The 43,250-nt window shown below is 49.5% G+C and carries 29 protein-coding genes; 7 read left to right on the top strand and 22 right to left on the bottom strand.

Going from position 1 to position 43,250, the window contains the following annotated elements; genetic code table 11:
* The 14 genes from dauA to V7D78_RS06945 form a co-directional block, all read right to left on the bottom strand.
* On the bottom strand, nt 1-1,744 hold a 1,744-nt coding region (gene dauA, locus V7D78_RS07010; protein WP_333607730.1), incomplete at its 3' end, for a C4-dicarboxylic acid transporter DauA.
* Between the two features lie 160 nt (nt 1,745-1,904).
* Nucleotides 1,905-3,599, bottom strand: a complete 1,695-nt coding sequence (locus V7D78_RS07005; protein ID WP_333607729.1) for an alpha-amylase family glycosyl hydrolase — start codon at nt 3,597-3,599, stop codon at nt 1,905-1,907.
* A 2-nt stretch (nt 3,600-3,601) separates the two neighbouring features.
* On the bottom strand, nt 3,602-5,098 hold the full coding sequence (locus V7D78_RS07000; RefSeq protein ID WP_333607728.1) for an MFS transporter: 1,497 nt from the start codon (nt 5,096-5,098) through the stop codon (nt 3,602-3,604).
* A 183-nt stretch (nt 5,099-5,281) separates the two neighbouring features.
* Nucleotides 5,282-7,297: a glycoside hydrolase family 97 protein gene (locus V7D78_RS06995; RefSeq protein ID WP_333607727.1), complete on the bottom strand. Its 2,016-nt coding sequence runs from the start codon at nt 7,295-7,297 to the stop codon at nt 5,282-5,284.
* 89 nt (nt 7,298-7,386) lie between these two features.
* Nucleotides 7,387-8,625: an RNA polymerase sigma factor gene (locus tag V7D78_RS06990; protein WP_333607726.1), complete on the bottom strand. Its 1,239-nt coding sequence runs from the start codon at nt 8,623-8,625 to the stop codon at nt 7,387-7,389.
* Nucleotides 8,626-8,650: 25 nt separating this feature from the next.
* Entirely contained in the window at nt 8,651-8,995 is a 345-nt protein-coding gene (locus V7D78_RS06985; RefSeq protein WP_333607725.1) for a YciI family protein, read from the bottom strand.
* Nucleotides 8,996-9,013: 18 nt separating this feature from the next.
* Complete coding sequence (locus V7D78_RS06980; protein ID WP_333607724.1) at nt 9,014-9,463, bottom strand: YybH family protein; 450 nt, start codon at nt 9,461-9,463, stop codon at nt 9,014-9,016.
* A gap of 109 nt (nt 9,464-9,572) precedes the next feature.
* The gene (locus V7D78_RS06975) at nt 9,573-10,799 is read right to left on the bottom strand and encodes a threonine/serine ThrE exporter family protein (RefSeq protein WP_333607723.1); all 1,227 of its coding nucleotides are present in this window, start codon (nt 10,797-10,799) and stop codon (nt 9,573-9,575) included.
* A gap of 81 nt (nt 10,800-10,880) precedes the next feature.
* Nucleotides 10,881-11,252, bottom strand: a complete 372-nt coding sequence (locus V7D78_RS06970) for a VOC family protein (RefSeq protein ID WP_333607722.1) — start codon at nt 11,250-11,252, stop codon at nt 10,881-10,883.
* Nucleotides 11,253-11,353: 101 nt separating this feature from the next.
* Entirely contained in the window at nt 11,354-11,869 is a 516-nt protein-coding gene (locus V7D78_RS06965; RefSeq protein ID WP_333607721.1) for an SRPBCC domain-containing protein, read from the bottom strand.
* A complete protein-coding gene (locus V7D78_RS06960; RefSeq protein ID WP_333607720.1) occupies nt 11,866-12,231 on the bottom strand; it encodes an ArsR/SmtB family transcription factor in 366 nt (121 codons plus the stop codon). Before V7D78_RS06960 ends, V7D78_RS06965 begins: the two co-directional genes overlap by 4 nt.
* A gap of 128 nt (nt 12,232-12,359) precedes the next feature.
* Complete coding sequence (locus V7D78_RS06955; protein WP_333607719.1) at nt 12,360-12,653, bottom strand: hypothetical protein; 294 nt, start codon at nt 12,651-12,653, stop codon at nt 12,360-12,362.
* A 205-nt stretch (nt 12,654-12,858) separates the two neighbouring features.
* Nucleotides 12,859-15,300, bottom strand: a complete 2,442-nt coding sequence (locus tag V7D78_RS06950; RefSeq protein WP_333607718.1) for a glycoside hydrolase family 31 protein — start codon at nt 15,298-15,300, stop codon at nt 12,859-12,861.
* A gap of 9 nt (nt 15,301-15,309) precedes the next feature.
* A complete protein-coding gene (locus V7D78_RS06945) occupies nt 15,310-17,205 on the bottom strand; it encodes an alpha-amylase family protein (RefSeq protein ID WP_333607717.1) in 1,896 nt (631 codons plus the stop codon).
* A gap of 164 nt (nt 17,206-17,369) precedes the next feature.
* Here V7D78_RS06945 and V7D78_RS06940 point away from each other — a divergent pair, with 164 nt between their 5' ends.
* Entirely contained in the window at nt 17,370-18,581 is a 1,212-nt protein-coding gene (locus V7D78_RS06940; protein ID WP_333607716.1) for a GGDEF domain-containing protein, read from the top strand.
* Here V7D78_RS06940 and V7D78_RS06935 read toward each other — a convergent pair.
* The 5 genes from V7D78_RS06935 to V7D78_RS06915 all read right to left on the bottom strand — a co-directional run bounded on the left by V7D78_RS06935 (nt 18,565) and on the right by V7D78_RS06915 (nt 23,705).
* The gene (locus V7D78_RS06935; RefSeq protein WP_333607715.1) at nt 18,565-19,773 is read right to left on the bottom strand and encodes an EAL and HDOD domain-containing protein; all 1,209 of its coding nucleotides are present in this window, start codon (nt 19,771-19,773) and stop codon (nt 18,565-18,567) included. The two genes, V7D78_RS06940 and V7D78_RS06935, sit on opposite strands and share 17 nt — an antisense overlap.
* A gap of 116 nt (nt 19,774-19,889) precedes the next feature.
* Nucleotides 19,890-21,152, bottom strand: a complete 1,263-nt coding sequence (locus V7D78_RS06930; protein ID WP_333607714.1) for a DEAD/DEAH box helicase — start codon at nt 21,150-21,152, stop codon at nt 19,890-19,892.
* A 142-nt stretch (nt 21,153-21,294) separates the two neighbouring features.
* Nucleotides 21,295-21,447 (bottom strand): DUF5989 family protein, encoded by a 153-nt coding sequence (locus V7D78_RS06925; protein ID WP_333607713.1) that lies wholly within the window; start codon nt 21,445-21,447, stop codon nt 21,295-21,297.
* The gene (locus V7D78_RS06920) at nt 21,447-21,848 is read right to left on the bottom strand and encodes an SxtJ family membrane protein (RefSeq protein WP_333607712.1); all 402 of its coding nucleotides are present in this window, start codon (nt 21,846-21,848) and stop codon (nt 21,447-21,449) included. The genes V7D78_RS06925 and V7D78_RS06920 overlap by 1 nt, the downstream gene beginning before the upstream one ends.
* An 18-nt stretch (nt 21,849-21,866) precedes the next feature.
* On the bottom strand, nt 21,867-23,705 hold the full coding sequence (locus V7D78_RS06915) for a carbamoyltransferase family protein (RefSeq protein ID WP_333607711.1): 1,839 nt from the start codon (nt 23,703-23,705) through the stop codon (nt 21,867-21,869).
* Between the two features lie 172 nt (nt 23,706-23,877).
* Here V7D78_RS06915 and V7D78_RS06910 point away from each other — a divergent pair, with 172 nt between their 5' ends.
* Complete coding sequence (locus tag V7D78_RS06910) at nt 23,878-25,587, top strand: SGNH/GDSL hydrolase family protein (RefSeq protein WP_333607710.1); 1,710 nt, start codon at nt 23,878-23,880, stop codon at nt 25,585-25,587.
* Between the two features lie 79 nt (nt 25,588-25,666).
* Here the strand turns inward: V7D78_RS06910 and V7D78_RS06905 are convergent, their stop codons facing one another.
* From V7D78_RS06905 to V7D78_RS06895, 3 genes are all read right to left on the bottom strand, one after another.
* Nucleotides 25,667-29,653 (bottom strand): alpha-1,6-glucosidase domain-containing protein, encoded by a 3,987-nt coding sequence (locus V7D78_RS06905; RefSeq protein ID WP_333607709.1) that lies wholly within the window; start codon nt 29,651-29,653, stop codon nt 25,667-25,669.
* A 300-nt stretch (nt 29,654-29,953) separates the two neighbouring features.
* Nucleotides 29,954-31,774, bottom strand: coding sequence for a hypothetical protein (locus tag V7D78_RS06900; RefSeq protein ID WP_333607708.1), 1,821 nt, complete (start codon nt 31,772-31,774; stop codon nt 29,954-29,956).
* Between the two features lie 79 nt (nt 31,775-31,853).
* A complete protein-coding gene (locus tag V7D78_RS06895) occupies nt 31,854-34,427 on the bottom strand; it encodes a hypothetical protein (RefSeq protein ID WP_333607707.1) in 2,574 nt (857 codons plus the stop codon).
* Nucleotides 34,428-34,843: 416 nt separating this feature from the next.
* Here V7D78_RS06895 and V7D78_RS06890 point away from each other — a divergent pair, with 416 nt between their 5' ends.
* From V7D78_RS06890 to malQ, 5 genes are all read left to right on the top strand, one after another.
* Entirely contained in the window at nt 34,844-37,843 is a 3,000-nt protein-coding gene (locus tag V7D78_RS06890) for a TonB-dependent receptor (RefSeq protein WP_333607706.1), read from the top strand.
* 83 nt (nt 37,844-37,926) lie between these two features.
* A complete protein-coding gene (locus tag V7D78_RS06885; protein ID WP_333607705.1) occupies nt 37,927-39,435 on the top strand; it encodes a tryptophan halogenase family protein in 1,509 nt (502 codons plus the stop codon).
* A gap of 108 nt (nt 39,436-39,543) precedes the next feature.
* On the top strand, nt 39,544-40,959 hold the full coding sequence (locus V7D78_RS06880; RefSeq protein ID WP_333607704.1) for a hypothetical protein: 1,416 nt from the start codon (nt 39,544-39,546) through the stop codon (nt 40,957-40,959).
* Between the two features lie 273 nt (nt 40,960-41,232).
* On the top strand, nt 41,233-41,673 hold the full coding sequence (locus V7D78_RS06875; protein WP_333607703.1) for a helix-turn-helix transcriptional regulator: 441 nt from the start codon (nt 41,233-41,235) through the stop codon (nt 41,671-41,673).
* A partial coding sequence (gene malQ / locus V7D78_RS06870) for a 4-alpha-glucanotransferase (protein WP_333607702.1) occupies nt 41,660-43,250 on the top strand: 1,591 nt, incomplete at its 3' end. The genes V7D78_RS06875 and malQ, both read left to right, overlap by 14 nt.

Below are 43,250 nucleotides of genomic sequence, written 5' to 3'. Positions count from 1 at the left end.
GCTTGATATTTGCGGTTTGCGCACTAGCAGTTTGTATATGTTCTAAGGCCTCACGCAACGTAGCGTAAAACCGCAGCTGGCCTGCAATAGGTTGCACCCCGGCTCTGGCGAGGCTGCGTAGGGGTTGAAACTGCAAATCGGCAATCACCAGCTGGATCTGGTTTTTTGCGCAAGCGCTAATCAGTTTATTAAGCGCTGCCAAACCACCGGCATCCAGCACGGTTACGCCATCCATATACAACACCAGACCCCGACACTTTGCACTTAACAGACTGATTTCGGCAAAAATACGATCTGCGGCGGCAAAAAATAACGGCCCGTTAATTTTAAAGACTTTCCAGCCGGCTGGCAGCGTTACATCAACCAGTTTTTTCTGCTTGCTGATGTCTGTCACTTTGGTCATTTCGGCAATATCTTTCACAAACAATACCGCGGCCAGTAATATACCCACCGTGATGGCAATAACCATATCCAGAATGACGGTAAGCGAAAAACAACTCAGAAAAACCAGAATATCGCTGCGTGGCGCCGTTTTTAACAAATGTATTGCCTTGGGCGCTTCACTCATATTCCAGGCCACCATCAATAACAAGGCCGCCAGCGCTGCCATCGGCACCAAGGCCAGTATCGGCGTAAGCAACATCAAACCTAGTAGCACCACCAACGCATGCACCATGCCGGCTATCGGTGTTTGCGCGCCAGCCCGGTAATTGGCAGAAGAGCGTGCCAGTGCCGCGGTAGCGCTAATGCCACCAAAAAATGGCGTCAGCACATTCCCTATACCTTGACCCAATAACTCACTGTTCGCACTATGGCGCCGGCCAGAGGCGTTATCCAGTACCACGGCACACAACAGCGATTCAATCGCGCCCAGCATGGCAATGACAAAAGCCGCCGCCAATAAGTCTTTAACCAATTGCCAGCTAAAACCCAGCAGCTGCCCGTCTGGGCCGGGCCGCAGCCAGGGCCAGTCAAAATAGGGTAAAAACGGTGGAATGCCCGCAGCCAAAGTGCCATCAACTGCCTGGTAACTAAAACGCGAGCCTATACTTGGCACATCCGCGCCGGCCCACAGCAACAGAGCCCCCACTAAAGTCCCCATAAATAACGCCGGCAAATGAGCGGGAATAAAGCGGTTAACGCGCGGCCATAACAGCATGGTCGCTAAGGTAATGGTAGAAACCAGCAGGCTGGGCCAGGCACTCTGCGGTAACGCCTGACCCAGCAGCCACAGCTTATCCACATAATGTTCGGGCAAGGGGCCCAGTGGCAGGCCTAAGAGATCTTTGAGTTGCAAGGTAGCAATCACCACGGCAATGCCCGCGGTAAACCCCAGTGTCACCGGTTCTGGTATGTATTCAATTAAGCGGCCAAGGCGCAATAGCGCCATCGCAATCAGCATTACGCCAGCCAATACGGTGGCCAGTAGTAAGCCACTTAAGCCATATTTCAGCGCTATAGGGTATAAAATCACCACAAAAGCGGCGGTGGGGCCAGAAATGCTGTAGCGGGCTCCGCCGGTTAAGGCGATGACAAAACCTCCGATAATGGCGGTATAAAGACCATATTGCGGTGGCACACCAGAAGCAATGGCTAGCGCCATCGCCAGCGGAATAGCAATAATGCCAACGGTAATTCCGGCCAGCAAATCTTTAACCAGCTTATGCCTGTTGTAACCTTCCGCCAGCGCTTCACGCAACGCATGGCCAATACGCAGCGAAAACAAATAGGCACGATGTGACATCCAGGCTCCGCTTAAATGGCTTTTGCACTAAAGTAGCTAAGCACCTCACTATACATTACAAAACTATATACGCTGTATTTATAATCACCATCCGCTATTAGTCTGATAAAAAAGCCACTGTCTTTGCAACAGTGGCTTTTAAGGTAATGCATAAGTTACTTCAAGGCGTTTGTAGTATAAGCAGACCCTGTGCCTGTAATTGCTTATCGTCCATATCATGGCCCCAGCTAACAGCAAATTCTGTCGAAAATATACGGCTAACATCCATAGCAGTGCCGGTCAGGTTCAACAGTAAACGGCTATGGCTGCCGTTAAGTTCGCGGTCTATTTGCAGCAAACCGGTAGCAGGCTCGGATACCTGATAACTGCCGGCAACCCTTAATTCTGGCCGCTGTTTTTTCTGCGCGATTAAAAACTGATATAAATTCCATAGTGAGTCAGGCTGCGCTTGTTGCTCAGCAACGGTGCCCTGGCCGGTGGCTTTCTGGGCGGCAACAAAGTCTGGCCACCAGGGCTCAAACCGCTTGTGCAGTCTGTCATCCTGTTGCACCCACACCTGCTCTGCCTGGCTGAAACCGGCATGCTTGCTGGTATCCCAAAGCATAGGAGCACGGCGGTAAACATCATCGCCGACCCTGGCCTGAGTCAGGCCAATTTCTTCACCGTAATACAGGTACTTGGTGCCCGGTGAGGTAAAGAGCAAGGCCGCAGCTTGCTTGGCTTTCGCCATATCCTGCTGCAGTTGGTAAGCGATTCTGTCCTGATCGTGATTCGTTAAAAAGGGCGTGAAAAAGCTCAGAGGCGCCCCTGAATCCAGCCGCCGCTGTATATTGTCCTGCAACGGATGCAGCGGACCACTTTGCTCACCACTTATAGTACCGAATTGCGCTTCTACCGCAGTATCTTGCTGTAGCAAGCCCAAAATTTTGTAACCCACTTCAAAATCAAAGCCCTGATCGAGGCCTTCACCCCCGCCCCAGTATTTAGCAGCAATCGGCAAATCGACCCAGGCTTCGCCCACTAAGTAAGCCTCTGGGTTAACGCTTTTCACAAAGGCATTAAAGTCGCGCCAGTAGTCGATAGTTTCTGCTAAATCAGCCTGCCCCTGTGGACCGCGCTCTATAACAAAACGCACTGCATCTAACCTAAAACCGGCGACACCTTTATCCAGCCAGAACTTTGCCATTTTTTTCATCTCGGCAATCACATCCGGATGTTCTAAATTTAAATCTGGCTGACTGGCACCAAAGGCAGCGTAATAATATTCGCCCCGTCGCTCGTCAAAATGCCACACCGCCTGAGGCAAGTCATTATCAGACCAGGCATGGCCCCAACCTTTACCTGCAGCCGGCAAATCTTTACGCCAGACAAAATAATCACGGTACGGCGCTACCCCTTCGGCCGATAAGCGAAACCATTCATGCTCGCGCGAAATATGGTTGATCACTAAATCGAGAATGACTTTCATGCCTTTGGCATCCGCAGCCCGAATAAAGGCTTCAAACTCGGCCATAGTGCCGTAATCACTTTCTACCTGATAAAACTCGGTAAAGTCATAGCCATGATAAGACGGTGCCTCAAACATCGGCGTTAACCAGATAGCGTCTATGCCCAGCTGCTGCAAATAGGGCAGCTTAGCGGTCATACCATTAAAATCACCATGGCCATCACCACTGCTATCATAAAAACTGCGCGGCCAGATTTGATAAAACACTGCAGCCTGCCACCAGGGCGCACTGTGCTCAGCACTGACACTGACAGCTGCGTTGTCATTGACGGCTTCCTGCTTAGGGACGTCAGAGCAGCCGGCTAGCATTAGCGCCAGCGCCAGGGCTGACATTGATTGCTTAAACATAATTAACTTTCCACTTTTACCGTTTTGACCCGCAATACATACAGTGCGGCAAACACATAAGAACAACCACCAATGGCCAGTGCATAAATAGCCTGACCATTAAAGAAGTAACCAATCAGGCTACCCAGAATCGCCGCAGCCAATAATTGCGGCAGTACAATAAAGATATTAAACATACCCATATAGACACCCATTTTATGCGCCGGCAAGCAGTTAGACAGCAACGCATAAGGCAGTGACAAAATAGAGGCCCAGGCAATACCTATCCCTATCATTGGCAGCCACAACAAGGCTGGATCTTCAATGATAAAAAATGAAAACAAACCGGCCGCGCCAAACAGCAGATTTATAGCATGCGCTTTTTGTGTGCCGGTAAGCTTAACCAGCAACGGGATTAACAAGGCAGCGATTGCCGCAAAACCATTATAGACGGCAAATAATACCCCCACCCAGTCAGCGCCGTCGTTGTAAGCTTGTGAGGTAGTATCAGTGGTCCCGTAGTGATAACTGGTCACGGCCGCTGTGGTATAAATCCACATGGCAAATAGCGGAAACCACGAGAAAAACTGCACTATGGCCAGCTGTCGCATAGTAGAGGGCATAGTAAATAAATCATCGGTGATTTCAACCAGCATCACCCTGTTGTCAGCCTGCTGAAACCAACTGGCCGCCCATTGCAGCAAACCAAATGACACTATAAGTGCCCCCAGCAGATACAATTGCTTATCCAGTGAGAAATAGGCTACTAAACCCAGCGCCACTAAGCCTATTACTACAGCAGCGGCACCACTTTTCCAGTAATTATCCGCCGGGGCTACGCTTGGCGTGCTGGGAAATTCTGCCTGCTCCGCCGCATCAAAGGCCGCCAGTTGTTCAGGGCTGTATTCTTTACTGGAGAAAATAGTCCAGCCGACGGCTAAAAACAGCACGGCACCACCAGCATAAAAGGAGTACACCACTGAGTCCGGGATCATGCCGGCAGCTGCAGTATTGGCGACACCAAACCAGTTTGTCATCATCCAGGGTAAAGCCGACGCTACGACAGCACCAACACCAATAAAAAAGCTTTGCATGGCAAAACCGGTTGGCCGTTGTTGTTTATTTAAGTTATCACCGACAAAAGCCCGGAACGGCTCCATGGTCACGTTAATGGCGGCATCTAAAATCCACAGCATGCCGGCAGCAAACCACAGACTGGGTGAGTTTGGCATAATGACCAGCGCAGCCGTGGTGGCTAAAGCGCCGTATAAAAAGAACGGCCGCCGCCGCCCCAGCTTCGTCCAGGTTTTGTCACTATAATGGCCAATAATCGGCTGCACTATTAAGCCCGTTAATGGCGCAGCAATCCACAGAATAGGGATTTGCTCCATATCGGCGCCCAGGGTTTGAAAAATCCGGCTGACGTTACCGTTTTGCAGGGCAAAACCGAACTGAATACCGAAAAACCCAAAACACATATTCCAAATTTGCCAGAAACTCAGGTTCGGCTTTAATTGCATGGTGGTGATCTCTCAAGCTCTTAAAATAATTATAATCCCGCACTGCACAGAAATTGGGCGGCTCAGGCTCCCCTAGCGTCTTTCATAACCCCATTTTAGTGCAACCACAAGATGAATACGTATTCAAACCGCCACAACAGCGTAGGCGAATGCTTCATTCAGATGACAACATGCCCACTTTGTTTAGTGAGCCTTAAAGCGAATAGCTACCCCACCACTCGCGGCAAGAGGCAAGATCATCTTGTCATTCGCTGTTACCTGCTGCTGTTCAATGATCATGTCATAAGGCCTGGTACGCCAGTCTGTGGTTGCTGCATCACGGTATATCTGGGCTGTGTAGCGCTGGCCGCTGGCCAGAAAATCTAGTTTTACACTTATCTTCCGCGGAAATTCATCAGTTAACGCCCCTAAGAACCAATCTTTGCTGTGTTTATCCTGACGGGCAAACACCACAAAGTCTCCGACCTCACCTTGCAGCGCTATACTCTGTACCCAGTCGGTCGGTACATCTTTGATAAACTGAAACGCCTCAGAGTGGGCATCGTAATGCTCTGGTAAATCCGCGACCATTTGGATAGGGCTATACAGCACCACATAGAGCGCCAGCTCTTTGGCTAAGGTACCCTGTACCCGGTTTTCAGCATCCAGGCCGTTATAGGCCAGATTAAAAATACCGGGGGTGTAATCCATTGGCCCGGATAACATGCGGGTAAAGGGTAACATGGCAGTATGCTCAGGCGGATTAGGCGGCGAACCCCAGGCGTTATACTCCTGCCCCCTGGCGCCTTCCCGGGTGATCCAGTTCGGGTAAGTGCGGCGCAAACCCGTGTCTTTAATAGGTTCATGCGTATTAATACTGATTTGGCGTTTTGCGGCCTCCTGCACAGAGTATAAATAATGGTTCACCATCAACTGGCCATCATGCCACTCTTTTCGCTCTATCCCATTTTCATCAATACGCGTTGCCTGACCGCCGTCCGCAACATAGCCGGTTTTTATCTGACTAACGCCATGTGTGGCATACAAATCATAGGCCGCGGCCATTTGCGCTTCATAGTTGCTGATATGGCCCGAGGTTTCATGGTGCCCCACCAGTTTCACGCCTTTTTTGGCGCCATAAGCACTCACCGCGGCTAAATCAAAATCCGGGTAAGTCTGGGTGAAGTTGAACACTGCGCCATTTAAAAACCATTCCCCGTCCCAGCCTATATTCCAACCTTCGACTAAGACCCCATCAAAACCGTGCTCAGCCGCAAAGTCGATATAGCGTTTGGCGTTGTCTGTCGTAGCGCCGTGCTTATCACCACTACCCCAGGTTTCCGTACCCAGATGCATGCCCCACCAAATACCGGCATATTTGCCCGGCTTGACCCAGGAAACATCACCCAGTTTATTCGGCTCGTTCAGGTTTAAAATTAAATCTGAATTGAGTAAGCCCACTGCCGTGTCGGCAATTTGTAGCGTGCGCCACGGTGTGATAAAGCTGCCCGGGGTTTTAACCCGGATGCCGTCTGACCAGGGCGTTAAATCACTTTTTAGCACCCCATCACGCTGCTGATCGAGTACCATAGCCGCAAAATCGACCAGCGCCGCTTCATGAATACTCAGGTAGACACCATCTGGCCGTTTAAAGGTAACAGGGGTATGAGCGCGGTCCAGCTCATGCAGTGGCGTAGTACGGTACAGCATTTCGTAGCGGTTCCAGCCGCGACCCGGGATCCACCAGGCGGTGGTATGCTGGCTGTCGCTGATGCGAAATTCTGTCAGCTCGTCAATAATATCTAATTTGTCCACCCCTTGTGGCGGCACTTCATAGCGAAAGCCCAGGCCGTCGTTAAACACTTTAAATCGCAGTGTAAAGGGCGCTTGGCGCTGAGGGTGACTGAGGGACACTGCCAACTCGTTATGTTGATCTCGCACCGTTTCGCGTTCACCCCACGGCTGTTGCCACTGTGTATCCGCACTGCTGCGGCTATGTCCGACAATCTTGTAACCGCTGGCCATCGCCGGTAACTGTAAAAAGCGAAAACCCAGCTGGGAGGGCGCTATAACCTGCTTGCCATTAAATTGCACCTGATAGGTTAGGCTGGCATCATCCAGCGTCAGGCTAATCTTACCATCCGGCGAGGTAACGCTAAGACTGGTAGCAGACAGCGATAAGGGTAACAGCAACAAGCCGACAATCAGTAGCAGACGCATAATCGTTTCCAAAACTATCACAAGACTTTAACCCTAGAGCATCAAAGCCGGATACAGCAAGCCGAACAGCGGTTATGCATACGTATTCATCAGCTGAGTGCTGATAGTGTTGGCCGTTGCAAGGAGGCGATTTGCTGCTGCAAAAATCGCTGCTCCGGCAGCTGCTTGCAATAAACCAGCGCCTGCTGATAGGCCTGCAGGGCTGGCGCATCCAGACCAAGCTTAAGCAACAGGTCGGCTTTAGCAGCATATAACAGATGATACTGGTTAAGCTCACCTTGCCGCTCCAGTTCGCTAATCAGCGCCAAGCCGGCGGCCGGGCCATCGCGCATGGCAATAGCCACCGCCCGGTTTAACGCCACCACCGGTGATGGCTCTGCTTGCAGCAACAGATTATATAAGCCGGTTATTTCATGCCAGTCGGTGTCGTCGGCTGTTTTCGCTTCACTATGTATAGCAGCAATGGCGGCTTGTAAGGTGTAGGGGCCGATACGGCGTGTGCGCAATGCCCACTGTACTAAGGCACTGCCTTCGGCTATTTCAGTGGCATGCCACAAGCTGCGGTTTTGCTGCGGCAGCAGGATCAGCTCACCCGTGGCTGACACTCGGGCGTCGCGTCTGGCGTGCTGCAGTAGCATTAACGCCAGCAAACCGGCGGTTTCGGCGTCGGGCAATAGGTGCAGCATTAGGCGGCCAAGGCGGATAGCCTCGTCACTGAGGCTGAGATCCAGCAACTGACAGCCTGCCGATGCCGAATAGGCTTCGTTAAACACCAGATAAATAACCTGCAATACCACATCCAGTCTGGCCGGCAGCTCGGACGCTGGCGGCACCTCGTACGGAATGCGGGCCGCTCGAATTTTGCCTTTGGCACGAACAATACGCTGCGCTATGGTGGCCGGACGGCATAACATAGCGCTGGCAATTTGCTCAGTGGTCAGGCCGCACACTTCCCGCAAGGTTAGCGCCAATTGGGCATCACTGGCTAAACTGGGGTGGCAACAGGTAAAGATCAGCCGTAGCTGATCATCGGCTATAGGTTCCAGCTCTGGCGCCTCTGCTGCTGTCAGTTGTTGCCACAGCACATCTGGCAACGAGGTCAGCCTCGCGGTTTTGCGCAACTGATCGATGGCTTTATAGCGCCCGGCCGACACCAGCCAGGCTACCGGATTCGAAGGCATGCCCTCTGCTGGCCATTGCTTAAGCGCCGCATGAAAGGCCTCGTGCAACGCCTCTTCCGCTAAGTCGAAATCGCCCAGCAACCGGATCAGCGTGGCCAGCACCTTGCGTGACTCACGCTGATACAACTGGCTGAACTGCTGCTGCATGCTAATTATGCCTGCGTCATCAGCACTATAGCCCGAGCTGGCGCACCGGCCGCACTTCTACCGAGCCGACCCGCGCCGCCGGAATACCACTGGCAATCTGAATGGCTTCGTTTAAGTCGTGCGCCTCTACCAGATAAAAGCCGGCCAGCTGCTCTTTGGTTTCAGCAAAGGGACCATCGGTAATACTGACCTTACCGCTGCGCACCCGGATAGTGGTAGCGCTGCTGACCGGTGCTAAGGCTTCAGCCGCCAGCATACGGCCACTGCCCTGTATTTTTTCCGCATAGGCATGGCATTCACTGTCCTGCGGACTATCCGGCAAGCTATGTAGCTGCTGCTCGTCGCTGTATACCAGACATAAATACTTCATGCTGTCCTCCCCGGTAAGTTAAGGTTGCAGGTTAAACATCGCCTGACCGCTGTCGACATCAAAGGGTGCAGAAAAATGCTCATGGACAATTTTCCATCCATCGCTGCTATGACGCCAGCATTGGGTCGAGCGCATCCAGCTGCTTTCCATCTTGCCCTGCTCATTGGCACAGCCGCAGCGGTTAATACTGTGGCTAAAGGCCAGTTGCTCGCTGGCGGTAACCTGCAATTGATGCACTTCAAACAGGGTATCGCCTTTGGCGTAGCCCATACAAGTGTGCCAATGCGCAATATAGGCCGCTTTACCGACGAACTGCAGCGCCAGTATTGCATCGAATGCGACCACATCGTCGCTATATAACGTAGCGATTTGCGTCACATCCTTGCTGCGCACAGCATTGACGTATTGATTAACCCTATCGCGGATCTGTTGCTCTGCTTGATGGTGTTGTAATGGCTGTTGAGACATAAGCTAGCTCCTGTTGAATGAATAAGCCTAGTTAGTCGGGTGAAGCCTGGTCAATTCGACAGCCACACTGATTTTTTTCGTACTACTGGTTTTTTACCACTTTATATCGTTACAGGCTCTTTTTCGGCGGCAAAGCCACATTGGCAAAAATCAGCCCGGCCACCAGTGCCATTAAAATCATAAAGGTTTGCTGGCCAACCCGGTCTGACACTACAAAATCCTGACCAGAAATCAGCGAGTTAAGACCAATATAGGTTTTACTGCCCGGCACCAGTACAATCAAACCGTGCATGGCGACGATAACGGCCGGTGCTTTGGCCAAGCGAGTAAACAAATTACTGTATATGCCGACGGCAAAAGCCCCCAAAAAGGCGCCCATGGTGTAATCAAAAAAGCTGGCGCCACTGATACTGACACCGTAAGCGATAAAGCCCGCCGCCAGTGACCACAGGGTGTATTTACCGCGGCTTTTAAACAGTACGATCAGCGAGCTGACTAAAATGCCGACCGCCAACCAGGCAAAATGTCGGGAAATCGGTTCAGGTTTGACAAAATCGACCATACCAAACAGCTCAAAACCAATAGCAATACCCAGAAATGCGCCAAAATACAGCTTAAACAGCAGCATTAGCGCGTCCATAATGCGGGCATTGCCCGACACCAAATGGCGCGCCGCCAGCTCGGCAAAGCCTATGGTCAGCGCCAAACCGGGGATAAAGGAAATAATCGCCGATAACACCGTCAGCCGGATATTAATACCGGGGTCGATATAACTGCTAATCGCGCAAGCGCCCAGACCGGCAGCTAATGCCACCAGCGGCTCCAGCATATTGGCAATGCGAGGAGAGCGTTGCGCCCATAGCATAAACAGATACACTAATAAGGCGAGTAACGCCGACCAGAGCACATCATTCCAACTGGTGGCCATCAGCATGGCAAAGGCCCCACCGGATGCCATCATTGCCATTGCAGTAGCTAATTTACCGTAAGAGCTGGGCCGGGCGTCTATGGCATCAAGCAGTGCATCCGCTTCATGCAGACTAACCTGGCCCTGTAACACCTGATCGACCAGCTCATCGGTACGCGACAGCGCGCCTAAATCCAGATCACCGGGGTTAACCCGCGCCGCATGGGTATATTCCTGCTCATGGCCATCTGTCCACAGCACAAAGGTCATCGAGGTGGGTGAAATAATATAAGAGGCTTTTAAACCAAGATGAGTGGTTAACTCGGTAAGATGTGCTTCCAGCCGGTAAGCCGGGGTGCCATATTTGTGCAGCATCTTGCCCAGCTTAACGATAAATTTGCGTTTGTAATTAAAATCAGCGGTATACACCTGGGGCTTCCTGCAGTTATCAGCGTGTGAGTTCACCTGCTCATTGTAATGCAATAGCCGGGTTATGCCAGCGCGGCATAGTTAGCGATGCTGATCCAGCATAATCTGATTGCCATCAGGGTCTTCCAGCACAATATGCGCCGGCCCGCTACTGCTGACATCAGCCGCTTTCGTCAGTGTAATACCTTGCGCCAGTAACTGCTGCTGTATATCACGCACATCAGTAAAGCTATCCAGCTCACTGGCAGCACTGTCCCAGCCCGGGTTAAAGGTCAGAATATTTTTGTCGAACATCCCCTGGAACAAACCGATGACGGTAGTGCCGTTTTTTAAAATAAGCCACCCCTGACTTTGATCGCCCGCCATAATGTTAAAACCAAGTTTTTCATAAAACGCCTTGGAGCGGGCAATGTCTTTTACCGCTAAACTGACCGAAAATGCACCTAATTGCATAATCGTGACTCCCTTTAGTTTCCAAGCAGTTTAGCCACGGTTATAAGCTTCTGCCAGCCAATATTTAACAGTGTCATCTTTATCAACAGTTCTGCGTCTTGTTATTCAAGTGGCCAGTGCTCACTGCGGGTGCGTTTTGGCAAGACAAAACCCAATTTACTGAACATGGCATACATAATCCGAATGCCCAGCGTCGGCTTGCCTGTTTCCACCACCGCTTTTAAAGTATTAAGGATCATCTTACTGCCACTGGTCATTTCTTTGGCGGTACGGCTACCCACTGGCAGATTATCGACAATGAGGCTTACCTCAACGCCCTGCTCCAGTTGCACCAGCTGATAACTAACGGTACATTCAGGGTCGTCATATTGGGTAAAGCGAAAGGTATGAACAAAGCGGTGTGGTGGTTCAAACTCTAGCACCTTACCAATAACCAGCACATTCCGGCCATCAGCGGTACGCATTTGCAAACTTGCACCTGGCACTAACGCCTGGGTATGCAACCAAGCATTAAATACTGCAGCCTGCGGCTCATCGCTTTTGGTCAGCTCGCGCCAGATCGCTTCCAGCGTGCCATTAATCACTATTTTTGAGACCAACCGAGTTGGATCATTCATACCTTGTCCTTTGCTTTCGTTGTTATTTTTTGCTCTATACTGCGACTTTCTACCGCGTATTTCAGCCGGGTTAGTTGGTTGGCCCAGAAGTCACGATACTGCTCGCTCCAGCGTTCATGGATTAACTGCAGTGGCACGGCATTCAAATATAGCGGTCGCTGCCGGCCTCGCTTTTCAGACAGCACCAACTGCGCGTCTTGCAGCACCTGTAAATGTTTCATCAGGCCAATCCGACTGATCTCGAATTCGTCAAGCAGCTCGCTTAGCGTACAACCGGGGCGGGCCGCAATAAGATCCAGCAGTTGGCGGCGGCTGCAATTCGCCAACGCCAGAAACACCGCATCCAGTTGTTGTTCGTTCACAGCACCTCCATTAAGTAACCTAATGGTTACCTATAAGCATAAAGCTGTCAAGTACGACCAGTGCGATGCCAAAACACTTAAGCCATTCAGTGACTAAAGATAGGGGAGAAGTAGCGTATTGCCGTAAATTAGCGACCCGGCGCTAAGATGGCCACGCCGGGTTGTTGGATAACGGTTTTTGCACCTGCGCGCTCAATAATTTTTAGCAGTACCGATTGAATGGTTTCATCTTGCCGGGCGTCCTGAGTACTTGCAAAGCGCTGCTCTTGCGCTGCCTCGCCTTCTGCTGCAACAAATTGCACCACCACCTCAGAGGCACACTCGGCTGTGGTGCCAAAATAGGCCAGCGTAATGTGTGGATACCCGTGAAAATCCTTGCTGATGTGCTTTGCAATGCGTTTTTTTGCTTTATCCAGATGCATACGGCTGCCTTGTACAGATGAGGTGTAGCAAAACTATAACACCTAAGCCGTTTGCTGATTGATTATCTTCAGCACTGCATTGGCAGAGCATACCGCCAACGCCAGCAGCGTCAAATCCACCAGCCCCGTCTGCCGTTAAGGCGTAAGCATTCATACCATGCTTCGAACAGGCTGACCTTATGGCCTGCACAGCGGCTTTTAGCTGCTATTGATAGGTAATCTGCAGCTGCTGTTCAGCACCCTGCCAGTGCATTTTTACCCACAGCTGCCCTTTGCCGACATCATAGTACGCCACATTTTGCTGGCGATTAAAGCGGCTTAAGCGCCGTTCTATGCGGATATCGCGGCCATTTACAGTGACGGCTTTAGGGCGGCGTGGCTGCTGATGCACCAGTAACGTCAGTTCGCGGCTGTCAGGCTTGCCCTGATAATCGCCGCCGCTGCGGCTAAAGCTAAAGGCTAACTGGTGTTGCGCAGCCTTAACGTCAAACTGCAGCAACTCATACTGGCCCTTAGCATAGGCATCGGGCGTCTGGCCATCATCTTCGTACAACTGGCCACTGGCCGCACTGACACTGTGGTCATGGTAATAATGCAGCTCAAGCTGCTCACTACGGTAATCGGCAGTGCGCTCAAGGGCGCGGGTCATCGGAATAAAGCTGCCGGCCTTGACCAACACAGGTATGGTATCCAGTTTCACCGGCACCTGCACTGTGCCGGCCTGGTCGTAACGCTTAGCACTGAAATAGTCAAACCAAACACCGCCTGGCAAGGTAACCGGCCAGCGGCTGACACCAGGCTCAGTCACCGGCGCCACTAAGAAAGCCTCTCCCCACAGATAACTGTTGGTTTCATCACGCAGCGCCAGCTGGCTTTCATCGGCAAAATACAGGGGCCGCATCAGTGGCATGCCGCTCTGGCTGTGTTGCCAGGCAAGCGTATAGTTATAGGGTAATAACCGATAGCGTAACTCCAGCCAGGGCCGTAAGCGGTTAATCACCTCATCGCCTTGAAACACCGGCTCAGGGGCAATATGCTCCTGCGCATGCGGGCGGTATACCGGCTGAAACACGCCATATTGCATCCAGCGAGTATAGAGCTCAGCATCAAACACTTCCCCCCCGGCAAAGCCGCCTAAATCGGAATGGATCCAGCCAAAACCGAATAAGCCCATTTGCAGCGCCAGCTCCACTTGTGGCTTTAAGCCATCCCAGCTGCGATCAACATCGCCAGTCCAGGGCACCATGCCAAAACGCTGTGAGCCAAGACTGCCGGCACGCATCATAATAAAAGGCCGTTGCTCAGGGAAATCCTGCAAATACCCTTGGTGCACTAACTCGGCCCAGCGGTGGCCATAAGCATTGTGCACCTGATCGGCAGCCAGCGCGCCCAAGCCGGGTAGCTGATGCAGGGTATCCGCCGGATGCACCTCGGGCTCACCTAAATCGCCCCAAATGCCCGCCACACCTTGCTGCAGTAAACCGCGATAAATCTGCCAGAACCAGTCTACGGCTTCAGGCTTAAACACATCAATCAGCCCGGTATTGCCAAAGTAAAAATCAAAGGTTTTCGGCGTGCCATCCGGCCCCAAAGCCATAGCGCCGGCGTCCACCGCTTCTTGCCAGCGCGTAGAAGTGGTCAGCACAAAGGGCTCTGTCACCAGTATGGTATGCACGCCATCGGCGGCAAAATCGGCCAGCATTTTTTCTGGCTCAGGAAACGCCTGTTTATCCCAGGCCAGATTACCCATATGGCCCTGAATATCCGGGCCAAACCAATATAAATCGATAACAATGGCATCCAGTGGCAGCTGCTTATCACGGAATTTTTTTACCACAGCGCGTGCTTCCGCTTCTGTTCTGTAACCAAAACGCGAGGCATAATTACCCAGGGTCCAGCGGGCCGGTAACGGTGGCTTACCGCTGACCGACACATAACGCTCAATCAGCTGCGGGCTGTTATCTGCCGCCACTATCAGGTAAGACGAACGCCCGCCCTGGGCAGCAAAGGTCAGCGTATTGGCCTCGCTATGGCCCAGATCAAGCTGGCCGGTAGCGCCATTGTCAAATAACAGCATATAGTTTTGGCTCGACATCACCCCGGCCAGGCTAAAGTACATCTGGGTTGAGTGAGTGCCATAACCATAATGCGCTTTATTGTACAGCGGCAAGCTGTGGCCACGCCTGTCCATCCCCAGTACCCGCTGCCCGGCGCCAAATAGTTTTTCGTCCGGCGTTAGCGCAAAATCGAGTGAAAACGCCTCTGCATTGGCTACTGCGGCGGCGGTTTCACGGCTAATCAGCTTATCCTGATAATAAAAGCTCAGTTGCAGCGGACTTTTTTCAATTTTCACCTTTAAGCTGTGGCTGCCAAACGTCATCACACCCGGCTGCTCATCCAGCCACAGCTCAACCGGCTCTGGCGCAGTACCAATAATCAGCGACGGCTGTTGCGCCCGGCCAACAGGCTGATGCCAGACTTCCAGTACCGCATCCTGATAAAACGTCAGCGCCAGTTGGCCCTGATCGGTGTTGATCAATAGCTGCTGCCCGCTCAGCTGGTGTGACTGATAGTGCTGACTCAGCGCCGCCAAAGGCCATAACAGGCAAAAGGCGACAACTTTTCCTAGCTTAAGCCAGATACGCATGATGTATCCTTAGCGAACTAACTGATAGACGGCAGAGCCCAAAGGCACCAGTGATACCGCAATACGCCCCACACCGGACGCTACCTCTAGCTGATGAGTGCCACCATACAGCTGCTCTTGCAGGCGGTACTGGCCATCGGCCAGTTGCCACTGACTGATCAGCTCCTCAGGTAACAGCAGTTCAAACTCAGTGGCATGCTCAGCATTAAAATGGCTTACTACCACTAACTGCTGTGCCGCATCGTAGCGGGCAAAGGCCAGCTGTTGCTCACCATAAGCGGTGTTATTGGCTAAGTTAGCGCTATGCAGCTGGTAATACTCACCCATTAAGGCCGGTGTTGTAGCGCTAAATTGCATTAACCGCTGATAAAAGTCGCGCAAGGCCGCTTCTTCGCTGGTTAAAGCGCCACCATCAAACTTACCGCCATTCATCCAACGCTGATGGTGCGGTACACCAATATAATCAAAAATACTGGTGCGGGTGGGCTGACCAAATCCTGCCGCTTCTGCCCCGGGCTCGCCCACATCCTGGCCAAAGTACAGCATGGTCGGAGAGGTACTGATTAACGTTGAGACCACCATAGCAGGCATACCTTTGCGGGCATCGCCGGCAAAATCCGGGCTGGCGATGCGCTGCTCATCATGGTTTTCCAGAAAATGCAGCATATGATGTTCAATATCGGCCATGCGTTGCTGGGTTTCTACCAGCGCTGAGGTCGGGCCCTTACCCTGCATCACCAGCTTTAAGCTGTCATAAAATTCAACTTTGTCGTACAGATAGTCCATTAACCCCAGTTTAATGTAGTCGCGGTATAAATGCGGTTGATACACTTCTGCCAGCAAAAAGGCATTAGGGTTAGCCTGTTTAATATGGGCGTTTAAATAGCTCCAAAACTCTACCGGTACCATTTCAGCCATATCATAGCGAAAGCCATCTACGCCAAAATCCAGCCAGTACAGGGTGATATCGCGAAACTTTAACCAGGTCTGCGGCACATCCTTACCCTGCCAGAATTGATAATGCGCCTGCCAGTCTTTTTCAGCATAGTCTGCCGGCAGGGTATCAAAATCGTAACTGCCATCGGGACGCACACCAAAGTTAATTTTCACCGTTTCATACCAGTCATCAAAGGCCGGTTGCACTGAACGGGCGCCATTGCCGGTCCATTTGGCCGGCGTTTCCTCAAATTTGCCATCGGCCGCCGGATGAGCTTCACCGCCCAGTACCTGATAATCGGCTGGCCACTCTGGCACCTGAAAAGAGGAGCCGGGAATATAGTAAAAGCTGTTATCCCTGGCATATTCCACGCTGGTGTCATCATCGGCACCAAAATCGCGCACCCCTTCAGGTTTGTGCAAGGATTGATAAGCCCGTGCCACATGATTTGGCACTATATCTATCAGCACTTGCATATCATGCCGGTGAGTACGTTCTATTAAGGCTTTAAATTCTGCCAGCCGGTCCGCCGGGTCAACCGCTAAATCCGGGTTTACGCTGTAATAGTCTTTTACGGCATAAGGCGAGCCAGCGCGACCTTTTACCACATCAGGATCGTCATGGCTGATGCCATAAGCACTGTAATCACGTATTACCGCATGGTGTGGCACACCGGTATACCAGATATGGCTGGTACCCAGTGCCTTAATACCGAGCAGTGCTTCATCAGTAAAGTCATTAAACTTACCTACGCCGTTTTCTTCCAGCGTCCCCCAAGGCTTGTTAGTGGTAGTAGTGTTGCCAAATAGCCGGGTAAATACCTGATACACCACCACCTTGCCATGGCGCTCTGACAGCTCAACAGCCGCTTTAGGATTTACCGGTTCAGACTCAGGTACCGGTGCTTTGCTGCAAGCCGCAAGCACACAGGCAGCGGTCAGGCTCAGTAATAGGATTTTATTGATCATGTTGTTACCCTGCGTAATTTCTTACTACGTTACCGTAGTTCAGCAAGCAGAGCCTGCCTTTTTTTGGTGCATACGTATGCAAAAAAAATCTTCTCATCAGGCGTTAACTCACTGTCCTTTGCAGCTAATGCTGACTATAGTCTTTATATAACGGAGATGTAGTAATGGAAACAGCAACCGAAGCTCGGTTTTTAATTATTTTAATATCCTTACTATCCTTAGTAAGTTGCTTTTCCTGGTGTGTAATGGGCTGGGTGGTGCGGATTTGCCCACTGGCAAGCCGACTTTTTGCTTTAGCCAACCTGTTAATACTGGCCGGTACTCTTCTATTTAACTCACGTACAGATCAGCCTTCTTTCTGGTTTTGGTTTGCCTCAGATGCCTTTATATTAGTTGGTTTCTTTTTTTTTTATACCGGCTTAATAAAATTATTTAAACTGAATTGGTCTACTAAATCCGCTGAAATTAGCCTTGCTTTAGGAATAGCGGCTCTTTTACTGTTAGACCAGGGATTGCAAACTGCATGGCTGGCAGGGCTTGCTTTTTCCGCTACAGCCTGCAGCTTACTGGTGCATGCCGCACTAGCAAATTTTCGTGCCATTGATAAAGCGTTTTCGACTGCCTCCGCACTTTTCGCTAGCAGCCCTTTTATATTATTAGCACTTTTTTTCATGTTGCGATTTGGTTTAATCCTGCAAAACCCCCAAGACATCAGTGGCTATTTATCATTAAAACATGCAGATTCACTGCCGCAATTGTGGTTTTTTGTTTTATTGGCCATAGTAGTAAATGCAAACATGGTTGGTAATGCCTTTGCACGATTGGTGAGCAAAATACGCACCCTTGCTGATTGTGATAGCTTGACCGGGCTTTGGAATAGACGGGTGATGCATCAACAATTAACTGTCCACGCTCGCACTACCCAACGCCATCAATCTATTTTTAGTATGTTATTAATTGATTTAGATTTTTTTAAAACAATTAATGATAACTATGGTCATCAAGTGGGGGATGAGGCATTAATTCATGCCAGCCAATGCTTCAAACAGGTTTTGCGAGAAATAGATTGGTTGTCGCGATATGGCGGTGAGGAGTTTTTAGTGTTGCTGCCAGAAACTAACTTGCATGGCGCTACTCTGGTCGCTGAACGTATCCAAAAAATCTTAGCAACAAAACCCTTTACGGGCACTAGTGATTTCCCCCTCACCGCCAGTATAGGAGTGGCTAGCTATCACCCTGGCGATAACATCGACCAGTTAATTGCCACCGCAGATAAAGCGCTTTATCAAGCAAAAGCGCAAGGTCGCAACCAAATTTGCACAGAAGACAAACTGCAAACCACTAACAACAGCCACCAAACTAACGCGGCAGAATGACCTCAGCCCAGCTGACCGCATCCAGATACAATTGCGCTAACTCTGATAAGCCGGTAATTTGCTGCTCTAAATCAGTAGTTAACGGCCAGTCTGCCTGCTCAAAAGCCTGAGTTAACTGCAAAAACATACCGAGCATGCCACTTTTGGTCAGCAAGGCACCTTTTATCTCATGCTGAAGTGGTAATTGCGCTAATAGCTCGCTTTGAGGCTGTTCAACTAACTCATGCACGTTTGAAAATAAGCCGGTTAAAAAGGCACTGGGCGGATTTTCTGCCAGCTTTTTTTGCTGCGCCAGTTGATCACAAAAACGCGCCCTGACCAAAGCCAATCGCAGTCGCTCATCGGCTTCACCTTGCTGTAAATTAGCTAACGCCAGCAAGGCAATAAATTTTTTAAGCTCTGCTTCACCCATGTAAATCATCGCATGCTTTAACGAGTTAATCGGTTGGCGGGTGGCAAATTGGCTGTTATTAATAAAGCGTAATAATTTGTAAGATAAGCCCAGATCTCGGCTGCAAATCTCTGCTAAGTGATCAAAATCAATTTTAACTTGGGATGCTTCGGCAATCAGCTCGAGTAAACTGACTTTACTACTACTTAACTGTTTATGGCGCATCATTTCCGGCCTGGCAAATAAATAGCCCTGATACAGATGAAAGCCCATCATTTTCAATTTTTCAAACTGCTCAGCAGTTTCCACTTTTTCTGCCAGCAAGGTCAGTGGATAAGCAGCCACCCGCTTTAAATAGCGGCTAATTTGCAGCAAGTTAAATTGCAGCACGTCGATTTTCAGATATTGAATATAGGGTAAAAAGGCATCCCACTTAGGATCGAAGTCATGATCATCCAGCGCCAGCTTATACCCCAGGCCATGTAAATGCTTGCAGGTATCCAGCAATTCCGCAGTAGGAGGTACTGTTTCCAACACTTCAATAACCATGCTGTCGGCATGAATGGAGGTGGGGAAATGATGCAGTAAGGTATCTTCAGAAAAATTGATAAAGGCGCGCTTATTAGCAGCGATTTTTTCAACGCCCATCAATAAATGATGTTCCATCAGCAGCTTGGAAGTTGCTTCATTAGCGTCAATATTCGGAAAACTGTTCTGCTCGCCGTCACGAAACAATAGCTCGTAACCGTACACCTGTTTATTGTTATCAAAAATCGGCTGCCGGGCAATATATCCGTACATCTGCGACTCCTGCAAATAGTCGATTTTCCAGTATATAAGGAATTGGCTAAATAACAAGCTAACGCAGCCAAACCGCAATAAGAATTGCAACTTGGCGCATTAGGGAAAGTTAGCTGTTAGCGCGAGTGTGTTGGCGCTTTGGCCGGAGCACGCTGGCCGTCACGATGACCGGTTTTGACTTTTGGCTTTTTCGGCCGGTATGGCTTGGTATCCGGGTTGCTGTTAGCCAGTTGCTGCACTGGCTCAAAGCCAGCAATAAGCTGCCGTGGTATGGTTTGCTTAGTCAGCCGCTCAATGCCCGCCAACTCTTTCGATTCATCTGCACAGACCAGCGAAATGGCCTGACCGGATTTACCGGCGCGGCCGGTACGGCCAATACGGTGCACATAGTCTTCTGCGACATGCGGCAAATCGAAGTTAACGACCTGCGGTAGCATATCAATATCTAAACCACGCGCCGCGATATCAGTGGCGACCAGTACCCGGATAGTACCGGCTTTAAATTCGGCCAGTGCTTTTGTACGGGCATTCTGGCTTTTATTGCCATGAATCGCCAGAGCGCTGATACCGGCTTTTTCCAGCTGTAAACTCAGTTTATTGGCACCATGTTTAGTACGGGTAAACACCAACACCTGGCGCCAGTCGTGCTGATTGGCCAGTGCAATTAAGGCCAGGGCTTTCTGGTTTTTATCTACCGGATACACCCACTGCTCAATTTTTTCAACGGTACTGTTAGGTGGCGTTACCGTCACTTCAGCCGGGTTATGTAATAAGCCTTTGGCCAGGGTGCGAATTTCGTTAGAAAAGGTAGCCGAAAACAGCAGATTCTGCCGCTTGGCTGGCAACAAGGCCAGAATCTTTTTAATGTCACGGATAAAGCCCATATCCAGCATGCGATCGGCTTCGTCCAGCACCAGCACTTCAAGTTGCGAAAAACGCATGGCATTTTGCTGGTACAAATCCAGCAAGCGGCCTGGGGTGGCAATTAAAATATCCACGCCTTTACGCAGCGCCATCAGTTGCGGGTTAATGCTAACGCCGCCAAACACCACGGCTGAGCGCAGTGGCAGGTATTTGCCGTACACACTAACGCTTTCAGCGATTTGTGCCGCCAACTCGCGAGTGGGCGTTAAAATCAGTGCCCGCACCTGGTTAGCTTGTACTTTACGGCCTTCTTTGCTGCCTTCACTAAGCATTTGCAACAACGGCAAGGTAAAGCCGGCGGTTTTACCGGTGCCGGTTTGCGCGGCGGCCATCAAATCGCGGCCAGATAACACCGCCGGAATAGCCTGCTGCTGAATAGGGGAAGGCGTGGTGTAACCTTTATCACTAATGGCTTTTAATATGTGTTCATTCAGGTTTAAATCAGTAAATTGCATGCGTTTTCCCGCAATAAGTGCTGCGAGAAAAATCTGCCGCAGCTGCAGTGGCCCTCGTGTTGAGGGGCGTGCAGCTTACAGCAAAAGGTAACGCTTGGCCAATTTTGCTGCTTTTGCAGCGGTTCCGGCAGGCGAATAGCGGTTAAAACAGCGTATAAATAAAGCCGGCCAGTGCCGATTGCTGGCTCACAACCACTAGGCCGCCCAGTAAGGCCAGCACCAGAATAACCGGTAGCAACCAGATTTTTTTGCGCACCCGCAAAAAAGCCCATAAGTCAGTTAAAAATTCCTGCATTAAAATGGATCCTCTAAATCTTTGGCCAACGGCAGTTTATCCGGAGTTCGCCAGTAACTATCGCCAGTGGGTTTATGTTGATACTGTAACTTGCCAAAAAGCCGTAGCACCAGCCCCAAAGGCAATATCATCAGGTAAAATACCAATCCCAGCAGCAGCCGGGTGTTAATCCAGGCCATCACACTGGCAAAGGCCATCCATAACCGATAGGGGTAATATAAGCCGAATGGATAGCCCACTGCCAGCAGCACAAAAACGGCCGACAGCCACAACGGCCATAGTGGCGGCGCCCAACCGAACAACCAGGGTAATAATAGTGAAAACAGCAAGGGCCAGGCAATGGCCATTTGCCAGCCAAAGGTGCGCAGCCCGTGACGATCAGTTTTAAGTAATAACAGCATCAAGTGCTCCTTTGTCGGCTAATCCGCGGCAAAACTGCGCTGCCTGGCAGCAGCCAGCGCTGCCGGATGTTGCGCCGCTTTTGCTAATAAACACTGCCCCATCACCAGATAATCCATATCAGTGGCTAAAAAACCCTGCAGCGCATCATTCGGGCTACACACAGGTGGTTCGCCACGCACATTAAAAGACGTATTAATTAGTACCGGGGTTGCGGTGAGCTGGCCAAAGCTGTGCAATAAACGATAAAACTCCGGGTTCGTCTGCTGGCTAACGGTTTGCACCCGGGCACTGTAATCAATATGCGTAATAGCCGGCAGGCTGGAGCGTTGCTGCGCCAGTCGCGCTAGGCCAGTGCCAGACTGTGCCGGTTTCAGGCACAGTTCAGGCTTCAGTTTCGCCACCAGCAGCATATAGGGGCTTTCGCCATCAAGCTCAAAGAAGTTGTTGGCCTGCCCGGCCAGCACTGCCGGCGCAAAAGGCCGGAATGATTCACGCTGTTTTATTTTGAGGTTAAGCACACTTTGCATTTCCGTGCTTCTGGCATCGGCTAAAATGGAGCGGTTACCTAAAGCCCTGGGCCCAAACTCCATCCGTCCCTGAAACCAGCCCACCACATTACCCTGTGCCAATAAACTGGCAACAACGGGGTATAACTTATCATCGCTAAGTTGTTGATAGGGGATCTGCTGCGCATCAAGCAACTGGCAAATGTCCTCCTGACTATAAGCCGGCCCCAGATAAGCGCCTTGCATTTGGTCTTGTTGCTCGTCAGTGTGACGTGGCTGGTCAAAATACTGATGCCAGACCAGCATAGCGGCCCCTAAGGCACCGCCGGCATCACCGGCGGCAGGCTGGATCCAGATATCGCTAAAAGGCCCTTCGCGCAATAAGCGGCCATTAGCGACACAGTTTAGCGCGACACCACCGGCTAAGCACAACTTGCTAGCGCCGGTTAATTGCTGGGCGTGCCGGGCAATCTTTAACACAATGAGCTCAGTCACTTGCTGCACAGAGCTGGCTAAATCCAGATAAAGTTGGCTTGGCGTCTGGTCCGGGGGCAGCGGCGGTGCACCAAATAATTGCGCAAATTTTTTGCTAATCATTCGTGAGCCTACCGGATAGGCAAAATAATCCATATTTAACGCAAAGCTGCCGTCGTCTTTTACTGTGATCAGCTCTCGAAAAATAATATCGACAAAGCGCGGCTCGCCGTATGGAGCCAGCCCCATTAGCTTGTACTCACCTGAGTTCACCTTAAATCCGCAATAATAGGTAAAAGCCGAATACAATAAACCCAGTGAATGTGGGAATTGCAGCTCGAGCAGCGGCGTCAGGCTATTATCTTTGCCATGCCAGATAGTAGAGGTCGCCCACTCGCCGACACCATCCAGGCAGATCACCGCCGCTTCTTGATAAGGGCTGGGGTAAAATGCCGAGGCGGCATGCGCCTGATGATGCTGGCTAAACAGTAAGGGGGGTAAGGCTCCTTTACGCTCCAGGCCTGCCAGGGCTCGCAACTCTCGGCGCAGTATGGTTTTTAAATACAGCTTTTCCTTTAACCAGATCGGCATCGCCGCCAGAAAGGAGCGAAAGCCACGTGGCGTATAAGCCAGATAGGTTTCCAGCAAACGCTCAAATTTTAATAGTGGCTTGTCATAAAACACCACAGCACTGAGTTCAGTGAGGCTAATACCCGCCTCCTGCAGGCAATAGCGGATAGCATCCGTTGGAAAAGCCGCATCATGCTTAATACGGCTAAAGCGTTCTTGCTGGGCCGCGGCAACAATAACACCATCGACCAGCAGGCAGGCGGCGCTGTCGTGGTAATAGCAGGAAAGTCCGAGAATGTAGCGCATAGGCCAGTCTGTGAGGTTCGAATAGCCATAAAGTAACCCGATTTAGCAGTAACCGATAGTGCAAATGCGCCAAAACTTGCTGCCAGTCAAGGCTTAAGTTAACGTGCATAGCAAAGCGTTGCCTGACATAACCTTCGCACGCAAAGACCTCAGCCCTAAAGAGAACTGTAACATGAGAATCTGGCTATTCCGGCTTATTGCCCTTTGTCTGCCGTTGTTGATTTTATTATTAATGGAAATCAGTCTGCGCCAATTGTTTCCGGTACAGCCACTGCCTTTGTTTAAACCTAATCCGGCCAATCCGGCTTATTTGGTGACCGAAGCACAGATAGTCCAACGCTATTTTCCAGCCGGAGCACAGGTGCCCAGGGTAGAATTGGAGCCAAGTTTTGTGCTTGCACAAAAACCCGAGCAGGGGATCCGGATCCTGGTGCAAGGAGGCTCCACTGCAGCAGGTTACCCCTATGGATTAGGAGCATCTATTGCCGGCATGTTAGAGCAGCGCTTACGCCGCACCTTTCCGGAGCGCCACATCGAAGTGATTAACACCGCCTTGTCGGCCGTCAACAGCTACACACTGCTCGACTTTGCTGATGAGATTATTGCGTTACAGCCTGATGCCGTTTTGATCTACGCCGGCCACAATGAATATCTGGGTTTGCTTGGCGTTGGCTCGAATTATATCGCCACCTCATCACCCCGGCTAAGTCGCTGGCTGCTAGCACTGCGGCAACTGCGCACTGTACAGCTGCTGGAACAAGGCTTTTATCAGCTAAAAACAGCTGCTAAACCAGCTGAACCTGCTGATAACAGCCGCACCTTTATGGCCAAAGTCGCACGTGATAAACACATAGCACTTCATTCAGCCACCTATAAAGCAGGCTTAACACAATTTACCTTTAATATGAGTCAACTATTAGCCCATTACCAGGCGGCTGGCATACCGGTCTACATCAGCACCATTGCCAGTAATCTGGCTGACCAAGCCCCCTTTGAAAGTGCGCCTCTTAGCACAACGCAACAGCAGCAGTTACACCAACTGACACAGCTGGAGCCGGCAGCCGCGCAAGATGCGCTGGCCAGCGCCTTAGCCGCTGAAGCGAACGCCAGCGGCCATGCCATGCTGCATTATCAGCTAGCGCAATGGTATCGGCAGCAAGATCAGATAGCCGCAGCAAAAAACCATTTCGTTCAGGCAAGGGAGCACGATTTACTGCGATTCCGGGCACCGCTGGCCATTAACAGACTCATCACCAGCCTGGCAGACAGCTTTAACGCCATTTTGGTAGATAGTGAAGCAGCCTTTGTCGCCCATTCCCCCCATGGCTTAATTGGCCGGGAACTGATGCTGGAACACCTGCACCCTAATGTTCAGGGCTACTTTTTAATCGCGGACAGCTTTTACCTGGCACTATATCAGCAACAAGCCTTTGGCCGCTGGCCCAAACCGGTTCCACCGGCACTGGCATGGCAAGAACGACCGCTGACGCCAGCGGAAGAGGAAGCCGGTGCATTGCGGATCTTGCAACTTACTGCAGACTATCCGTTCAGGGCCAGCCCTGTGGAGGTGCAATTCCCAAAGGCGACTGATATTGCTGGTCAATTAGCCAGCGCTTATGTGCAAGGTCAACTGGATTGGTTAAGCATGCAACAGCAAATGGCCCGCTATTATCATCAGCAAAAAGATGGTGATATGTTGCTTAAAACGCTGAAGATTATTGCTGATGCCTTACCGCACGACGGTATCGCTAATGTGCAGGCGGCACAGATTTTAATGCAGGCAAAACGCCAAGCTGAAGCCCGTCATTATCTGCATCGTGCTTTACTGACCAACAATGTCCCGCCAGAAGCAGAGCTGTTGTTGCAACAACTCAGCCGTTAAATGCAAAAAAATGGCAGTCATCACGACTGCCATTTTTGTTATCCAGGCCAGGTCTTACAACCTGGCTGCTGGTCTTAGGTTAATCTGCAAGGCATTGCTCAATGACCAGGGAGCCAACGTTGGCCCCTCTGGCAGGGTTAGCACTGTTCAGTGTCAGCAGGAAACTATAGGTGCCGGCAACCAGTGAGGTACGATTATTGTTGGTACCCGCATCGTTGTAAGCAACATTGTAATCAATGCCAACCTGTAAGGTGCTGGTATCAATCTGGCCATTATCCTGCTGCACCCATAGTTGGGTGGTCCAGCTGCCATCATCGGATGCAAGCTTGAACTCAAACTCGCCATCAAATTCAGCGACGGCCTGATAACGGTTTTCACCTTTATAGCTCATGCGAAACTCTGGCATTGGGTTCCAACCAGAATGACTACCCCGCACAAACAAGCTGCCGCCCCCGGCGATAGCAAAAGGTGGCGCTTCAGCACTGTCTGCTAACTGACAAGCTACCAACTCATTTTGCAGCTGAATGGCCAGCTTATAGTCTGCGCCTGCGACATTCAGGCTAATCAGATAAGTACCATTGGCAGCAGCATTAAATGCAATCTGGCCATTCTCTGCAGCGCTAAAGTTTATGGTTTCATCGGCGGCCACCACATCAGCAAAATTCAACTCAATGTCAGCCAGATCACTGATACTGAACTGATAAGCACCAGAGGTCAGGGTAACGCCAACGGTATAGTTACCACTGCCGTCATATTGCATTTCCGCTGGCTGCGCCGTTAAACCTTCAGCATAGAGGACAGCCTCGCCAAAGGGGGATGGAACAAAATCAGGATCAGCCGGCAAACCAACACCCTGAGCCCCGACTTGTGGTTTAACAAACACCGCCACAGTATAGGCTGGCACACTGAACTGCCCTTCGCCGTCAACCATACTAAAGCTGGCTTGCTGAACCCGACTATCAGCCGATGCTTGCTGCACCGGATGCAGAGAAAACCCAGATGCTGCCGCCACTCTTGGCGTAACAGTAGCTGCTGTGCCATTGACCACCACCACTATCGCATCTTGAGCCGGGTCCAGATCAGACTGACCAATACCATCATCAATGCTCTTTACAATGACGCCAGGTATCTGTACCGGGCCGGTATTATGGAAGCCAACACGTCTGAGCACAGCTTGCTCGCTGGTTAATCGGAACAACGGACTATCGCGGCGAATATTTAAAAACTCGGCAAACACCTGCTGAGCCAGATAAATATCAGCAGAACTCACAGCAATATTGGGATTAGCCGAAATGCTACCGATCAGTGACTGATTAGGGTTGTCTCCAATACGCGGTAAACCGACATTCCAATTATTGTTAATACCATCATAACGCACAGCATTAAACCAGTCGCCAGAATCAAAGCTATTACGGTCCATAGATTTAGAACGTAACTGATCCAAACCTAACTGGAAAAATGGAATCCCCTGACTCATGATAGGGATCGCAGCCGACAATAAATGCAGCCTGACCCGGTCTTCCACCTGCATATCATTAGGTAATGCGTACTGCAACGCGTCCCATAAGGTTTCATTATCATGCTTATCGACATAATTGATGATATCTGCCGGGGTCAGCGCATAAGAAGACTGACTGAAATTTATCCCTTTGCGGCGCTGGCCATCTTTATCGCGTAATTCATAGTTTTGCAAGGTGCCCGCCATACCCAGCCGGATATGATCAGCACTACTTAAATTAACGTTCTGTTGTGATAAAGCTGCAGCACGGATGGTATCACGTGGCCTGTCATTAAATGTACCTATTTTTGAACCTGCCAGGTTATACTGGGTAGCTTGTGTAAACAAACGGTTGTTGGCTACCTCGCCAAAATTCCAGCCTTCACCATAGAAATAATTATTGGCATCAATTTGTTGCACCGCCTCACGCCCGGCAAGGATCAAATCAGCTGGCATATGGCCCATGACGTCAAAACGTACACCATTGATGCCATAGTGCTCTACCCAGTGCACTAAAGAGTCAATCACAAACTTAGCCATCATCCGGTGTTCTGAAGCGGTATTTTCGCAACAGGTTGAACGCTCAATAATGCCGGTGACTTCGTTGTAACGGTGATAATAACCAGGTACCAGTTTATCAAACACGGAATTATCAAATAGCCCTGAAGAAGCAGTATGGTTATACACCACGTCCATTACTATTTGCAGCCCACTGCTCTGCACAGCCTGCACCATCTGCCGGAACTCAATGATACGCTGCACACCATCAGGGTTTGAAGCATAACTACCTTCAATAACATTAAAGTGGTGCGGATCATATCCCCAGTTAAAACCATCTAAACCGCGCATCGCATCAACCAGTTTATAAGCATCACCAGAGGCAGGATCGTAACTTTGGAATACACTGAGTAGGGTTGCAGCACCACTTTCTACCCCGCAAACAGGTGCTGAAGCTACCCGGGCACACAGTTCAGCAACGGTATTCTGCAAATCAATACGGTTAGCTGCACTTTCTTCAATGTTGGCTAAATCATTAAACGGCAGTAAGTGTAAATGGGTCACACCTGCTTCGGCCAAACGTTGCAGATTTTTATTGGCATCCGAACTGACTTCGGTAAAGGCCATGTATTTTCCTCGGGCCGCGGCAGAGGTCGTCGCATCAAAGATACTGAAATCACGGACATGAGCCTCAAGTAACACCGCATCTTCTACAGCAGCAAGCACCGGCACCACTCTGGCATCCCATCCTGCCGGCTTTAAATCGGCATCAGTTAGATTTACAAACTGAGAAAACCGGCCATTGGTCGATGTATTCACAGAATAGGGATCGGTAGCTTCGATAACTTCAATTCGCCTGGTCAGAGGATGATAAACCTCTATTTCAAAACGATAAAATTGTCGATCTAATGCCTGAGTTCCCTGGTAATGCCAGACACCGCTGTCCGTGTTTTCTGTCATCGGATAGGAAGCCACTCTGGTTTTAGCCGCATTATAAACATTCAGTTTCAGCGTTTTCGCACTAGGCGCCCACACCGCAACATGAATGACGTCACCATCATAACGAATGCCCAGTTCAGCTTCATCCGCATCATCGTCGCCACGTGTATACAGGGCATCCAGCGCTTTAGCCGTTTGTACATAGGTTGCTCTGACCGGTTCTTGCTCACTATCAAATTCTGCAACCGCCAACTGGCTCTTGACTAAAGTGCGTAATAACTCTGGCTCGGCTTCGAACTGGTAAGCATTCCAACTTGCTAAATGAGGCACCAGTTGCTGTTGAGCACTAGTCAGGCTGCTCGCTGTTAAACTGATAAAGCCTGCAGAACTGAATGCCGAAGCTAAGCTGGCATCTTCAGAATACATCAGACGCACATCAGTGCCACTGCCATTCCACACTAAGGTGTGTGTATCAATCCAATGCGCTGACGCTTGGGTTGGTGCAAAGGGGGCGGTAAACTCAACATCTTCAGGTGCGTAAAAAATACCTATGCCAGAAACTAAAAAGGCCCAGCGGTCAGTACTTAAATCCAGTTTTTGATCATTGTCATCCGGATCTTTATCGTTGCCTTTATGCACTATGTAGTTGGCGCAGCTGGCCGCACTTTTTATCTCAAACAGCCAGTAGACACCGAAGTTTTCATCCAGACCGCTCGGAGCCAGACCAGTTTCCCATTCAGTGCCACCATTATCTGCATAATCAGCATAGGCGTTACATTCTTCATTATTCCAGGCATGCAGTATCCAGCCATCGTAATCTGAATCCTGCCGGTAGTAATAAATGACCGCCTGATTCCCGGCCGGTGTTACTGAGGGTTGAATACCCGTCTGGACCAGCTCGATATTGACCGTCACTGTCCGATTAGCGACGCCCTGACGGCCATCATTCGCGGTAATAGTAATAGTGTAAGAAGGCGCTGCAGCCGCTAAGGCTGAAGCATTGGTCACAGTCACTGCACCGCTGCTGCTATTAATGCTAAAGATATTACGCGGATCCGTTAATGAAAAAGTGATCGAATCGTTGTTGGCGTCTGTCGCCGTTGCGGTATAAACCAGAGTACCGTTTTCCACATCACTGCTAACAGTAAATTGGCCCGCAGAGGTCAACACTGGCGGTGTATTTGGTATCGCAACACAAGCCTGCGTTTGTGTTGAGTATGTTTGCCCCTGTGGGCAACTTTTTATTGAGGAGCTATCGCCACCACAAGCTGACAATAGCCAACCCGTGAGTACAACAGCCAACCATCTACCCTTTGTCTTGAAGTTTTGCATGTTGGAACCTTTTTAATTATGCTTATAAATGCATCAACCACTATAGTTGCTTTAGCTACAGATTTTTGATGAATACGAATGCATAACGCATATTGCTGCCTAACCTGCATGTTCTGCTAGCGCAGTTTGCACCCGCTGAATAAAGGCATCCAATTGCGGGTAATGTGGCTGCTGTAGTTGTACCTCGAGTAATAACTCCATGCTTTGTTGAAAGTGAGATTGCAAATAATACACATGCGCCAAATTTAATTTGTCAGACACATTGTCTGGCGTTAAAGGAATAGCTCTGCGGAAGTAGTAGCTCGCCAGCATCAACTCCTCCGCCTGAAAGTACAAATTAGCAGCCAAACTCATTACTGCCGGATGATAGGGCATAGCATCCGCCAGACTGGCGGCCAGTTTTGCAGCTTTAAGCCACTCGCCTTGCTGACGATAATGATTAAGCAACTGCTGCTGCAGCTGCACCCAATCCCCGCCCTGAACTCTTTTCATAATGAACGACGCCATCATCGCGTCAGCCTGCAACGGAGGTAGCGGATTTGCTTCCGATACAAAAGGATATTGGTTGACTAAGTTCGCTATTTTCAGTGTGGCATAACCAATATCTAACTCACTTAACAGCACATCTTGCCGGGCAGTAGTTAAACTGACTCGTTGCGTTGGCTGCCCCAGCAGCCCTGAACTTACTATTGCCTGATAAAATTGTTCGGCCAGTAAAAAATAACCATCTACATTCGGGTGTACATGTTCCAGCAACAGGGTATTGCCAATCAGTTGTTGTGCTGAGTGTTGCCGGAACGCCTGTTCAACCGCGACCTTGCTGACACCGGATTGCTGTGATAACTCAGCGACGACCTGATTAAAAGCTGATGGCGCACGAAATCTTAAGGTGTCAAAATCTCTGGCTTGTTTAAATGCTTGTTGCGCAGTGCTGACGTCGCCTTGCTGCAATGCCAGCAAGCCTGTTAAATAGTAATGGCCGGCTTTATCATTTTGCAGTCGGCGCCTTAACTCCAGGAGCTGCGACTCTGCTAGCTGCTGCTGGCTTAACTGCTGTTTCAACTCAGGCCAGTTTAGAAATTGCACTGCTGAAAAGGGTGGTAAATCCCGCTCATTACTAATCAAATCGCCCAACAACACCGGGATCTGCTGACGCTGATAATGTGTTAACAGCTGCTTCAGGTTACGCCGATACTGAGCCAGCCCTTTATGATATAAGGGACTATCCATTTCAATATGCTGGCCTGCAGCCACTTTAGCCATTAAGGTTTTAGCGGCACCACTATCAACAGTCAGCACCTCTGATGATGAGAATAACGTGCGTTCTAACAGTTGATACAACCGTAATTTTTTAAGACGGATCTGCCAACGGGTAATGGCGCCATTGCCTGCCGCAGAAATGGCAGACCCAACACCAAATACACCAAGGTATTCATTATGACCGGCGTAAATAAGCACTAAATCGGGTTGCACAGCAGAAATATCATGCGCCAAATCAAGCATGGTGTAACTGGTCACGCCAGCCATAGCAGTATTAATAATTTCGATCTGATGGTCGGGATACTCACGTTTAAAACGCTGCTCCAACATGCCTTGTAATGATCCCCAGCGACCATAAGGAAAACCGGCCGCAGTCGATTCGCCTTGTATCACTATCCGGAAACTGTTTGCCGGTTTACTGGCTTTGAACAACACTGTATCCGGACTGACAGCCGGAGCCTGTCCTGGCGGAAAATAACGCTTTATAACCTGTGGATTCGTTTGCAGATAGGCTTCATTGGCCGGGGAAGGAATAAATAACGGATATGCATCACCATAGTTAAGCAGCCGCAGAGCCCCTTCTGCTATCGCCAGTAACAAAAATGGCAAACACAAGGCAATCACCAGAAACAGCTGATTTTTTAAGCCAGACGCTTTCATGTATTTCTCCGGGTATACTTAGCTCAAAATAATAACGCCGGTCATCAAGACCGGCGTTATTATTGACTACTGTAATAACTTAATTTCCTGCAGGTTCAACTACCAGGGTCTTGGCCCGCTCGTTAAATATAAAGTTATATTCACCGGCCATCGCTGGGTTAATCGACAGGTTACCATTAGTACTAAACAGCTCTACTTCCTGGCCCACTGAAATAGCCAGGCCGTCATCCGTAGGTGCTCCCAGGTTAATGGTTGCCCAGTCATCCGTCGCCACTTTAAAGAACACGTTATCAGCGGCTAACATAATAGTACTGGAGTAAACATGACCAGACTCATTAGTGTTATCAACGCTACTGGTACGGAACATTAACTGATTAGCACTGCCCCAGCTATTCATGCCACCACGAATATAAATCGGCAGCTCTGATACTTTCAGTACCGGTCTTGCCGCAGCATAATTCAGTTCAAATAAATAAGAACTGGATTTATCCACCACAATACCGATATTACCGCCCACATTAGTCAGTGGGATGGCATTGTCATCTTCAGACATATCAAACGCGGCATAACCGAGATCAACAGTTGACCAGTCTTCACTGGCAAACTTGAACTGATATGCGTTTTCTGAAGCTTCCAGGCCATATAACACTGAGTAGGTACGACTGGCATCATCATATTGAATTTCATCCGAAGCCGGTGCGCCCCAGCCATTCAATGAACCACGAATAAATACCGCCACATTCCCCAGCGGCTTGCCTGGAATAACAGTAAATAGCGGCGCTTCGACATCAGACAAATCTAATACGAAATCATATTCGTTTTCATCGGTAACCATTAAACTTAGCGCGCCACCCTCTTCCTGCAGTGCATAAGGCTCATTTAACTGCAGCAGTGGATCTGCCCCGGCACCAACTGCAAAATCCGCTGCCGTGTCAGCTATGGTAATGCTATAGCTATCCGGTTGCAGGTTTACCCTGGCACTGAACTTGCCGGAACCACTATAAACCAGTTCCGTTGGCTCACCATCTATGGTCATCACAGGGAATACGGCTAATGGCACTTCATCAATTTTCAGCGTCACGGCTTCCGGTGTCGTCGCATCAACTACATATTGGTAAATAGTGTTTTCAGCCAGGGTAATAAACATATCCTGTCCAACACCATTACCTGCAGTCAACTCTACAGTTTTACCAACCCCTGGCAGCTCACCACCTTTAATACCACCAAAGGTTGAGGCTTCAGCCCAGTCCGCATCGGCCACTTTAAAACCATAATTTACCGTACCATCTTCACCGGCACTGGCGCCCGTCGGATGGTCTCCATAGCTCAGGTTTAAACGGAATTTGCCACTATCGTAACTAAACTGATTGCCGGTACCCCAGTCATTAAAGCCACCGCGAAGGTACAGTGTGGTTTCTGCCGGGTTGAACAGTGGGATACATTTAGAAGCAATTTCTTCCTGTCCCACACCAACAGCAACTGTGCCTGTCGGACACTGATTGTCTAGAGACTGGCCAACACAAAGCTCACCGGTACTGTCCAACTCGGTTCCCCAGCCGCAGGACTTGACTCCGCCAGCTGCAGCACCCAATAATGGATGCTGGTTAGCATAGAAATTACCATCGATGTTGTTAACCCGCACGCCATCCTGTAAGTAGGACATTTTATCCAGGTTAGCCAACACGCCAGCATTTGCTAATGGTAACCGTAAATCAGCTTCAGAAACACGTTTACTGCCAGTGACTCTGTTATACACGATAATGTTACCGCATTGATCCGGACTGTCTGCCAGATTCAATACCCAGTACATACCGTAGTAAGGGTCAATGCCTGTTGATGGCTTACCCTGTCCCCAATCGGTGGTGCTGTCATCTTTGTAAGCAGTACAGTTAGCATCGTTCCAACTGTGAATAGTTAAATCACGGTAGGTTTCGGTATTGTCACCATTGTCGACATGACTGGCCGAGCGATAAAAAATCGCCGCCTGCCCTGCAGGGGCAACAAAGCTTACTGCAGGCTGCACATCTGCTAATGGGTTATCCAAGGGCGTAATACAGCTATATTGACCTGAATCGTCCGGGATCTGATAATTCGGACAGGATGCTGGTGGTGTGTAGCAGACTTCCTGATTATTGTTACTGGCACTGAGACTCAGTTCAAAACCACGTTTGGCTTTGTTTAAACGCTCAGACTTACCAAGATAATCGGTTTTAGGTACTGAAGCAAACCAGCCATCAAACCAGGCATCAAAGCCATCACCAAAGATAGCTTGTTGGCCCTGATTAATTTTAAATTCGCGCGCTTCGGCTCTGGCAATGACCTGACGTGCTTCTTCCACTTTTGTTAATGGCAACACATCAAATAAATCAATACCATCAAAATTATAGGTATAGGGATTATAGGCTGCGTCATCAAAACTCAAGCCATCACGAGCCATAGCGGCATTTTTAAGCGCCGTTCTCTCAGCAAACGTTAACGGATAAAAGTCAGAATCAACTACCTGCACTATTTGTGGTGCCTGACACCACAAACCGGTTTTTGTACTGTCATCATAGACCACAGTTTTTTCGATGCGGTCGTCGCTGCCGCAACCATACAGCACTGCTGAGGTTGCCAGCGCCACCAGCGAAAGTGGCTTAAACTTAAGACTCATAACAAATAACTCCTTCAAACTTTGTTTGATTGTATTGTTGAGGTGCTATTTTTAAAATAAATGGACTCTGCGCCTTGTCATTCGCATTATCAGTATAAGTCGTTTGTACCCCGTTATGTGTGTGTGTCTGAAGCCTGTTGGGTATACAAAAAACCGGTCCTACTCTGTTGATAGAGACATCAACTTACTAAATCTAATCAACAGTTGGCCCCTTGTATAGAAAATAGACCAGAATATAAGCATGAATACGTATGCATCAGGTTGTCATCACTTAAGGGTGTGCATAAAGTTAGCAGTGTGTCTGTGTTGCCTGAAATCTGCCATCGCTGGCTGGTGCTTTGAAATAAATGTATTAAGTCCGTTCATCTGTAAGGGAAGTCTTCAAAACAACAACTATTAATGTTTGAGGAACACACATGAAAACGTTTAAACCCAGTGCTCTGACGCTGGCGCTAATGCTTGGTGGCTTAGCTATGTCATCTTATTCTGCATTAGCTCAGGAAATCGAAGAGCAGGAAAACGCTGAAGAAAGCGTCGAAGTTATCCAGATTAAAGGTTTCCGTCGCAGCCTTATCGAGTCAGTCAATGTAAAGCGCTACTCGGACACTATTGTAGAAGCCGTTTCTGCAGATGACATGGGCGCTTTGCCTGATGTCTCCATCGCCGATTCTATTACCCGTCTGCCTGGTGTCACGTCTGTACGCTCCAGCGGCCAGTCCAGCGAATTGAACATCCGTGGTTTGTCCGGTATTTTTGTATTTGCTACGTTAAATGGCCGTGAACTGGTGTCTAACCAGGGCGGGCGTAGTGTCCAATTCGACCAATTCCCAGCCGAATTAATTAACTCAGTCCGGGTTTATAAATCGCAAAAAGCCTCCTTACTGGAAGGCGGGGTAGCCGGTACTATTGAACTAGGTACTGTTAATCCATTAAATAACAGTGAAGACCATACCTTTAACGTACAGGGTCGACTGAGTTACAACGATATTGCCAGTGCTAACCCGGATACAGATGCTGTTGGTAATCGCTTCAGTTTTTCTTATCAGGGTAAATTTTTAGATAATACCCTGGGCCTGGGTTTAGGCTACGCCCGGCTGGACCAACCAAATATTTCAACACAATTTGTTAATTCCCAACCCAGATGTGGCTTGCTGCCGTTCGATGGAGCACCTGTTACCTCGCCGGTGGATTGCGATCTTACTGCTGTAGAGGGTGGTGCTAAACGTTATGTAGTACCCACCAGCTTTAATTTAAATGCCCGTGGTGGTAAAGAAATACGTGACGGTTTTATGGGTACCCTAACCTTTCAACCGGAAGGCAGCCTGACGGTGAAAGCCGATGCGTTCTACTCTAAGTTTGACTCCGAACGCAAAGACCGCGGTATTTTCTTCGATGGTTTAGGTACCTTGCTGGATGGTCCTACTTTCGAATTCACTAACCCGGTGTTATCAGGCCCTAACCAGGACGTTATAGTTGGCGGCCGTTACTGGGGTAACCGCAGTGGCAACCTGACGCAGGCACCATTGCCAGGTGGTCGCATCCCTTACGGTTTCCAGACCACCTCGGATGACCGTACCGTTAACAGCGAAGTTCTGTCACTCGGCACTAATTTCACTTGGGATCTGGACAGGCTAACGGTGTCTCTGGATCTGTCCCACTCTCAGGGCAAATCCTATTACCTGGATACCGTTGTGCGGATGGCACTGTTTGATGATGCCAGAGCCGCTTTCCCGTTAGCGACAAATAATTTTGATGTGTATTACGAGTTAAATGGTTTAACCCTGCCAACCATTATTATTGATTCGGCCTCAGCGGCAGGCTTATCCGACCCGAACCGTACCATGGTTACCGCACTGGAAAAGTATCCTAACCGCGAAAAAAATAAAGCCTCGTCAATCAAGCTTGATCTGCAGTACGAGCTGGACAATGAGATGTTCCCGACCATTGAGACTGGTGTGCGTTGGTCTGAGCGTACACACGACTTTGATCGTAATATGTACCGTTATGGCTCCAGTGATTTTCTGGGTGTTCGCAGTGGCCGTTGGGTTACCAGCTGGGATTTAACTGACCCGAATAACCCGGTGATCCGACAATCACATCCGCCATATCAGTTACAGTCAGGCGATTATTCGGTGATGAATCTTGGCGGGCGCTTTAGCCATTACCCCAACTTCTTAGCCATTAACAATGCACAAATTGAAAACGCCTGGCTAACCAGTCAGGGTGTCAACACAAGTGCCGGTAAGAGCTGGGATAACTCATGGACCTTCTTTGAATCTAATCTGGTCACAGAAGAGACAGTTTCTGCCTACTTGCAGGCCAATTTGGATACAGAGCTGGCAAAAAAACGTTTAACCGGTAATGTCGGCGTACGGGTGGTCAGATCCCAACAAAGCAGCACAGGTTTGCAAACTGCTGTAGTACCAGGCTCAGGCGACTGTATTACAGATGATTATAATATCACCAACTGTAATTACGATATTGTTGAACAAGGCATTACTTATACTGATGTACTGCCTTCGATTAACCTGAATTTAAGCCTGACGGATAATGATCAACTCCGTTTTGCCGCAGCTAAAGTAATGGCGCGTCCGGATTTACCGGAAATGCGGGTCAGCGGCTCCTGGTCTTTTGATGTAAATCCAATCACTAACCAGCGTGAAGCTAACCTTAATGCCAACTCCAGCCCGGCCTTAAAGCCATTTTATGCTTATCAGTATGATTTGTCTTATGAGCGCTATTTCACTGAAACTGAAGGCGCCTTTGTTGCCGCATTGTTCTACAAAGACATTCGCTCTATTGTGCAACAGTTTACGCAGGAACAGTTCGACTTCGCCAGTGCAAACATCGCAGTGCCAGCGGTTGATCCGGTTACTCAGGTGCCTGTAGTGCCAGGTGCTTACAGTGCCAAGTTTAACAATGGTGAAGGCGGTTATCTTCGCGGTGCAGAGTTAGCCTACACTCAAACATTTAACTTCCTGCCGGGCGCCTTTAAAGGCCTTGGTTTCAGTGGTAGTGTTTCATACACTGAAAGTGAGTTAAATAATTCATTTGCTGCAGTACAAGGCGGAATTGAAGAAACCTCTCCACTACCAGGTTTATCCAAGGTGGTGTGGTCTGGCGCGCTGTTCTATGACTATGAAGATGTGTTCTCTACCCGGGTCAACGTACGTTATCGCGATGACTACGTTGGTAATCAGGTCGCTTTAGGTCAGCTGCAACAAGCTTTTTTCAAAAGCGAGTTGCTTGTTGACTTCCAGGCGTCTTACCAATTTAACGAAAACTATCAGGGCGTGTTCTCGGTCAGTAACCTGACGGATGAACCGAACATTTCGTACTTTGGAGCTCAGTACAATACAGGTACTTTGCAATATTTTGGCCGTCAGTTTTACTTAGGTGTTAACGCTAAGTTCTGATGCTAAAAAGCCTTAAAAGCTGCCGACAGTTTGCGGCAGCTTTTTTTTTGGTACATTATCTGAAACCTTGATAAGGGATAACTATGTATGCAGCGCCTTTGAAGCATCTGGTCATTGTCGGTGGTGGTTCAGCAGGCTGGATGACAGCCGCCATGTTGTCATCGCAACTGGGTAACAGCGTTCAGCTTACTCTGGTTGAGTCTGACGATATAGGTACCATTGGTGTTGGCGAAGCCACTATACCACCGATAAAGCGCTTCAATATGATGCTGGGTATCGATGAAAACGAGTTTTTACGTCAATGTAATGGCTCGATAAAACTCGGCATTCAATTCGAAAACTGGGCAAAGCCCGGGGATAGCTATTTTCATCAGTTTGGTCGCTTTGGCCTGGACTTTGATTATATTCCTTTCCCATATTTCTTTTTTAAAGCCCAGCTTGAGGGGCATAAATTGCCCATTCAGGAATACTCACTCGCCTGGCAGCTGGCTAAACTGAACAAATTCACACCGCCTTCGACTGACCCCAGGTCAATTTTCAGTGGCTATGATTATGCTTATCATTTTGATGCCAGCCGGTATGCCGGTTTCTTAAGGCGCTATTCAGAAAAACGAGGCGTTGTGCGGCAAGAAGGTAAGATTACTGCTGTCACCCAACACCCCATGACAGGCAATATCAAAGCATTAGTTTTAGCAGATGGCAGTACGCTCAGCGCTGATTTTTTTATCGATTGTTCAGGCAGTCGGGCACTGTTATTAGGTGACACACTGAAAGTTGGCTTTACTGACTGGCAGCAGTATTTATTAAACGACAGTGCTGTTGCGGTGCAAACCACACTGACCGAGTCGATCCGGCCTTATACCCGATCGATTGCGCATCAGGCAGGTTGGCAATGGCGCATACCATTACAAACACGTATGGGTAATGGCAATGTATTCAGCAGTGAACATCTTAGCACTGATGCCGCCCAACAGATGCTGTTAAACGATGTTAGCGGCACGCCGCTGAATGACCCGCGCTTGATCCGATTTAAAACCGGCCATCGTCATCAGTTTTGGCATAAAAACTGTTTGGCTATTGGCCTGAGCGCAGGGTTTCTCGAGCCACTGGAATCGACCAGCTTACATCTAATCCAGCGTGGCATTATGCGTTTTATCAGTTTATTTCCCGGCATGCAGATGAATGACGCCGTGATTCAGGAGTATAACCAGTTAACTCAGGCGGAATACCAATACATCAGAGACTTTATTATTCTGCACTACCATGCCACAAACCGTGAAGACAGCGCCTACTGGCAATACTGTAAACACATGACTCTTCCTGATAGCCTGTCAGAGCGCCTGGCGCTGTATCGGCAATATGGCCACTTAAGAGCCGAAGATAAAGATATCTTCAAACAAGAAAGCTGGGTTGCTGTACTGACTGGCCAACGCACCTTACCAGCAGAACTTGCGCCTGTGATGCAGGCTAAACAAGGAGTTGATCTTGATAAAACCTTAACTGCCCTGCGCCAACAGCTGCAGAGTTATGCCAGTAGCGCTTCAGGCCATGAATTTTACCTGAGTAAATATTGCCCGTTTAAACCTGACTGACAATAAATCAGCTAGCCGCGAAAACCAGTCTAAAGTTAGGCTTTTCATTCGCGGCAACTCAGGCTATTTTATGCAACTTAATTGCTTAATAGCTATCTGGGCGCCATTGTGAAAAAAGCTGCATCGCAAGACTCCACTTTTGTGCGCAAACTTGACCGCTTGCTGGCGCAGCTATACCACCCCACAGCGCCTTCGCTGTATCAGCAAGTGCAGCAGTTTTATCAGCAAGGCCAGACGCAACATTTGCAATATTTGCATTTAGAGCAAGCCTGGCAGCAACACGGCAACACTGTAGATAAGAATAGCAGTGTCAAAGCACGTGAAGCCTACTTAGATGCTCAGTTGCACGACGAGCGGGCACGGCAAAGTCGCTGGACACTGCTGTTAGATATAGCTGAGCAGCTGTTACATTTGTCTGAAGGCCAGCAAACAGCGGATACACTGACCTTTAGCGCCCGCATTCTGGGCTGTTTACAAATTACCGCCAGTAGCGAAAAACGCCAACAACTATTAATGCAGTTTGCTTATAAACCCTTGTACCGGGCGGTACTTAGCCTGCGCTTACTGGACCATTTGCTGCAACATCAGCAATTATCCGAACCCACAGTGCTTGAGGCTTACCAGCAGCGTCAGCTGCATAACCCAGAGCAATGCCCTTATCGTCAGCATATTCAGCTGCCCTTAGTTATCACTATTTTGTTACAGGATATGGGGCAACTGCATCCGGTAGCTATGCAACTTCTTACCGGCGAGCATAAACAATATGATTTAAGCCGCTCGCTGACCCCCGTCGAGCGTCAGCAATTTCTGGCGCTCTGTCAGCGAGCCAGCCAGGATATGCTAAAACAGGGGCTGGGGTTGTTGCCGGTAAAAAGCAATAAACGCGAAGAGCGCGAGCAAGCGCTTGAGCAGCAACAACACCGGCTTCATTGGTTAAGCCAGATGTTGAACCAACAAATACCCGCACTTATTGGCGTATTAAAAGTACCTCAGGTATACAGTTCTGTGGTATTGCCGGGGCGGCAGCGTTTTAATTATCAGTCACTGCCTAAGGCAGCTCTATTAATGCGTGATGGTGCTAAACGCGGTGAATACAGCGGCCGTATGGTGGACCAGTTATTGCGCATCACCGGTTTGTTTCCACAAGGTTATGGTGTGGTGTTTACACCGCTAACCTCAGAGAATAAGCCACAGCAACGTTACGAGTTTGCAATTGTTAACGCCCTTTACCCATCCCGGCCAGAGCAGCCTCGCTGTCGGGTAGTAAGCCGCCAACAGCAATACCGCAACACGGGCCAGGATATTAGCCTTGATGTGCGCTACAACCTCTACTTTAAACCCGCCAGGCTGCACCTAGAAGTGCTGCCCGAACAGCGGTTAAAAGAGCTACTGGCGCTGCTGTACACCGACAGTGAAGAACGCTACCTGCGTAAATTACTGCCGCGTTGCTGGCAGCCGCGGCAGTTTTTCAACGATCCCACTCATCAGAATCTTTGGCAAAATGCTTTTTTAAAACAGAACTGATATAACCGCCTCAATTGCTATGAACCTTAGCTAGTTTTATGAATACGTATGCATAAGCCACAGCGCAAAGCTTTAATATATATATTACATTCAATGGCTTACTGAAAAATATTCTGCACTGCACCCCGTTAACTTCTGTACTCCTCTGTTTTTGTCACTGCATACGTATGCAGTAGGTTTAATAATCACCCGCCGTTGTTTTATGCTTATAACATTTATTGGCAGCCTATAGCAAAAGCGGTTTTGCTGGCCTGCCTTAGCCGGAGCAAATCTATGACTTTAGCCTTTTACCGGCCGGCCGCTGCCTCTAGTGGCCTTGCTGCCTCGGCCTTACCGCAACTGGCCTTGCTACAGGCATATATTGCCCAGACACTGCCGGCATCACCACGGCTAACCGACGCTGCTACCGCCTTACATATGAGTAGCCGCAGCCTGCAGCGTTTATTACAACAAAGCCAATGCACTTTCCGCGGCTTAGTGGCGCAGTGCCGCCACCAACTGGCTAAACAGTATTTACGTCAACCCGTGCTGAGTATTCAGCAAATTGCTATTGAATTAGGCTTTGAAGAACAAAGTAGCTTTCAAAAAGCGTTTAAACACTGGCAAGGCTGCTCGCCAGGCCTATACCGGCAACGATGCAGCCAACATACTCATGCCCTGCCTGCAAAGGGGGCACCTTCAGCCAGTTTACAGGTGACCTATGGAACCAATTAAGCAACTTGCCAGCCTGGCAGGTTTGCAACAAAGCTATGTACATGCTCAGGGTCATACAGAGGTTATAGCGCTTGAGCATCAGACAGCTTTGCTCAAGGCCATGGGCTTTGATTTGAGCTGCCCCAATGCTATTGCTCAGCACATTGATCAGCTTCACAACCAACCATGGCAGGAAGTGCTGGCACCGGTACTGGTGGCGCCACAAGGGCAAGCTATTACTGTCCGGCTGCAATTACCCGCTTCCGGTGCCAGCAGCCACTGGCACTGGCAGTTAATGACTGAAGAAGGCCAGGCCTTTAGTGGTGATGTTACGCTGAGTGCCGCCGACGTTATTGAGCGGCACACTGTGCAAGGTGTCAAGTATCTGGTGTTTGCACCGCACATCAACCTGCCCTTGCCAGAGGGTTATCACCAATGGCAATTCAGTGACGGCCAGCAACAGCATCAGCAACGTTTAATTATTACTCCAACCCGCTGTTACCAACTACATGATCAGGCGGTGTTACACAAAACTATGGGCCCAGCTATTCAACTTTATGCGCTTCGCTCACACCTTAACTGGGGTATCGGTGATTTTGCTGATTTAAAAAATTTGGTAACACCATTAAAAGCTCTGGGTAATGATTTTATTGGCCTAAACCCGTTGCATGCGCTGTATCCCGGCCTGCCGCAAGATTGCAGCCCCTACAGCCCAAATAGTCGCTTATGGCTCAATACTCTTTACGTGGCACTAGAGCAGTGCCCAGAATTTGCCGAATGCACTAGCGCGCAGCAGCTACTGCAAAGTCAGTCTTTTCAAAGCCGTTTACAACGCTGCCGGGCCGCCGCAGAGGTCGATTATCATGCTGTGAGCAACCTTAAAGCAGACATGGCCGCGCTGTTATTTCAGCACTTTAAACAGCAGCATCTGGCCAAGCAAACAGAGCGCGCAGAGCAGTTTAACCAGTTTATCGCACAAAGCGACCCCAGCTTAATGCAACTGGCACGTTATCAGGTGTTGCAGGCCTTCATGTTTCAACGCGATATGCAGCTGGCTTGCTGGCAAAATTTCCCGGCCGAATATCAGGATCCGAACAGTGTTGCCGTGCAGCAGTTTGCTGCTGAACACCATGACGCCATTAACCAGCAGTTGTATCTGCAATGGTTAGCACAACAGCAGCTGGCCGAGGTAAAAACCCACTGCCAGCAGCAAGGTATGGCCATAGGCCTGTATTGCGATGTGGCCGTAGGCGCCAACAGCAACAGTGCGGAAAGCTGGGCAGCACCTGAAGATTTTCTGATGCAACTGAGTGTTGGCGCACCACCTGACATTATGGCGCCCAAAGGCCAAAATTGGGGTTTACTGGCGTTTAACCCTAAGACATTACGCCAGAAAGCTTACGAACCCTTTATTCAGCTGATCCGTGCCAATATGCGTTATGCCGGTGCCTTAAGGTTAGATCATGTGATGGCACTGTTACGTCTGTGGTGTTGCCCACCGGGCGCCGATGCCACAGCTGGCGGCTATATCCGTATGCCGGCGGATGATCTCTTTGCCATTATGGCATTAGAAAGTCAGCGCAATCATTGCATAGTCA

It is taken from the genome of Arsukibacterium sp., from assembly GCF_036735525.1.
GTDB lineage: Bacteria > Pseudomonadota > Gammaproteobacteria > Enterobacterales > Alteromonadaceae > Alishewanella.
Note: the sequence above shows the minus strand (reverse complement) of the source record. Positions and strands in the feature narration are given on the sequence as shown.

What these genes read in the sequence shown, in the direction of transcription:
- V7D78_RS06995 (WP_333607727.1), bottom strand. Translation starts at nt 7,297, where the DNA reads ATGCGTCTGCTACTGATTGTCGGCTTGTTGCTGTTACCCTTATCGCTG.
- V7D78_RS06900 (WP_333607708.1), bottom strand. Translation starts at nt 31,774, where the DNA reads ATGAAAGCGTCTGGCTTAAAAAATCAGCTGTTTCTGGTGATTGCCTTG.
- V7D78_RS06910 (WP_333607710.1), top strand. Translation starts at nt 23,878, where the DNA reads ATGAGAATCTGGCTATTCCGGCTTATTGCCCTTTGTCTGCCGTTGTTG.
- V7D78_RS06940 (WP_333607716.1), top strand. Translation starts at nt 17,370, where the DNA reads ATGGAAACAGCAACCGAAGCTCGGTTTTTAATTATTTTAATATCCTTA.
- V7D78_RS06930 (WP_333607714.1), bottom strand. Translation starts at nt 21,152, where the DNA reads ATGCAATTTACTGATTTAAACCTGAATGAACACATATTAAAAGCCATT.
- V7D78_RS06885 (WP_333607705.1), top strand. Translation starts at nt 37,927, where the DNA reads ATGTATGCAGCGCCTTTGAAGCATCTGGTCATTGTCGGTGGTGGTTCA.
- V7D78_RS06970 (WP_333607722.1), bottom strand. Translation starts at nt 11,252, where the DNA reads ATGCAATTAGGTGCATTTTCGGTCAGTTTAGCGGTAAAAGACATTGCC.
- V7D78_RS06985 (WP_333607725.1), bottom strand. Translation starts at nt 8,995, where the DNA reads ATGAAGTATTTATGTCTGGTATACAGCGACGAGCAGCAGCTACATAGC.
- V7D78_RS06890 (WP_333607706.1), top strand. Translation starts at nt 34,844, where the DNA reads ATGAAAACGTTTAAACCCAGTGCTCTGACGCTGGCGCTAATGCTTGGT.
- V7D78_RS06925 (WP_333607713.1), bottom strand. Translation starts at nt 21,447, where the DNA reads ATGCAGGAATTTTTAACTGACTTATGGGCTTTTTTGCGGGTGCGCAAA.
- V7D78_RS06980 (WP_333607724.1), bottom strand. Translation starts at nt 9,463, where the DNA reads ATGTCTCAACAGCCATTACAACACCATCAAGCAGAGCAACAGATCCGC.
- V7D78_RS06895 (WP_333607707.1), bottom strand. Translation starts at nt 34,427, where the DNA reads ATGAGTCTTAAGTTTAAGCCACTTTCGCTGGTGGCGCTGGCAACCTCA.
- V7D78_RS06915 (WP_333607711.1), bottom strand. Translation starts at nt 23,705, where the DNA reads ATGCGCTACATTCTCGGACTTTCCTGCTATTACCACGACAGCGCCGCC.
- V7D78_RS07005 (WP_333607729.1), bottom strand. Translation starts at nt 3,599, where the DNA reads ATGTTTAAGCAATCAATGTCAGCCCTGGCGCTGGCGCTAATGCTAGCC.
- V7D78_RS06955 (WP_333607719.1), bottom strand. Translation starts at nt 12,653, where the DNA reads ATGCATCTGGATAAAGCAAAAAAACGCATTGCAAAGCACATCAGCAAG.
- V7D78_RS06990 (WP_333607726.1), bottom strand. Translation starts at nt 8,625, where the DNA reads ATGCAGCAGCAGTTCAGCCAGTTGTATCAGCGTGAGTCACGCAAGGTG.
- V7D78_RS06950 (WP_333607718.1), bottom strand. Translation starts at nt 15,300, where the DNA reads ATGCGTATCTGGCTTAAGCTAGGAAAAGTTGTCGCCTTTTGCCTGTTA.
- V7D78_RS06945 (WP_333607717.1), bottom strand. Translation starts at nt 17,205, where the DNA reads ATGATCAATAAAATCCTATTACTGAGCCTGACCGCTGCCTGTGTGCTT.
- V7D78_RS06920 (WP_333607712.1), bottom strand. Translation starts at nt 21,848, where the DNA reads ATGCTGTTATTACTTAAAACTGATCGTCACGGGCTGCGCACCTTTGGC.
- V7D78_RS06965 (WP_333607721.1), bottom strand. Translation starts at nt 11,869, where the DNA reads ATGAATGATCCAACTCGGTTGGTCTCAAAAATAGTGATTAATGGCACG.
- V7D78_RS06935 (WP_333607715.1), bottom strand. Translation starts at nt 19,773, where the DNA reads ATGTACGGATATATTGCCCGGCAGCCGATTTTTGATAACAATAAACAG.
- V7D78_RS06875 (WP_333607703.1), top strand. Translation starts at nt 41,233, where the DNA reads ATGACTTTAGCCTTTTACCGGCCGGCCGCTGCCTCTAGTGGCCTTGCT.
- V7D78_RS07000 (WP_333607728.1), bottom strand. Translation starts at nt 5,098, where the DNA reads ATGCAATTAAAGCCGAACCTGAGTTTCTGGCAAATTTGGAATATGTGT.